Below are 57,671 nucleotides of genomic sequence, written 5' to 3'. Positions count from 1 at the left end.
CGCTCGATACGGAAATCGATTCCTTTTACCTGATGGATATGGTCGTCAAACGGCTGCCGAGCCTGATCGAGAATACGGCCCAAATCCGCGGCAACGGCAACGGGATGCTGACCAAACATCAGGCCCAGCCCGAAGCGCTGACCGGCGTCGCCGTGAAGAAAGCCCAGGCGGAAAGCGAACTGAAAGAACTCAACAAATCTCTCGGAACCTTTACCGAATTGAATCGGGAAGCCGGCGCACAGATCCAGGTACCGGGGCAAACGACTGCGGACTCGATCGAAAGCTTTCTTGCGCTGGTCGATCAGCAGCTGTTCGCCGACAAGACGCTGTCTTCGGAACCTGCCGCTTTCTTCTCGGCCGGCACTTCGACGATCGAAGAATCCTATGCGTTCTTCCAGCAGGCCGCCGAGACGCTGACTTCGCTGTTGGACCAACGTATCGAACGCCTTGAATCCGGACGAAACCTGGTTACGGCCCTTATGGCAGCGGCCCTTCTGCTTGTTCTGCTGTTCTATATGGCCTTCTACCGGAGCGTAAACAGTGCCGTTCGCCTGCTGAGCGAACGTTCATCGGATATGGCCAACGGCGATTTGTCGCAGACCATCGTGATCGAGAGCCGCGACGAACTCGGCCAGGTCGGCGACTCGTTCAACCGTATGATCGCAGCCTTGAACAAGACCCTGCGCGGAAGCCAGGAAGCGTCGCATCTGTCCGCAGCCTCTTCGCAGCAGCTCAGCGAAGTCTCGCGTGAATCTTCGCTGGCGATGCGTCAGGTAGCCTCGGCGGTACAATCCGTAGCCGAAGGTTCCGAGACGCAGCGCCGCATGACCGAAGATACGGCGCTGGCCATGAACGAAATGGCGATCGGCATTACGAAGATCGCCGAATCCTCGGCTTCCGTTGCCGAATCCGCCGCCGAGACGGCGCAGCGGGCCGAAGTGGGCGACCGTGAATTGTCCGTCGCTGTCGGACAGATGCGCAGCATCCGCGAATCGGTCAGCCAATCGGCGGACAGCGTCTCGCTGCTGAACGAGCATTCGCAGCAGATCGACGAGATCGTCTCTTCGATCAAAGCGATTGCCCGCCAGACGCAGCTGCTGTCGCTCAATGCCAATATCGAAGCGGCACGAGCCGGCGAACACGGCCGGGGCTTCGCGGTTGTCGCTTCCGAAGTCGGCAAACTCGCCGAACAGACGCAGTCTTCGGTCGAGACCATCTCGCTTCGGATCGGCGATATCCGCAGTCTGATCGGCCAGACGGTCGGATTGATGGAGCGCACCGATTCGGAAACCGCCCAAGGCATGGACTCGATCGACCGCGCCAGCAGCGCGATCGGGAAGATCGGTCATTCCGCCCGGATCGTCAACGATCAGATTCAGGAAATTTCCGCGGCTTCCCAGCAAATTTCCGCGGGCGTCGAAGAAGTGACGGCTTCGGTCTCCGAGGTGGCGCGCGTTGCGCTCCATTCTTCCGAGGAGTCCCAAACGATGGCTGCGGCTTCGCAGCAGCAGTTGGCCGCGCTGGAAGAGATCGGCAGCGCCGCCGGCAGTCTGAGCGATATGGCCGCCGGGCTGCAGCAGGATCTGGGATTCTTCAAGCTCTCGGACGCCCAATAAAATTATATTTCTGCTCAAAAAGGCTTCCGGTGCTTATCCCCGGAAGCCTTCTTTTGCCCGATTTGCACCTGTATGCTCCGCGAATCGGGTTCAATATTCGATGACACGGTTGCGGCCGCTTCGTTTGGCTGCGTAAAGCGCGTCATCGACGCGCTTGAAAATCTGGCGCATCTCTTCGCCTTGAACCGCCGAAGTCACACCGAAGCTTGCCGTCACGGTCCCGGCTTCGCCGAAATCGGCGGTTTCCAATTCCGAGCGCATCCGTTCCGACAGCTGCACAGCTTCTCCTTTTTTCGCATCTTTCAGTACGACGAGGAATTCTTCTCCTCCCCAGCGTCCGGCCGCGATCCGATTGCTTGTATAGCTTTTTAGAATCTGCGCGGTGCGGCGCAGTACGGCATCTCCGCACAGATGACCGTACGTATCGTTGATCGCTTTGAAGCGATCGATATCCAGCAGAATAATCGAAATCGACGCTCTGCCGCTTTCCATGCAGCGCATCGCACTGTTGAGCAGATCTTCCATTTTCCCGCGGTTGTGCAGACCCGTCAGTCGATCGGTCTGCATCAGCGCCTGCATCTCCCGGTTGGCCTGTTCCAGCTCTTCGACCACCACCCCGATAAACTTGGCGAGCCGGCTCGTAAGCTCCATTTGTTTGGTGCCCGGCGCTGCCGCGGGTTCTTCGCGGCGTGGAGCCGGCTGCTCCCGCGGCGGCTCGCCTTCCCACATCGCAACCGCGACCATGCTGGCATTATGCAGCTGGACATTGTCTCCCCGACCGTAAAATTCCCCGTAGGTGTACAGTCCGGCCGAAGGCGCAAACTGTTGGAAAGCCCCCGTCTCGAGATTAACGGCATCCTGCAGATAAATTTGGCGCGAATAGCAGGAAAAGAGCAGGATACCCTGCGGACGGAACTCGTCCAACTGCTGCCGAATATGGTCCGGCGTGATCACGATATGCTTGGGATTGCCGTAAGCCAGACGGACCTGCTCCCCTTCATGTACGTCCGCCGCCAAATGCAGGCTGCCTTCTTGGCCCCGGGCTACCGGAACCCTGGCCAGAATTTGGTCCGCCCGTTTAATCATCAGCGGAAACTCGAGCATATTTTTGAAAAAGTGTTCGTCGTTGCGAATACCCAAATATTTCTCGTACACTTCCGCGGCGGGAACGCCGTCCAGCGTCTTGATCCAGGTCGGTCCGCCTGTCTCGGTTACGGTCATATCCCGGCTCAGCGGTTCCCAGCCCAGATAATCGCGGGCCTGGATCTTCAGTTCTTTCCCGCGGAAGACAACAGCCGCCGCTCCGTCGCGGTACAGCTGTTCTCCGGCCAGGACCAGAGACGATTCCGTATCGTATTCGTACGAAGCGGCTCCCGCTCCGAAGACCGGTACGTCGGGCAGCAGCCCCCGCATCCCTCTGAGCAGTCCCGCTCCGTCCATGCGCTGAGTCGTCGCATACAGCAGAATTCCCTTAAGCTCCGACTCTCGCGCTTCTTCCTGCAGAAGAGCGGCCAATCTTCGGCCGCTCTCTTCTTCTTCTCCCCGAGAACAGCCCAAAGAAAACAGCTGCAGCTCCGAGGTATCGAAAAAAGAAAAGATGACGACGATCCGGCTGCGCAGAAATTCGCCTTTGGCGATTTCTCCCGCCGTGGTCACTCCCGTAACGACAGCTCCCGGAAATCGCTGCACAATAGGTGCATAGAGCGCCGCAGCGCTTCGCAGCATCCGGCTGGACGTCAAGAACTGGATCAAGACGGAACGGCTGGCCTGTGCACGGGCATGCAGTTCGGGATCTTGCAGGCAGACATCAAATTCTTCAATGCCGCCAAAATCAAACGAAATTTGAAACATGATGATTGAACTCCTCCCGGATCGGTCCGTTTCGCCAATATGACGGCCGTTCTGCTATAAGCCAATATCGGCATTTTCGGCAGCGTTTGTTATGCGCGGTACGCAAAGGCAGGGCAAGCGGACGCAAAAACCCGGCGCCCTTTGCGGAGCGTCGGGTTCTCGATTTATCCCGAAGTTTGTGTCGGCAGACCGAATTGCCGCTGTGCCGACGCCAAACTGCGCCTGCCGGATCACGATCCGGGATACTTCGGCGCTTCGCGATTCTCTTTTAATGGGGGGCACAGCCGTGATGTTGAAACAAGCCGCACATATATTCCAGCGCTTCCAATTCGTCTTGTCCGCGTGCGCTGATCCGTACCGTGCTGCCGCTGTGAATCGGAAGCAGCATCATACCGAGCAGACTTTTGACATCGACAATGCGCTGGTTGTTTTCGTCTCCGAAAGTAAGCTTGATATCCGAGGCGAACTGGGAAGCCTGCGAAGAAATCTGCAGCAGTTCGTCGCGATCGAAATCCGTTTTGATCATAAATTCATGCACTCTCATAGATGGGTCCCCTTTTTTCCGTGATAACCTGATAACGCTTCCAAATTTTAGGATAAAACAGTCCGATCCGCTCTGGAATCCGGCTGCTCCCGCTTCTTCTATATCGGTTTGTTGAAGCCGAAATTTAACGCAGGACCGTAAGACGGCGGGTGAAGTTCTGCCCAAGCGGTTTATTGAATGTTTATCCACTTTGTCCCCGCTTGAAACGACAGCAAAAAGACCGGGGAACAAGCCCCGATCCGAATCCGTTCAGCCGGGCGTATCCGCCGATTCCTCTTCGGCCGGCGCGGTTCCAAGCGTAATTCGCCCGGTCCAAATGCGGCTGCTTCCTTCCGCGTCTCGGAATTCAAGACTTGCCGATCCCGCCTGCCCCGCTTCGGCTTCGCCGTACCGGTAGCCGATTCGCTGACCGTCTTCGTCGATGAAAAACCCTTCCGTCTCGGCTTCGCCCGCGATCACCGCATCTTGGTAAGTCGCCGTTATGCGCTTCGTTTCGACTGCGGATTCGGCTGCTGGTGGGTCGGCCGGCACTTCTGGCGCAGACGTTCCCGACGGAAGTATCTCTTGCGCAGCGGCATCGGGTTCCCAGGTCAGACCGGCAAGCGAATAACCGGACGGCAGACGCTGCAGATCGAACCGGACGGTACGTTCGGTATCGTCGCGCGTCACTTCGATTTCGATCCGGTCCGCCGCCGGTTCGTCGTCCGCCGCATCCGAAGCAGACTCTGCCTGCTTCGAATCGGTCGATTCATCGTTCTCTTCCTCTGCCGTTTCGTCAGAAGGCGAAGCGGCGGATGGATCTTCCGTCTGCGTATCCGAGGCTTCGCCGGAAGGCGAAGCCTCGGGCTGCCCGGCGGAAGAAGTTTGCTGCTTGCTCTGCTCCGTATCCCCGGCAGAGGTATCGGCCATTTCGTCCGCCTGCGGACCGAACCGAATACAGCCTCCAAGCAGCAGGATGCAGCCCAGCATCACCACGGCTGCGCCCCACTTGAGCAGCCGCGATTCGCCGGCCCGCGGACGCGAATCTTTGTGCTTCATATAAGAGAGAGCCGGCTTTCCTGCCGGATTCTCCGCTTGCCGTCGATTCCGTTTATTCATGCGTAGTTCCTTCCTTTCCCGGCAGCGGCTTGGCCGCCGCAGCTGCCATGTGCTCTTGTACGACAATCCCGATCGCCCTAAGCCCTTCCTCGATCCGGTCTTCCGGCACACGGGAGAAGCCGATTCGCAGCGTATTCCGGCCTTGGCCATCTGTAAAAAAGATATCCCCGGGCGTAAATACGACTCCGCGCAGCCGGCAGTCCTCAAGCACCGCCCGGGCATCCAAGCGATCGTCCAATTCGACGAAGACATGCAGACCACCTTCTCCGCTCATCCGTTTCATCGGAATGTAGTCCCGGCAGCCGCGAACCGCAAGTTCATACTTGCGCTTGTATTCGGTTCGCGCCCGTTTGAGATAACGTTCGAAGTTCCCGTTATGCAGATATTGAAACAAAACGGCCTGATCGATCGTGGACGTATGGATGGTTCTGGCTCGTTTCAGACTTTCGAGATAGCCGATCAATCCGCGATCCGCCATGATCCAGCCGACCCGGAGCCCGGGGAACAGAATTTTCGAGAAACTGCCGATATAAGCGACCGAGTTCCCGGTTCCGGCGCAGGCGATCAGGGGCGCGGCATGGGCACCGGAATAGCGCAGCTCTTCGTTGAAGCCGTCTTCCACGACCGGCACTTCGTGCTCGCCGAGCAGACGCAGCAGCTCCATCCGTTTCTCGGGCGAAGTGACGATTCCCGTCGGATTGTGATAGGAGGGCGTCAGATAAGCCAGATCGAACCCTCCTTCGTCAAGTGTCCGACGCAGTTCGTCCATATTCAGGCCGTCCTGCTCCAGCGTAACGCCAACCGGTTCGAAACCGTGCAGTTTCATCATCTTGATCGCCGTTTGATGGGTCGGATTCTCGCACAGAATACGTCCGCTGCGCCGCCGGATCGCCGTCAGCATCAGATCGAACCCTTCCGTAAACCCGTTCGTAATCAGAATGTCTTTGTCTGCCGCCTCGACGCCTTTGCTGCGCATATAGTTCGTCAGATACTGGATCAGCGGCCGGTATCCCTGGGCGTAGCCGTAATTCAGCAGCACGTCACCTTCAAGCGAGATCCGGTCGAGAAAAGCGCGTTTGAACCCGGTCACGTCGAACAGCTTCTCGTCCGGGGCAATACTGGTGAAGGCGATCATGCCTTTTTCCCATTTGATTCCGTGCTTCATCAGGTCGAGTTCTTCCGACAAAAAAGCCTGCGGACTAAGCCGGCTGTTCCAGTCGATCCTGCCCGGCGGTTCTTCCGAATGCAGCACGGCCCGGGAAACGAAATTGCCGCGCCCTTTGACCGCCTCGATCCAGCCGGTTCGCTCCAACGCTTCGTACGCGCTGATGACCGTCGTGCGGCTGACTCCCAGCAGTCCGGCCAATTCCCTCGTCGAAGGCAGCTTGTGGCGCAGCGGCATCAGCCCCTGCTCGATCAACGTCTCGATATAGCCTTTCAACTGCATATAAGCGGGACTCTCGCTATCCGCTCTGAAATCGTTAAACATACGCTCAGCTCCTTGCCTCCTATCATTCCACAGATGGCGCCCAAAGAAAAGAACCGCAAAACCCGGGGTTTGCGGCAGGGGTGGACGTTTACCTTTTTAGATCACGATACAAGTTCAATGGGCGGATCCCGGCAACGTCAGACTTGTACGTCTTCGCCTGATCCCAACCTTTTTTCCATAATCATGACATCGATCTCCCGGCCGTCCTGCACGCCCTGTTTCTCAAACGTGCCGACGATCCGGTAGCCCGATTTGCGGTAGAGACGCTGTCCCGCTTCATTAAAAGGAAACGTAAACAAGACGATCTTGCGAAAATCCTGACGTCGTGCCTGTTCTTCAAGAGCCGACAGCAGCGGTGTACCGACGCCGGTGCCGCGATGTTCACGCCTTACATAGATCGACAGATCCGCCACACCGTCGTATGCGCAGCGCTGCGAATACGGATTGAGCGCCGCCCAGCCGACAATCTCCCCGTGCCGCTCGGCAGCGAGCGCCGCGTAACGTCCCTGATGGCTGTTGAACCAGTCCTCGATATAGGAAAAGGGTTTGGCTTCCGTCTCCAGCGTCGCGATCCGATCTGCGATGCCCTGATTGTAGATGTGCAGTACCGCCTCCAGATCTTTTGCCTGAACGAAGCGAATACATAACGAAGCTTCCGAATGTATTTTCTGCATCCTTCTCTTCCTCCTTATCACTTTATGGCTTTATGGCTTGAATAACAGCAGAAACGATATAATCGTCGATCCGCTCGCCCGGGATCCAGTCCCGGATAAAGCTTTTGGATTCTTCTTTGGGCTGAATCGAGATCTCGGAAAATCCGCTGCGCTCCAACATATGACTCAGCTCCTTTATAAACGAAGCCCCCGAAATACACCCGCTGTACAGATCCTGCATATCGCTTTTGATCTCGGGCGGAAGCTCTGCCGTGGTCACGATATCCGAGATCGCCAACCGTCCCCCGCTTCGGAGCACCCGATAAGCTTCGTCGAATACCTGCTGCTTGTCCGGAGACAAGTTGATGACGCAGTTCGAGATAATGACGTCTACCGTATCGTTGGCCACCGGCAGATGCTCGATTTCGCCCAATCGAAAATCAACGATCGAGTTCTGTGCTTTTTCCGCGTTATGACGGGCTTTGGAGATCATATCCGGTGTCATATCCACTCCGATGACGCGACCTGTATGGCCTACCTGTCTGGCTGCCAGGAAGCAGTCGAATCCGCCGCCGCTGCCCAGATCGAGTACCGTCTCACCCGGCTTCAACTCCGCAATAGCCTGCGGATTGCCGCATCCCAAACCGAGATTGGCCCCGATCGGAGCCGATTGCAACTCCTCGGCCGAGTATCCCATTTGCGCAGACACTTGATCAACGTCTTGAACCGGATCATAATCCGGATCGACCCCGCAGCAAGACTCCGGCTGAACCGTCCGAAGCGCGATCTGCTGGTAACGACCCCGTACATTTTGACGAATGGTATCTTTATGGACTTCTGTCATGATTGAACACTCCTTTAAGAGGATTGATGATTCGACAAAGTTGCATTAATCAAGTTTAGACTTAGGCTCCACAACGGGATGACAACAGCGATCGGACTTGGCCATGGCTTCGTTGAACAGATGGATCGAGGACATAACGGTCTCTTGCTCGAATGGAGTCAGATACGACAATACTTCATCCAGATAGCTGTTCATTTGCTCGTCGATCGTACGGGCAACCTGTTGGCCTTCATCGGTCAACGACAGCACAGATACCCGCCGATCGCGGGTATCCGGTGACTTTTCGATTAGCCCCATTTTGATCAGCGCCTGAATCTGCCTGCTAAACGTCGTAATGTCTGTACCGAGAGTATCCGCGACTTGCTGCATCGACGGAGAGTTATGGCAGTCTATTTCATATAAAATATGACTTTGCGCTGCCGATAGATCATGACCGCCCACGCTGCAGCATACCTTGTTCAACAACCCGAAGCGCCGCGTCATAATCTGGAACGGTTCTCTTTTGTTACCCATGCGTCTCACCTCTATTTCAGTATAGCTTTTTATTTGCATATTGCAAGTTATTTTTAGAGAAGAATTTGTGTCGATTCAAAAAAATAGATAACCGCTCTTCATCAAAAAGAGTGGTTATCTATAAAGTGTGCTTGAACGATCGGATACATACTGCTGTAGCCCCGAATCAGGCGTTCGGGAAAATGCGCTGAAGCGCTTCGCGCTGCGTGTCTTTGATCGAGATGACCGGACGAATATCTTTGGCCATCTGCTCGGCTTCGGCCAGCGTATTCGCTTTGCCCAGAGCAAGCAGCGTGCCGATCGCAACAGCGCCTGTACGGCCTTTGCCGCCGCCGCAGTGGAATCCGACCTTTTTGCCCTGCTCGCTGCTGGCTACAACCTGATCGATCGCTTGCTTGAATACGTCTTCCTGCGTGGTACGTGCATGATCATCGAGCGCAATCTGAATCCATTCCACTTGACGATCGGGACTCTGATACGCAATCTCTGTCGCTTCTTCGCGTAGATCAACGATGACCTCGCAATGCTCCTCGGTAATCATCTGCTCGACATCGGCTGCGCCGCCCAGATAAATATAAGGTTCCACTAATTGCTGATATGTTTTCGTCATTTTGAATACCACCTATTCTTCGAAAATTTGATTTCAGCAGCCGCTTGCGCCTTTGAATACCAAGCCTGCACCCTGCTCGTCTTGAATCAGATCCAGCGTTATCGCAGTCACTTGATCCGCCACTTCAGGTTCGTACGCGACTTGAAGATCATTGATCTGCTCAATCCGGTCTCCGGCTTCCGGCTCGCCCAGCGCCAATTGGTAACTGGGACCACAGCAGCCTGCTCCTCCGGAAAATACCCGCAGCGTGGATACGCCGTTTTGGTTCATGGCTTCTTGAATATAAGTCTTGGCCAGATCGGTAATCATCATAATGGCTCATCCTTCCACTTGGAATTTAGATATGGTGAATCAATTGCCGCAGTTTGCGGGCTCCGCTGAGTTCGGCCGAGGTCCAGGGAATCAGCGCACAACTTCTGCCCGATGCGGCTTCGATCTTGCGCGTCCACTGGGCTTCGGCTGCCGAACGTCCGCCAAGCACCGGATCTTGGGTCCCGGTAGCGGCTAGACTCTGATTGATAACCCATCCTTTGACCGGAATATGGGCCCGCTGAAGGTCTTCTTGCAGACGGATCGCTTCATAGTAAGGAGTTGCTTCCGCCAAAGTGATGATCAGTACACTCGTTTCTTGCGGATTACGTAGACGCGGCAGCAGCTGACGAACCGAATCCGGCATCACCAGCGTAGAGCGTTCAATCTCTTTGTGATATTCATTGGATGCATCGAGCAGCAGGAGTGTATGACCCGTCGGTGCGGTATCGATCACGACGATCTCATCTTGGCTCCGTTGAACCAATTCAGCAAACGCGCGGAAAATCGCGATCTCTTCGGTACAAGGCGACTTGAGATCTTCTTCGAGATAAGCCAGACTTTCTTCATCCAGATGGTTCTGCTGCGACATCATCTCTTGCTGATAGTTCTCGATTTCGACTTTGGGATCGATCCGACTCAAGGTCAATCGCGGAATGTCCTGCTCGATCCATTCATTTAGATGCGCAGCCGGATCGGTCGTGCTCAGATGCACCTTATGCCCGCGTTCCGCCAATTCCAGTGCAACGCTAGCCGCCACCGTCGTTTTGCCAACCCCGCCTTTGCCCATCGTAAAAATGATCCGGCTACCGGTCTGCTCCAGATGATCGACCATCCCTTTGAGATCCAGAAGTGCGTCGTTCTCATTCGTATCCCCGACAGGATCGATAATCTGCCGACTTCCGGTTGTTAACAGTTCTCTCAACCGGTCCAGACCGGTAACGTTAAAAGGAGACAGCGGAATCTCGAAATGGGGCAGCGTCTTGAGCGATTCCGGCTGATCGTCCAGCGCTTTGCGTTGACGGGCCGCGTAAGCCAAAGCGACCGCATCACCGGGGAGCGGATCGGTCAATCTGCCGTTTACGATCAGGTATTGATGGTTCATGCCGATTTCTCTCAACTCATGCGACGTTCGGGCCGCTTCCCGAATCGGAGAACGATCGGGGCGCGTCACGAGCAGCAGCGTCGTCAATGAAGCATCGGCCAATGTCCGAACCGCTTCTTTGTACAGCGACTTTTTGCCGTCCAATCCAGCCAGTGGACCGAGACAAGCCGCGCCGTGCGTACTTTCGTCCAGAAAACCACTCCAGGCCATAGGCAGTTGAAGCAGCCTGAGCGTATGCCCGGTCGGCGCAGTGTCGAATACGATATGGTCATATTTATGCTGAATCGCCGGATCGGTCAACAGCGTCGAAAATTCGTTAAAAGCCGCAATCTCGACCGTACATGCCCCCGACATCTGTTCTTCCATCGTGGCGAGTACCGCATCCGGCAGCTTGCCCCGATACGGTTCGATCGTGCTGCGTTTGTACGCTTGAGCCGCCGCTTCCGGGTCGAGATTGGCCACATCCAGATTCGGTACGCCGTGAACGGGCAGCGGCTGATTGCCAAGCTCCATATCGAATACATCCTGTAAATTGGAAGCGGGATCGGTACTGACAAGCAGCACTTTTTTGCCCAGATCTGCCAGAACGACGGCCGTAGCTGAAGCGGTAGACGTTTTCCCTACGCCACCTTTACCGGTAAAAAACAAGTACGGCGTCCATTCCATAGCTTGCGGTTGAAAAAGGGTGCTCATCTTGTATGCCTCCTTATTTCGCTTTTACATTTAACTCCAGACGCATCCGGGGCTTGGAGATCAATTCCTGTTCGGACATTCCGGTCCAAGCGCTTAACTCTTCGTTCGTCGGATACTGTTGCCGATGCACGACTTCGCCATCAACCAGCACGATTGGCAGAACGTCCGGCCCTTCTTCGTTCAGCAGCTTGCCTACAACTGCATTATTGATAAAAGCTTCCGTTTCACTGGACAAGTTATAACGAACGACCGTATAGCCTTTTTGCTTGAGATTATGGACAACAGACGAAATGCGAATCAGCTCCGGATCGACCGCAGGTCCGCATACACCGGAAGAACAGCACATTGCCGGATCGAAAAATTCGATCTTTTTCATGAAAATCGCCTCCTTTTATAAAATTCAACCGTTTTAAAAGAAAAAGGACCGCGAATCGTAACCCACGGTCCCTTTGCTGCTGTTAGTTTCCGGTTTCCGCGAAAGTCCGAATCCGCTCGCCAATCTGATCGCGCACGCTTTGGAAAACGGCCCATTTTTCTTCGTCGGTACCCTGCGCTTTGGCCGGATCGTCGAATCCCCAATGCTCACGGCGAATATGCGGCGGCGTAATCGGGCATTTGTCCGCGGCATCTCCGCACAGCGTGACGATGAAGTCGGCGCTTTGCATAATCTTCGGATCGATGATGTCGGATGTCTGATTGGAAATATCAAGACCCACTTCGCTCATCGCTTTGACCGCATTCGGGTTCAGGCCGTGGGCTTCGATACCCGCGCTGAGTACGTTCCATTCTTCGCCCAGGTATTTTTTGCCCCAAGCTTCTGCCATCTGACTTCTGCAAGAATTGCCGGTACAGAGAAAATAAAGTGTTTTTTGAGTCATGAGTAAGTCTCTCCTTTGTCCGGTCCATGCCGGATCTGATTGTTAGAATGCCATACCGATTAGCTAATTGCGATTACACGACCAACAGCCACAGATACAGACCGACCAACGTAATAAACAGCGTCGGCACTGTAAGGATGATACCGGTCTTAAAGTACACACCCCACGGAATCTTGATCCCTTTGGTACTCAGCACATGCAGCCACAGCAGGGTGGCCAGCGATCCGATCGGCGTAATCTTCGGCCCCAGATCAGAACCGATCACATTGGCGTAGATTAGCGCTTCTCTGACGCTCTCCGATGTCGTCGTAGCGTCGATCGCCAGCGCGTCGATCAGCACAGTCGGCATGTTGTTCATGATCGAAGACAATACGGCAGCCAGGAAGCCCATTCCGATCGTCGCGATAAACATTCCTTGATCGGCCATATACTGAATCGCGACAGCCAGGGTATCCGTCAAGCCTGCGTTACGCAGTCCGTAGACGACCACATACATGCCGATCGAGAAGAAGACAATCGACCACGGCGCGCCTTTGACCACCTGCGGAATCGGAACGACCGGACTTTTGGCAGCCAGCAGCAGGAAGAAGATCGCGATCACCCCGGCTACAACAGAGACCGGAATTTCGAAAAATTCGCATACGAAGTAGCCGATCAGCAGCAGCGCGAGTACCAGCCAAGACCACTTGAACATCCGGGGATCCCGAATCGCTTCACTTGGAGCTTTGAGCTGTGACGCTTCGAACGTTTGGGGAATACTTTTACGGAAAAACAGATACAAGACGAGAATACTGGCCGTCAGGGCGAACAAGTTCGGCACGATCATATGCTTGGCATACTCCATGAACGTGATGCCGAAGTAGTCGGCCGATACGATATTGACCAGGTTGCTGACGACGAGCGGAAGCGAGGTCGTATCGGCGATAAATCCGCTGGCGATAATGAACGGGAAGATCTTCTTCTCGTCCAGATTCAGCGCCCGCACCATCGCCAGCACGATCGGAGTCAGGATCAGGGCCGCACCGTCGTTCGCGAAGAATGCGGCGACGAGCGCCCCCAGAACGCTGATATACACGAACATGCGGACCCCGCTGCCGCCTGCGGCACGCGCCATATGCAGCGCCGCCCACTCGAAGAATCCGATGCGATCCAGGATCAGCGAGATCAGAATGATCGCTACGAAGGCAAGCGTCGCATTCCAGACGATCTGGGTGACATCCCACACATCCTGGACATCAACGACGCCCAGCAGCAGTGCTGCAAGCGCTCCGCCGCAGGCCGGCCAACCGATCGACAGCCCTTTTGGCTGCCAGATGACCAGAATCAAAGTAACCAAAAAAATCAAAATGGCCGCGATGGTCAAAAACAAATGGTTCCCCCTCCATTATCCACAAGAAATTCGTAATCCTTTTTTCTCTAATTCTTCGATCCGATATAACTGGGAAGGAAGCCGCGCAATCAGACTCTGAAGCAGTTCGTACTGATTGTTTTCACGGTTGACGGAGTAAAAGATCCATTGTCCCCTGCGCTTCTCCTGCAGAAATCCGGCATCTTTCAGCTTTCTCAAATGCTGGCTGACAGCCGGTTGACTGGTGTTAAAGATGGCGACCAACTCGCATACGCAGCATTCCTGTTCGTCGAGCAGCTTCATGATCGTCAGACGGGTCTTGTCTCCGAGCAGCTTCAGCGTCTGCGAGACCGTATCCAAACTTTCTTCGTTATTCACCGTGTGGGCCATGCTCTCGCTCCTTCCGATCTTGAATTTGATTTTATTATATAAGCATATAATTATATGCGCAAGTACAAATAAACTAACGCCCCGCTGGCCGATGTCATTGACAGTCTCTTGTGCCCGCCTTAAAATAACAAAGACCAAAACGGGCGATGGAGTTCGCCGTAACCGCCGAAAGGCTGATGACTCCTACCAGCGGGTATTTCCTTTTTCCCTGGTAGGAGTCTATTTATTTTCGGCCATATCCGATAACAGGAAGGACAGAATAAGCATGAATCGCTTCAACAAATTTCCGGGAATTCCCGCTCTGGGCCGATCCGGTTTCGCTTCGAGCCTGGGGGGACTATTGAAATGGATCGTTCTGGGCGGAGCCGTCGGGATCCTGGCAGGCAGCGCTTCGGCTCTGTTCCTGAACAGTCTGGCTTATGTCACCGGTCTGCGTCTCGATCATCCTTGGCTGCTGTTTCTGCTGCCCCTGGGCGGTGCCCTGATCAGCTGGCTGTACCTGAAATACGGAAAAACGAGCGGCCGGGGCAACAACCTAATTCTGGAGCAGATTCATGGGACCGACCCCGCTCCTATTCCGCTGCGCATGGCTCCGCTTGTCTTATTCGGGACCCTGACTTCCCATCTGCTTGGAGCGTCTGTCGGCCGGGAAGGAACAGCGGTGCAGATGGGCGGAAGTCTGGCGGATGCTTTCGGCAGACTGATCCGGATCGCTCCGGCCGACCGCCAAATCCTGCTGATCTGCGGGATCAGCGGCGGATTCGGCTCGATCTTCGGTACCCCGCTGGCCGGGACGCTTTTTGGACTGGAAGTGCTGGCTATCGGTCTTGTGCGTTATGAAGCGCTTATTCCCGCCTTCGTCGCAAGTTTTGCCGGGAACCTGGTGACTTCTTCTTTCTGGGGAGTTACGCACGCGCATTATGCGATCGACAGTGTTCCCGCTTTGTCGGCAGCCATTGTATGGAAAGTCGTATTGGCCTCGATTCTGTTCGGACTGATGGGTATGGCATTCAGCGAAACGACCCATGCGTTCAAGAGACTCTATGCCCGGCTGTTCAAAAACCCCGTCTTCCGAAGCGCGGTAGGCGGGGTTGTCGTGATCGCGCTCGTCTATCTGCTTGGAACAAGAGAGTATCTGGGGTTGGGATTGCCCCTGATCGAAGCTTCCCTTACTGGCGATGTGTCGCCGTTTGCTTTTGTCGGCAAATTCCTGTTCACCACCTTGAGCCTGGGAGCCGGATTCCAGGGCGGCGAAGTGACTCCCTTGTTCGCGATCGGAGCGACACTGGGCCATTCGCTGGCGGCCGTGCTTCAGGTTCACGCACCGTTTCTTGCCGCTCTGGGCTTTATCGCCGTATTCTGCGGAGCCACCCACACGCCGATCGCCTGCTTCCTGATGGGCATCGAACTGTTTGGTGCGGACGCGGCCGTGTATCTGTTCATCGCCTGCCTGATCAGCTACGGTTTCTCCGGGCACAGCGGCATTTATCCTTCGCAGCGGATCGGCGTATCCAAGTATCGGGGGCGGGTCTTCCCGGAGGGCACCACATTGGAATCCGCAAAAACGATACGACAAAAAGACCGCCGGGAGGCGGCCGTGCCACTCGATCTTCCGACGAAATCGGACGACGATTGAGTTGTTTGTGGACCTCTGCTTATATACAGCCTGCGCAGTTGGATCCGCTGTGTCTATACGTATTCGCTTTGTGAAGCAGCCGGGATTTCAACAGCTCATAAATTCCAGAGGCATCGAGCGGTTTCAGCAGATAGTCTTTTGCGCCCAAGCGGATCGCTTTTTGGATATCGTAGAAGTTCTTGAATTCGGAAATGACGACCCAGCAGGCCGCCGAAGGGAATTTCCCTTGCGCCTCGATAAAAGACAAGCCGTTCATTTCGCGCATCTCGATTTCCGAAAATACGATCGACATGGAGACCGTACTCATTATGTTCACGGCCTCACGCGGCGAAGATACTGCAAAAACCGCACAGCCCGGATCATATTGGCGGACCGCTTTTTCGATCGCCGTGTTCACGACAGCATCGTCGGCAATAATCAGCACGTTCATCGGCGTCACTCTCCTGTGTGCTGGAAGCAAAATTGGGTTTATCAAAATTGTATATCAAAATCGACCTTTCCGCTCTAAAAATCGGGTATGATAGTATCAATATCGTATACATTTTGGAGTGGATAGCGATGTACAGACAGCTTGAAGTTTTTTCGGATCTGTCCGAAAGACTGCATTACAACAGACCCGGTTTTCCGTTATGCGTATACAAAGGCTCGCTGAGTCTTTTTGAGACCAACGCTTTTGCTTATCATTGGCATGCGGATCTGGAATTCGTTCTGGTGCTTGAAGGAGCGATGAATTATTTCGTCAACGGCCGGGAAATCCGCTTGGAGAGCGGCAGCGGCATCTTCGTCAACAGCAAACGCCTGCATCACGGATCTTCGGGTCTCGGCGAGAGCTGTACCTATATCGTGGTCACTATTCACCCGTCGCTGCTTGGCGAACATACGCTGGCGGGCAAAGCCTACCTCGACCAGAAATTCGGACTGAACGCGGAAGACTTTCTGCGGCTGTCCTCCGAGATTCCCTGGCAGGAGGAAGTCCTGCAGCTGCTGGTCGGGATGTACGAGCATATGCGGACAAATCCGCTGCAGCTGCTGGCCCGGGCCGCCTATCTGTCCGCCTGCGTCGCCGATCATATTCGGGAGAATTCCGTGGAATCCGCGGATGCCAACCAATTGGCCGCGATTCACGGCATGACCGATTATATCCATCGGCATTACGAAGCCAAGATTACGATCGACGAGATTGCCGCGGCCGGTTCCGTCTGCCGGAGCCGATGCTGCGAACTGTTCAAGAGACATGTCCATCTGACGCCCAACAATTATTTGATTCAGTACCGGATCCAGAAAAGCTGCGAGATGCTCAAAGAAACAAACCGGCCGGTCTCCGAAATTTCGTTGGCCTGCGGTTTCCAGACGGCCAGCTACTTCTCCCACGTTTTTCACAAACAGACCGGCCGTACTCCGCAGGATTTCCGCAAGCATGCCGCGGCCGAAGTCTCTGCTGAAGTTTCCCAATCGCAAAAGGACGAAGCCGGCTGATCTGCCGGTCTCGTCCTTTTTTTTGGATTCAGCCGCGAGTTATCGATGTCTTCCTATCCGCCAAACTACAGCCGTTTATCGTCCACGCCGTCCAGCCATTCTTCGATCGTACCGATCACGGACGAGACGCATCCGTCTTCGAACGGGGAGATCAGGCCGGCTTCGCGCACCAAATTCGTGAACGAGAGGCTGCCCCCGAGTCCGCACAGATGCACGTAATCTTTCCATGCGGCGTCGAAATCTTCTCTGGAGCGTTTCCAGAACTGGAAAGCGCAGATCTGTGCCAGCGTGTAATCGATATAATAGAAAGGCGCGGTAAAAATATGGCTCTGTTTATGCCAGAAGCCGCCGCGTTCCAGATAATCGCTGCCTTCGTAGTCCAGATGCGGCAGATATTTCTTCTCCAGCGATCTCCATGCCGCTTTGCGTTCTTCGGGCGTCGCCTCGGGGTTGGCATACACGAAATGCTGAAATTCGTCGACCACCACGCCGTAAGGAATAAACTGCAGAGCGCTCTCCAGGTGTTTGAACAGATACTTGTCCGTGTCTTTTCCGAAAAAGCGTTCCATCCACGGCCAGGCGAAAAATTCCATGCTCATCGAATGGATCTCGGCGGATTCCAGCGTCGGCATACAATAAGCCAAGTTTTCATAGTTCCGGCTGCGGTAGTCTTGGAAAGCATGGCCCGCTTCGTGCGTCAGCACATCGATATCCGCAGATGTCCCGTTGAAATTAGAGAAAATGAACGGCGCTTTATAATCGAACAAAACCGTGCAGTAGCCTCCGCCCGCTTTGCCTTTTTTGCTGACCAGATCCATTAATTCGTTCTCCCGCATAAATCGGAAAAACGCGTCCGTCTCCGGCGACATCTCCGCGTACATCTCTTCGCCGCGCTGCACAATCCAGTCCGCATCTCCTTGAGGCACCGCATTACCGGTAGCGAAGCCGAAGTCCAAATCGTAATAACGCAGCTTGTCCACTTCGATCCGCTCTTCCTGACGTTTGCGCAGACGCGCTGCCGCAGGCACGATCTCCTCCTGCACCTGCTTGCGGAAATTGGCGACCATCCGTGCATCGAAATCGGTCCGCTTCATCCGGTCATACCCCATCTCGACGAAACTCGGATACCCGAGTTTATGCGCCATACGCGTCCGCACCTTGACCAGCTCGTCGTAGATCCGGTCGAAGTCCGCTTCGTGCTCCGCCATGTAGCCGTACCGAGCCTCCGACGCCCGGCGGCGCATGTTCCGGTCGGTCGACAGTTCGAACGGCATCAACTGCATCAGCGTGCGCTCTTCTCCTTCGAACGGGATTTTGGCCGCGGCGATCCGCATCTGGTACTCGGTAGACAGTTTGTTCTCGAGCTGCAGCTCTTCGATGATCTCGGGAGCAAACGCCCGGCTCGACGCGTCGGCCAGCCGAAACAGCTGAGTCCCCCACAGCTTCTCCAATTCGGGTCGGAACTTCGAAGCGATCAGCACTCGATGATACGCCGCCTCCATTTTCTGGATCAACGGTATATTTTCGTCCATGAACGCTTTTTCGGTTTGGTAAAATTCGTCATTCGTATCGATCGAATGCCGGATATTGACCAGTACTACCTGTGTGGCAAAAGCGCCGTACAGCCTATTGTATTCACGGTTGGCTTCCACCTGTTCGTCCAGGCTCTGCGCCGCTTGGAAGCGGGCGATCACTGCTTCGAACTCGCGGCTGAACGTTTCGGTATCGGGCCGGGTATACGGATAGTCGTTGAACGTCAAGGTCATGGACATTCCCTCCTTAAACTTTCTTATGTAAAAAAACGCCGCCCGCATTGAAGCGGACGGCGGATTCGCCAAGATTCGGACAGCGGCCTTACAGCGCTTTGTCGTCCACGCCGTTCAGCCAGTCTTCGATCGTGCCGATCACGGACGACACGCATCCGTCTTCGAACGGGGAGATCAGGCCGGCTTCGCGCACCAGACCGGTGAAGGATTGCGTGCCGCCGAGGCCGCACAGATGGATGTAGTCTTTCCACGCGGCTGCGAAATCTTCTCTCGAACGTTTCCAGAATTGGAATGCGCAGATCTGCGCCAGCGTGTAATCGATATAGTAGAACGGAGCGCCGAAAATATGGCCCTGTTTCTGCCAGAAGCCGCCGCGTTCCAGATAATCGTTGCCTTCGTAATTCAGGTGTGGCAGATATTTCTTCTCGATCTCTCTCCAGGCGCTTTTGCGCTCATCCGGCGTCGCGTCCGGGTTGGCATAGACAAAATGCTGGAATTCGTCGACCGACACGCCGTAAGGGATAAACAGCAGGCCGGAAGCCAGGTGATCGAAGCGGTATTTTTCCGTATCGCCTTCGAAGAATTTCTCCATCCACGGCCAGGTGAAGAACTCCATGCTCATGGAATGGATCTCGGCGGATTCGTACGTCGGCCAGAGGTATTCCGGCACTTCGTGCCCGCGGCTCGCATACACCTGGAACGCGTGACCGGCTTCGTGCGTCAGAACGTCGATATCGCCGGACGTTCCGTTGAAGTTCGAGAAGATGAACGGCGCTTTGTAGTCCGGCAGATACGTGCAGTAACCGCCGCCCGCTTTGCCTTTTTTGCTGACCAGATCCATCAATTCGTTCTGCTGCATGAACTGGAAGAACTCGTCCGTTTCCGGCGCCAGTTCTTTGTACATTTCTTCGCCGTTCTTGACGATCCATTCCGGATCGCCTTTGGGCGTCGGGTTGCCGCTCTTGAAGCTGAATCCGTTATCGTAGTAGCGCAGCGTATCGACATCGATCCGCGCTTCCTGGCGTTTGCGCAGACGCGTGGCCGCCGGCACGATCTCTTCCAGAACCTGCTTGCGGAAGTTCGCGACCATCTCGGCATTGTAGTCGGTGCGCATCATGCGGTCGTAACCCATCTCGACAAAGCTCGGATAGCCGAGTTTGTGCGCCATTTTGGTACGCACTTTAACCAGCTCGTCGTACAGACGGTCCAGTTCCGGTTCTTGTTCGTTCAGGAATCCGAATCTCGCTTCCGACGCTTTCTTGCGCATATCGCGGTCGGTGGACAGTTCGAACGGCAGCAGCTGAGGCAGCGTACGCTCTTCGCCTTCGAACGGGATTTTCGCGGACGCGATCAGCTGATCGTATTCCGTGGACAGCTTGTTCTCCAACTGCAGATCTTCGATGATCTCCGGGCTGAAAGTGCGAATCGCGCTTTCGGCCAGAGCGAACAGCTGCTTGCCCCATTTGCTCTCGAGTTCGCCGCGGAATTTCGAAGTGGTCAGCGCGCGGTAGTAGTCGGATATGTACTCCTGCACGACCGGACCGACTTCGTCCATGAATTCCTGCTCGGCTTTGTAGAACTCGTCGGTCGTATCGATCGAATGGCGGATACTGACGAGCTGGTGCTGCGTATCGAAGCTGTTGCGCAGCGCATTGATCTCGTGCATGACAGACTCCTGCTCCGCAATACTGCCGGCGGCTTCGAATCGGGTCATACATTCCTTGAAATTAATCTTCAACTGGTCAATATCGGGTCGTACGTATTCGAACTGCTGAAAAGTCGTCAATGCTTTTCCTCCTCTGATGTGGCAGACTCTTTCCACAGTATACGGAATTCGACGCTCAATCGCCAGATTAAACGTAAAATATTCCGCTTTTTGCGGCAGGTTAGTTGACATAATGGGGTTTTTTATTGTTTGCGGAAAATGCAGATCATGGAATAGCTATCCGGCGATAGCGGCGATCATTCCCAACTACCCTGACAGCCGGAAACGGGAAAGCCCCGCGCCTGGAAGCACGCGGGACTTTCGGCCGATCCCTTTTTTTTGCAAGGCTAAGCTCCGAAACGGTACGCCGTTGATCCGATTGTATCGGCTGCGGGCCTTGATGTGCAATCTTTAATCGTTTAGGAGGGCGAAACGGAAGCGTTGTCCGCGCCGGTCGGCACAGACGGCTGAAGTCCGGCGTGGATCGCTTCGAGCAGCAACCCCGTCCGGTCGCAGCGGTACTCCCAGAACATAACGCCGCCGAGCTGCTGCTCTATCGTATAGCGGCATTTCCAGGCGATCGATTCTTCGTCGTCGTACGTGATAAATGTGCCGCCGTCATGCAGGCCGCCGTCGTACAGATACGGCACTTTGGCTTCGTTGTCCCAATAGCGCACGAAGCCGTCACGCTCAATATACTTTTCGTGCAGGTCGGTGAACTCCGGTCCGTAGCCGCCGCTTGTCGCCGCCACCTGGTGCAGACCGTTATTGACATTCGGTACGCCTGTCCACATCCGGGAGTAGAAAGCGGCTCCGATTACGATCTTATCTTTCGGCACGCCCGCTTTCAGGAACAAATTGACGGAAGCTTCCGTGCTGATCCGGAATAGATCGCCGCTTGGCGTATACAGATTGGTATGATGTCCGGTCAGAATCTGGAACCCTCCGCGCATGTCGTAGGTCATCAGCTGGACATAATCGAGGTAGAGCTGGACTTCGTCCATTTGCGTTCCGTCGATGTAATATTGATCCGCTCCGGCGGCGATCGTGAGCAGATAATGCCGTCCATCGGCGGCACCGCTTTGATCCAGCGCTTCGCGAATCGTGCGGAGCAGCAGAGTGAAGTTGTCTTTGTCCTCCGGACTTGCGGCAATGCCGGCTTCGGCGTAGCACGGATATTCCCAGTCCAGATCGATCCCGTCCAGGCCGTATTGAGCGATGACGTCAAGCGACGACTGCGCCATAGAACGGCGTCCGTGCTCCGTCAACGCCGCTTCGGAAAATCCGCCCGCGCTCCAGCCTCCGACCGACAGCAGGATCGATACGTCGGGATGTTCTTTTTTGATGCGGGAAAGCTCGTCCATGTTCCGAAGATGCTCGGTAACGATGCGATCTTCCTGCACATGGCCAAACGCGATATTGATATGCGTCAGTTTGAGCAAATCTTCCGTCTTGAGATCCGGCAGATCGGCATGGCCGACGTAGCCCACTACGCGCGGAGTAAAACCGGCGGAAGACCGCGGATCGGCAGAAGGAAGTTCGGACAGGTTCGGGTTCTCGCGGTTCATGTCGGTTCCTCTTTTCTTGTGGGATGTAGATGCGGGTTGTTCAGCCGCGCACGGTGCGCAGAATCTGCAGAGCTTCGGCGCAGCTGCCCGGCTTGTAGCCGGATTCCGCGTAGCGGATATTCAGATCAGGATCGAGTACGAACAAATGCGGGTATTCCGTGCCCGGCGGCGGACAGTTCGCGTTCATCGCCGCAAACGCTTCGCCGGAGCGGTCGTAAGCAAAGATTGCGCCGGACGGCAGCGGCTTCGGCACGAACGAACGAATCTCTTCGGGAACGTTGACCGGACCCGACCGCAGATCGGATACGGCTGCCTCGCTTCCGGCAATACCGGCGTGAACGATAAAGACCAGCGGCACGTTCTGCTCTTCGAGCGTCTCCTTGAGCTCGCCGGCTTCGCGCAGCAGATGCCGCGTCGGTTCAAGGCGGTAATCGATCCAGGCGACCAGTGCTCCGCCGCTTCCGGACAGTTCGGCGAGCGTGCGCTCGGCACCGCCCGGCAGCCTCAGGCGCGAATCGCCTTCTGCCGCCGCCAGCACCGGAACCGATTCTTCCGGCTCGCGGAATACCGGTTCAAGCACCGTCTCGCGGCCCGGTTGAATTGTGAAATAGTACAGGCGGCCCAGCACGCGGCCGTTTTGCAGCCGGATTCCGGTCGTCATCCGGTAATCGCCGGCTTCCAGCTCGAACGGAGACTCATAGACATCCTGGCGCCGAAACGGATAATTCAGCGTCGTATAGAATCCTTGTTCCAACCGGGCGAGCGTAAAGTTCTCGCGGTAGGAAGCTTCGACGGCCGGCGTGGAACGCTCATGCGGCGCGGCGGCCGGTTCGGGCCTGCGCAGGCGCAGCGTGCCATAGGCCGGCGCGCCGCTTCCCGTTGCAACCGCCCCGGAATCCATGCCGTCCTTTGATTCGGGCGCGGTCTTGATTCCGGAACCGGCTTCGGTCGGACGTTCCAGATCGATCCAACCCGATTCCACCCAGGCCTGCGGATGCAGCGCCGCCGGATGCAGACGCGCCAGAATGCCCAAGCTGCGGCAGAGCGCGACCAGCATGATTTCGACCGACTCGCGGTCGCCGCTCTTCAAAGCAAACGTGCCGGTCGGCGAAGCTTTGCCCGGCACGGGTGTGCGATCGGGCAGAACAGTCCAGTCCGAAGCGACCTTTCCTGCCAGGCGCTGCGGATCCGCGCGGTAAGCCGTGAGGTCTTCGGCCGCGAACTCGCTGCGCAGCTGCGCGCGGTAAGGCGCCAGCTTCTCCCAGCGTACGCGGGGACCCAGTACGTAGGAAAGGAAGCGATCGTCGATTGCATCGCTGCCTTCCCCTGCAACCGACGTTTGGGTTCCGTTTTGGATCCCCGTTTCCATGCCGATTTCTTTGGCGGCTTCAAGCCCGCCGAGCAGATGATCGTCAAGCGTCGCGCGCTCGGTATCGATCAGATCTTTGGACGTCAGGCTCTCCAGCAGCCGCAGCGGCCACTCGCCGAGTCGCGGCGTGTGCTCTTCCAGAAACGTCTCGATCTCCCCGGCATTGCCCCGTGCATCGCCCAGTACCTTGAAGACGCGCGCCGCGTCCAATCCGAGCCGATCGGCCAGAACCGCGGATTCTGCTTCGCCGGCAAAGCCCGCTTCGAAAGCGGCGCGAATCCGCTCGCCTTCGGCCGTCCGGCTCCGGTGCCGGGCAAGCTTCTCTTCCGGCAGCGGCTCTTCGGCCGCGCCGGCCCGCTCCGGCGGCGGTGTCAGTTCAAAATCGACGCGGTCCGAAGGCTGTCCGCTTTGCGACAGGGTGAGTTCCACTTCCTCTACGGCCGCTTCTTTCCCCAGCAGATCCAAGCCGTTTGCCGGCTGGATCGCACGGCTTCCGTACACGATCGTCTCGCTCCAGATTTCGCCCTGCACCGCGCGCACGACCAGATCCCCATAGCCGGTCACGAAGCGGACCCTGCCCGCTTTGTCCGTACGCATCGAAGCCATCGGATGAAGCTCGGCATAATTGTACAGCTGAAACTGGACATCGGCTCCCGCGGCCGGGCGGCCGGCTTCGTCCGTTACGCGAACTTCAAGCGTCCGTACCGGCGCATAATTCGCCAGCAGATTGATCTCGGTGTGCACGCCGTCGCCGTGCGTGACCGGTTCCGTTCCGGCATAGCCTGCCGGTACTCTCGTATGAACCAGCATGGCCCGGCGCGCCGGGCCGTCGAACCAGCCCCGGTCGAGCGCAGGTTCCGGCTCGCAGGCGCCGATAAAATGCCACGCTCCGTCCGCCCAGGCTTCGACCCAGGCATGGTTGTCGTCCACATGTGCCCAGCGCGGCGTGTAGCACTGCCGTGCCGGAATGCCGATACTGCGCAGCGCGGCTGTGGCAAGCGTCGATTCTTCGCCGCAGCGTCCTTTTGCGCTGCGGATCATGCCGAGCGGTGAGATCGTGCGGGCATCGCTGCCGGTGTAGGTCGCTTTTTCGTAACACCAGTAATTGGTCTCCAGCACGGCATCGGACATCGACAACCCCCGTACCCGATCCCGCAGCTCCCCGGCGATCTTGTCCCGATAATCTTCGATACGTTCGTTATTGATCCGGGGCGGCAGTACATAATGCAGAAACAGATCATCCGGCACCGAAGCTCCCCAAGGCATCTCTTCGCGCATCCGCAGCGCCTGCCGGACATGGGTCAGGAACAGTTCGCCGTCGTAATCCGCCAGATCGTTGATCGGCATATGCGCATAGAGAAATTCCAGCGCCAGCCGTTCTTCTTCGCTCAGCGGCCCGGCGAATACGCCAAAGCATTCTTTTTCCCGCGCGGCTGCAAGCGTTCTCTGCGCTTCGAACGCGGCCGAGATCGCCTGCATGCGCGCCGGGTCCAGCGAAAACGGATAGGACGGCTTTTCCGATTCTCGGATCAAGCCGTTCGCCTCTTGTTCATGTTCTTGTTCATATTCTTGTCCAGGCCCCCGTTCAGCCCTGCTCTCGTCCGTTTGCATATCCGCTCACTCCTTCCACAATTTTCCGTCTTCGCGTATCCAGTATGCCCCGCTGCCGTCCGCCGAGGGCAGACGCATACGGAACGAATGCGTCGTCGTCTCGATCAACAGTCCCGCTGCGCCCAGAGCCGACAGTTCCCCGTCCGCAACGCCGTCTTCCAGCAGCGGAGTCAGCTCGGACGCGAAACTTCCCGACCGCTCGTACAGATTGCGCTGGCGGTAATACAATCGTCTCAGCTTCCATTTGACCGCTTCGTCCGCCGGCAGCTCGAACCTCTCCGCCTCGCCTTCTCCGGAAAAATGTACAAATCCCCACATCTCCGGATAGTGCATATTGACGACGCCCTGCGGCGACCAGACCCCGTTGTCTTCCGGATAAGGACGATCGGTCTGCGGATTGATCCGTTTGCGGTATTCGCCGTTCTCCTTGTCCACCTGCCACTGCACGCGGGAAAAATTGACGCGCCAGTACTGCCCGGCTTCCGGCGGTTTCTGGCCTTCGGCACATTCGCGCAAGATCTTCCACGGCATCGCGACTTCCACGCTCCAGCTTCGGTTGTCCGCGGCCGGATCGTTCAGCGTGCCGTCGATATGTACCGCCGTCTTCAGTCCGCGGATATCCCAACCGTTAATAGGAGGACCGCCGTCCCGGTAAGGGGTAACCAGCATCAGATCCCAGACCGTATTCAGCGCATTGATCTCGAATTCGTAATACTGGTGGCTGTCTCCGTCCGGGTCGATAAAAATTTCGAAGTCGTTGTCGTAAAAAATAACGGATTCGCGCTCGGTAAGCGTCGCCCAGATCTCGTCTTCTTCAAGCTGCGCCCCGATATAGAAATACTCGTCGTCCCACAGCATCTTCGCCCGCGTCAATTTACCCGGCCGGGGTTTGACATCGCCTTCGATATCGACGAAGCTGTCCGTCCAGGGCGCATTCGCCCAGAACGGCTTGTCCAGCCTCCCGTCCAATTCAAGCTTGCCCGGAGCCCGTCCGCATACGTAGGAACGCGGCGCAAACGGGATCGCCGGTTCCGGTATTCCGCCCAGATTCATCTGTTTTCCTCCTCCGATTCCGTTCCGTTCTTGCCTGCGCAAAAAGCGGCGGCGCTCCCGCTTCCGGTGCTGCCCGCCGCTGTGCAATTGTCAAAGCCTGCACGCTTCCTCGCTCACGACTCGCTTAACCGGATGACGAGCGCGATCGGCGTCTCGCCTTCGCGCACCGAATCCGGCAGCGTTACGCTTAAGCCCGATTCGGTCCGGCGCAGCGCCAGTTCGCCTTCGGTTCCCAGCAGAGCGGCCCCCCGGAAATCGCCGCTGACCGGAAGCTCAAGTTCCGCTTCTACCGCTTCGCCTTCCGCGTACAGCCGAATCGCATAGACCGTATCTCCTTTGCGCGTAAACTGGATCTTTTTGTCCGCCGATGCGTAAGGTTCGCAGATTCGGGTGCCGTAGATCGCTTCGCCATGGATACGAAGCCAAGCGCCAAGTCCTTTCATGCCTTGAATCGCCGCGGCCGGCAGACGGCCGTCCGGCTGCGGACCGACGTTGAGCGCCAGGTTCCCGCCTTTGGCTACGATCTCGACCAGCAGATGCACCAGCTCCCGCACGCTTTTGTACCGGTCTTCATAATTGAAGGAAAAAGAAGTGCCCATCGTGATACAGCTCTCCCACGGCACGTTTAGCGGCCGCTCCGGCAGCGTCTGTTCCGGCGTGATCAGATTCTCGTACGCCCCGCCCACGGTCCGGTCGGCGCTGAGCAGCCACGGCTGATGTTCCCTGCGGATCTTGTCGACCAGTTCGCCCAGCCGAATATCCTGTCCGCTGTGTTCGTTCACCCAACCGGCATCCAGCCACAGCATATCGATCCGGCCGTACCGGGTCATCAGTTCGGTAATCTGCTCATGCGTAAACGTGACGAACTTTTCCCACAGCCACGGATACGCCGCAGGGTCGTACGACGGGCCGCGCCACATCTTCTCGCCCCGCTCCATCCCCGGTGCCCAATAATCCGGCGTATGCCAGTCGGCTTTGGAGAAATACGCCGAGATCGCAAGGCCCCGCGAGCGGAAAGCGTCAAACAGATTCCGGCAGATATCCGCATACTTGTGCCGATGGAACGGCGTATCCGGTCCGGTAATGCGGTAATCCGTCGTATGCGTATCCCACATGCAGAACCCGTCGTGATGTTTGGTCGTGAACGTCAGGTATTTGAATCCGCCTTCGGCAGCCAGATCGGCCCACAGTTCCGGCTGGAAGCGAATCGGATTGAACGTTTTGTTGAGGTCGAAATATTCCCGTTTCAATTCTTCGCCTTCGACGCCCCAATCGATACAGTCTCTCGCCCAATCGGCATCCCCGTCGCTCAGCGCCCAGGACTCGACGACCCCGAGCTGCGAATAAGGACCCCAGTGCATCATCAAGCCAAGCTTCTGGTCTTTAAACCATTCCAAGCGTTCCAGCAGCAGCGGATCTTCGGGTTTTACCCACTCGTCTTCGCTGCTGTAATTGTGCACACCCTCATGGACGACCGGTTCCGCCTGCTGTGTGTCTTCCGCCATTTTCGCTTCCGTCATAGGCTCCTCCTTCTCGAATCTTCCCTTTGTCTGCCTGTCCATAACAAAGGGCGAAAAACGAAGGCGGTTCAAACCGCTTCGTCCTTCGCCCTGCTGCTTACTGCCTGGGCGAGACGCCGTTTATCCGATTACTGCGCGTTCTCGCTGTTCCATTGGTCGTACGCTTCCTGATAAATTTCCACGATGCGGTCGCTGCCCATCTTTTTGAGCTGCGCCACATAGCTGTCCCAGTTGCTGAGCGGCTCCTGTCCGGTTACGAATTTCGCTTCCATCTGTTCCACGTACGTATTCAGATCCGACAGCAGCGCGGACACTTCGGTCTGTGCGTCGTTGGTCAGATACACGTTCGGGAAAGGAATCTTGGCGATCGGCACCAGTTTCTCTTCGTTCTGTTTGACGACCCAATCTTCGACTTCGCTGCGCAGGCCGTTGGTCAGATCGGGAATGTTGACGCCCGGCGTTACGATTCCGTAGTTCGGAGTCAAAGTCGCCCGGAATTCTTCGCGGTCGCCGCCGCCCGGCACATCGAGGTATTTCTTCTCGTGTGTCGCTTCGTCGACGTAGTCCCACATCTTGCCGCGGGGTCCCTGCGTCCAGAGCGTCGCTCCGTCGTAGCCGTATTGATAATCGATCCAGCGCATGCTGGCTTCCGGGTTCGGATTGGTCGCCGTAATGGCGAAAGTTCCGTTGGAAGACATGCCCGGGTGCTTGCCGTAGACCGGCGTATCCGCGATTTCGCTGCTGACCGGCGTCATCATCGGATCCTGCATCGTTTCTTCGGTTCCGCCAAGCGTGAAGTACGGATAGAAGTCGCTGAACAGCGCCAGTTGGTCTTTTGCGCCTTTCGCTTTCTTCTGTTCATCCGTCTGCGAGAACGTCTCGTGATCCAGCAGATCTTCGTTCCACAGTTTGTTCAGGAACGTCAGATAGCTTTTGTATCCTTCTTCCTGCGGCGTGTAGTGGACTTTGCCTTCTTTGTCCGCGTAATACACTTCGTTGTACATGCCCCAGAAACCGAGGAAGTACATGCGCAGATCATCCAGCTTGACCGAAGTCAGCGGAATTTCGTCGGCTTTTCCGTTTCCGTTCGGATCTTCCGTTTTGACTTTTTTCAGGTAGGTGTACAGCTCGTCGGTCGTTTTTGGTTCTTCCACGCCGAGCTTTTCCAGGAATTCGCCGTTGTACCACATCGGACCGCGGTACCAGACCGCTGTCGTATCGATAAACGGCAGCGCATAGATATGGCCGTCCGTCGTGGTGACCGACTTGCGCACATTCGGATTCTCGTCGAGGATCTTTTTGAGATTGGGCGCGTAATTGTCGATCAGGTCTTCCAGCGGAAGAAGCTGACCCTGCGTGCCGTAGCTGACCTGTTCGGCCGGCGTAATGTCCGCTGCGTACAGAATGTCGGGCAGATCGCCGCTGGCGAAGACCAGATTCTTCTTCGTCGGGAAGCTGTCGATCGGCGCGGTTTGGAATTCGATCTTGATATTGGACATTTTTTCCATTTCCTGAATAACGGGCATCGTTTCCCACGGCGCCATATCGGCGCTCGGCGCGAATACGCTCAGCGTAATCGGCTTTTCGACAATCGGGAAACCGTCTTTGCTTACGCTTGCCCCTGTTTCCGCCGCCGGCTCCGTCGATCCTCCGGATTGACACGCGGATGCAAGCATGGACACCAGCAGAAGTCCGGACAGCGCGGCTGCCCCTTTTTTACGACCCATTTTCATATCCAAATCCTCCCCTTTTTTCTGAATGGCTTACGGACATACTCTATGGCAAGATCATCCCTTGACGGAACCGATCATGACACCTTGCACAAAATAACGCTGCAGGAACGGATAGACCGCAATAATCGGCAGGGTCGCGACAATAATGACGGCGTATTTGACCAGCGCGGCGACTTCGGCTTTGTTATTGAGCGAAGTCGCCATCGAGGCATCGACCGTACCGGCCTGTGCCGACATTTCCTGCAGAACGAGAATCTGGCGCAGCACCAGCTGGAGCGGATATTTTTCCTGCTGATTCAGGTAGATCATCGCGGAGAAGTAATTGTTCCAGTGTCCGACGCCGAAAAAGAGAGCCATGACGGCAATGAGCGCGGTGGACAGCGGCAGGATAATCCGGAAGTACAACCGGAAGTTGCTGCATCCGTCGATCTCCGCCGCTTCCTGAAGTTCCCTCGGGATCGAAGACTGGAAAAAGGTGCGGCAGACAATCAGGTTCCAGACCGAGGTTGCCCCCGGCAGAATCAGCGCCCACATACTGTCGACAAGGCCCAGATTCCGAACGACCAGATAAGTCGGAACCAGTCCGCCGCCGAAGAACATCGTGACGATGAACAAAATCATGAACAGATTGCGCCCGACGAAATCTCTGCGGCTGAGCGCATAAGCGGCGGGCAGCGTCACGATCAGATTGACCAGCGTACCGACGACGGTATAGATAACCGTGTTCAGATAACCGTTCCAGATGCTGGAGTCCTGGAAGACCCGCCGGTAGCCTTCGAACGTAATGTCTTTGGGCAGCAGCCACATTTCGCCGGCAGCCACAATCGTCGGATTGCTGATCGAGGCGCTTAGAATGTAGATGAGCGGATAAGCGACGATAACGAGCGCCACCGTCAGCAGCAAATAAACAAAAGCGAGAAAGATTTTATCCTGCCTGGTTTCCTTGATCGAGCTGATCATTCTGCATCCCTCCTTTTCTTCTGCCGGAAATCCCGTATTACCACAAACTGTTCTCGCTTGTCCGCCGTACGACCTGGTTGACGACGATCAGCAGAACCGCGTTGACGATCGAGTTGAACAATCCGACCGCCGTGGAATAGCTGTACTGGGCTTCCAGCAGACCCGTCCGGTATACGGAAGTCGCGATGACGTCGGAAGCTTCCATATTGAGCGGATTTTGCAGCAGCAGGATTTTCTCGTAACCGACTCCGAGCAGACCGCCCATATTCAAGATCAGCAGAATGGTGATCGTCGGAATGATGACCGGGAAATTGATATGCCGGATCCGCTGCATTCTCGAAGCTCCGTCGAGAATGGCGGCTTCGTGCAGCCCGGGATCCACGGCGGTCAGGGCCGCCAGATAGATGATCGTGCCCCAACCTGTCGCCTGCCAGACATCGGACAGCACATAGACCGTTTTGAACCAGCGCGGATCGGTCAGAAAGCTCGGCGGCGTGATGCCTACCGCTTCGAGCAGATTGATGATCATGCCTGTAGACGGCGTCAAGAAGGTGATGATCATACCGGCCATGACGACCATAGAGATAAAGTGCGGCGCGTATGTAACGGTTTGAACGGTTTTTTTGAACGGTCCGGTCTTCAGCTCATTGAAAGCCAAAGCCAGAAGGATCGGCAGCGGGAATCCGATCAGCAGTCCATATACGCTGATACTGAGAGTATTCCACATCAAATCCCAGAAATAATAGGATTCGAAGAATCGGGTGAAATGATCGAAGCCTACCCATTTGCTCTCTGCCATGCCCAATGCGGGAATGTAATTTTTGAAAGCGATCTGGATGCCGTACATCGGCACGTAGTTGAAGATAATGACGGTCAAGAGCGCGGGGGCCATGAAAATGTAGAGCTGCCAATTTCGCGCGATCTTCTTTAGAAGTTTTCCTTTGCGTTTGGCCGGAGCTTCCGGGTTCAACACGGCTTTTGCATTTTCGTGCATCATCGTCTTCACTCCCTCGTTTTAATGTACGCGTATCAGGTAGAAGTAATAGGAAAGTCATATTACCTGACAAGCATTCTGATTCCTCCCACTTCCCTCCCGTGCGTCAAATCTTTGCCGCAGCCGGCCTTTCGGCTCGCAAAGCGAAAGGATCAACTTTTTGTAAGCATTTCCATTCGCTTGACTCCGCGTTTCATGTCTTTGGGTTTACAGCGAGTTTACCGAAAGGAGCACAAAGCGTAAATATGTCATTTTGGTCCTGTCGTTGATTTTGACAACCGCAGATCCGGTGAAATGTGTTAGAATACATTACAGAACCCGAGGTTTTTTCATGAAAAACCATTTTAAATTTCATACAAACTGGCTGCATCGGACCGCCCACAAGCGGATAAAGGTAAAAAACGACACATTCCCAAGCGGAAGATCGCTCTATAGAAGCACGATTAAAGCGTTTGCAAAAGAGTCAAATTCCACATATTGCCTGACAATCCGCTGCTCTCGTACACTTTGTCTACACCCAAGTCCCTTGACCGAATGAAATCTAAGGTTTTCGAGGGGCGCAACCTAACCTCTTTATCGGTCAAGGGACTAGCGCGGCATTCAGCGATAACGAAAGGAGCCTATACGAATGAAAGTGACGGTCAAACCGAGCTACTTCAAGTCCCGGCTTTTTCTGAAATATATCTCTTCTTATCTCTTCGTCCTGCTGATTCCGCTCATCTGTCTGACTTTCGTTCTGTACCATAATACGGCTTCCAATCTTCGGTCGCAGATCGAACGGTCCCATCTCAATCAACTGACGCAGGCGGAAACGATTGTCGATACCCATCTGCAGCAGCTGAACGATATCGCGTCGCGCGCCGCTTACGATCCGAATCTGAGCCGCTACCGTGTGCATGATGCCTATTACAGCCTGGAAGCGATCGATGCACTGGGCAATTACAAAGCGGCCAGTCCGATTGTAGATGAGATGTTTCTCTATTTCCGCGGCGATCCGCGGATCTATTCCAGCGTGGGCATGTACGATCTGGATGTATTTGCCGACAAATACCGGTTCAGGAACTGGTCCGCCCAGACGGTGGAACGCGATTTGAACGAAGTTCGCTATACGACGATGCGTCCGGCCGACCGGGTAGAACGGGCTTCCGGTTACGCGCAGTCCACGCTCGTTTATTTGGTGCCGCTTGTACCGAACAGTCCGAACCCCCACGGCACCTTGATGTATTTTGTCAAAGAATCCAGTCTGACCGGCCTGATCGACTCTATTCTGGGCGGTTACGAAGGTTCTTCCTATATTTTCGACGCCGAAGGCCAGGTTCTCGCGGTAAAAAGCAACCAGGATGAGCCGTTGGACAGCCAGGCGTTGGGTTCGCTGGTGTCTTTGCCTACCGGTACGCACAGTATCCAGATCGGCGGCGTGCCGCATTCGGTCGTTTCGGTCAAATCGGAACTGAACGGCTGGGAGTATGTGACCCTGATGCCAAGTTCGCAGTTCTTCAGCAGCGTGCTACATATCCGGAGCTTTATTGTCGCTTTATTCTCGATCGTCGTCGTGTTCGGCGGCGTCGGCGCTCTGCTGCTTGCGCGTCGGCAGTACAGCCCTATTTTTCAACTGTCCGAATTTGCGGAATCCAAACCGGTATCCCGGAGCCATCCGCCCGATTCGCTGCCGGACACCCATCCGCTCAACGAACTTGAACGGATCCGCTCGGCGCTGCAGGCTTACAGCGAACGGGCCGATCTGCAGGAACCGTACGCCCGCAACCATTTTCTGCTGATGCTGCTCCGTCACGGGGACGATGCGGGTCCTGCGCCGGGTCAGCCCGAGTCGTTCGGGTTGGACTTCGGCCGCTCGCATTATTTCGCTATGCTGATTGGCCGCGAACACTCGGCGGGTACGCCGGAAGAAGCCCGGGACTGGCAGCTGATGCTGACCATGCTGACCGAAGCCGAGTATCCGGAATTGGGGGCTCGTCTCTACGGGGCCGAACTGCCCAAGCCCGATCAGATCGCGCTTATCGTCGGATTCGATCCTGTAGGCGATCTGGACGAATCCGCGCAGATCGGACGGATCGTACAGGCGGTGTACGACCATCTTCAAGGCATCGGCCGCCTGAATCCTTCGCTCGGTATCGGAACCTGCTCGGCAGGTCCGGGCCGGCTCAGCCAATCGTTTATTGAAGCCTGCTCCGCTTTTGAATCGCGGACTCGCACGACAGGCGGAAGCCTCGCCTATTTCAGCGACTTGACGGAAGAGACCGGACAAGCCACTTGGGTGCCGAAGACCGTCCTGCTCAAGTTGGCCCAGAGTCTCAAGCAGGGCAGCGCCGATGTGGCCGTCCATTCGATTACCGAAGCGGCGGCATCGCTGCGCGCGCCGGGCTTATCCGCCAGATATATGCGCTGTATCGGGTTCGATATCCTGAATACGATTCTCAAAGCGGCCGACGAAGCCGGCGTCGATAATCTGTACGGCAGTATCCCTTCGATCGAAGCGTTCTCGTCGCCGGACGAACTCGAACAAAGTTTCCTGCAGCTCGTCAACAGACTGTGCGAGCAGATCGAACAAAAAGAAGAATGCGAGACCCATACGCTGATGGACACGATTGTCGCGTATATCGACGAGCATTATGCCGACCATTCGCTGAGCCTGGAGACCATTTCGCACAATTATTCGATCTCCATGTCCTATTTCAGCCGCTCGTTCAAAGAAAAAGTCGGGACTAACTTCGTGCAGTATATCTGGCAGAAACGAATGGCTGCGGCTATCGTCGAATTGACAACCACCGACGAACCGCTCAAGGAAATCATTCAGCGGATCGGCTACCAGGATACGCCGAACTTTATCCGCAAATTCAAGAAAGAAACTGGGCACACGCCGGGACAATATCGTAAACTCTTCTCGGGCACAGCCAGCGAACTTCAAGAGAAAGCCTAATCCCTGTGGGGAGGCCTCCGGCGGCGCAGCTTGTTTCCCCTTCTTTCAATCGGGTAAAATGGGAAGAGGATCAAGGTCCAACAAGGAGGAGATTCAGATGAATACCGTCAACCGGGCACGCCAAGCCTTGCTCGCCTTGTCCGCCGCGGGCGTAATTGCGATCGGTTCTCTCGGAGCCGCCACCCAACTTCCCCTGCCTTCGGCATCGGCAGCGCAGGCCCCAACCGCTTCGTACAGCGCAATGGCACTCAAACAGCTGAATACATTCTACAAACCGGCTCTCAAAGGCGAATTCCCCGGCAATGCGGCCGGATTTGTTGTCGGAGAAACGAAGCGGAGCGAAGTGATCGAGAAGTTCGGTTCGCCGGATGTGAGCCGCACTTCGGCTTCGGGCTTCGACAGCTATTCGGCCAATATGGGCAATCCGGGTTACGCTATGTCCTATAATGCGGCAGGCGTACTCAAGGAAATCCGCTATTTCGGCACCAATGTGGAACGGCAGACGAACATTGGCGGCATGACGGTCGCGATGGTCAAAAAAGCCTGGTATACCCCGGCTTCCACCACCACGATCAAAACCGGCAATTCGATCCAGACCAAGCTGACGTACAAACGCGGCGCCTATCATGTCGAATTTATTTTTAACAACTCGCTGGATTTGTCGCATATCAATCTGGTCAAAAGCTGAACGCCCAACCGTTCAGTTCGCCGGCTCTATTCAAAAAGGCTTCCCGCTGAGGGAAGCCTTTTTGGTTCGTTTGAACCGGCATTTATTCTTTATTTTAATTATTTACTTACTTTTAAATATCTATTATCATACAGATACATAGCACCCGAACAAACCGAGCTTCCGCTCCCCTATTAACCCAATCTATAGAAATGCAGGTGCCCTCATGCAGGATCTGAACATGCTTATCCAAAACCGCCATTCCGCGATCAAATTCATGCCCGACACGCCGATCTCCCGACAGGAGTTGGTCGAGATCTTCGAAGGAGTCAAGCTTGCGCCTTCGGCCTTCAATCTTCAGCATGCCCATTATGCCGCTGTCACCGACGAAGACATCAAGGAAAAAGTCTATCAGGCTTCCGGCGGTCAATATAAAATCAAACTCGCTTCAGCCGTCATCGCCGTATTCGGCGATACGCAGGCTCATACCCATATCGCCGACATGAACGAAGGCTTCCTGTCGCTTGGCATCATCGACCGCTCCGAATTCGAGACGACGGTCCGCGACGTGACGGAATTCTACGAACGGCGCGGCGAACAATTCCAGCGTGACGAAGCGATCCGCAATGCCAGCTTGTCCGCGATGCTGCTCATGCTGATCGCCAAAGACAAAGGCTGGGATACCTGCCCGATGATCGGATTTGATCCGCAGGCCGTGCGCGAAGCCGTTGGCGCTCCCGATCATCTGACGCCCGTCATGCTGATTACGATCGGCAAAGAAGATTCCTCGAAACGCCGTCCCCGCGGCTACCGCAAACCGGTATCGGAATTCGTGACGTTCGACCGCTTCTGATTGGAACGCCGCCCGCCTTGCGGCTTGCGGCTGCTGCCTACTTCCTGGCTGTGCCCAGCCGATCCCAAAAGACCGTCCCGCCAGGAATCCAAGATTCCCGCGGAACGGTCTTTTTGGCACTTCTATTCGGGTATTCGGGCGAGGCTGTTCGCAAGCCGCCGTTATGCGCAGGCCGCTATTCGGATCGTTCGCCGCGCAGGCTTACCGGCTAGATCTCTTCTTCAAACAGCTCGCACAGCTCACTCACAAGCGAACCGACATAATCGACGGCGCTGCGGATCGTAGCCGGATCGGACATATCCACACCGGCCATCTGGGCCAGCTCGAGCGGCGTTTTCGACCCTCCCGCTTTGAGCGTGTCCAACCAGCGGTCCACGGCCGGCTGGCCTTCTTCCCGGATGATCTGCATCATCGCGGTGGACAGCGTCAGTCCCGCCGAATACGTATACGGATACAAGCCCATATAATAGTGAGGCTGTCTCATCCAGGTCAGCTTCGCATCTTCGGTCAGCTCCAGCGTGTCGCCCCAGAAGGAAGACAGCACTTCGCCTTTGAGATCGCTCAGCACTTTGGCGGTGATCGCCTGGTCGTCCATGGCACGGGCATAGACCCGGCGCTGGAGTTCGCCTTCGAGCAGATGGGTCACGAAATTGTGATAATACGTATTAAGCAGCTGCATGATGACCCAGCGGCGCAGACGTTTGTCTTCCGACTGCGCGCGAAGATGCTCCGCGAGCAGCAGTTCATTCATCGTCGACGGGGCTTCGATGAAATAGAGCGACGGGCGGGAATTGGCCATCCGCTGGTAGCGCGCGCCCAACATAAGGTGTCCGGCATGTCCCACTTCATGCGCCAGCGTAAACGCCCCGCGCATATTATCGGCCCAGGACATCAGGATATAGGAATGCGAACCGTAGATCGATGCGCAGAAGGCTCCGGTCGATTTGCCGACATTGGTCGCGTGATCGACCCAGCGCTGCGTGAACGCCGCTTCGACGATCTCTCCGTATTCGTCGCCCAGTACCCCAAGCGCGCCTTGTACCGTTCGGCAGGCTTCTTCATAAGTGATCGACGGACTGTATTCCGGATCAAGCGGCGCTTTGAGATCGCAATAATACAACGTATCCAGCCCGAGTACCTTCTTCTTCAATTCGGCATATTTGCGCATATGCGGCGCAAGTTCCGTCTGGATCGTATCGAGAACCGCTTCGTACATCTCTTCCGTCACCTGCTGCGGCTCAAGCAGCATCTGCGTCACCGAATCGTAATTCCGCAGACGGGACATGACTACCTGACGTTTCACTTCCGCGGCATAAGCTTCCGCAAAAGTGTTGCGGTAAGCGTGCAGCCCTCGGCTGAACGAAGCGAATGAGCTGCGGCGCAGTTCGGTATTGGCGTGCATTTCGTAATCGGTTTCGTACGAAGCGAACGATACCGGATAACGGTTGCCGTCCACCTCGACGCTTGCAAACGTCATGTCGGCCAGCTTGCCGCGCAGATAGGTTCGATACGGGGCGCCGTGCACTTCCGACAGCGAAGCCAGCACCTTTTCCGTTTCGGGCGACAGACTATGCGGTTTTTGCTTCAGCAGCAGCTTCAAACTGCGCTCAAATTCCGCCAATCCGGGCTCTTCGGCCAGATAGCGTTCGATCGTTCCGTCTTCGAGCCCCAGAATCTCGGAGTCGATAAACGTAAACTCGGCGGCAAGCTTTGTCAGCGCATCGCCCGACTTGGCCGAGCGGGCTTGATTGTCGGGATTGGTCCCGTCCTCGGTCTGCCGCAGATGCGCGTAAGCCCCTACCTTGCGTGCTCTTTCCAATACGGCTTCATGCGCGCTCAGACACTGCAGCAGCACGGAGGCCCCTTCTCCCAGACGTCCCTGAAACCGAGTCACTTCTTGGGCACTCTGCAGCGTCTGTTCCAATTCTTGGTTCCAATCGTCTTCCGTCAAGAACAAATGCTCCAGATTCCAGGTCGAAGCCTCCGGAACCTCGGAACGCATCGATACTTTCTCGCTCATCGTCTTCACTCCTCTTCATGAAATAAGGCGCGGCAGCGGCAGGGCCATGCAGCCCATTCGCGTTCGCGCCTATCCGGTACCGCTTGGATCCGGTTCAAGAATACGCCCTTTTATTCTACCCCGGGCAGCAAATCGTTGCAAAATGCCAAAGCGTGTCAGCTGCAGCCAACTTTTCTGTTCCTTCTTCTCCCCTCGCTTACGGCTCCAAGCCGAACATCCGTGTACCGTTCACGATCAGCACGGCATGTTTCGACTCGGCAAACTCAAGCTGACCCGGTGCGTACGAATAGTCATCCGTTTCATCGTAATCGCTCCAGGCACTGTTATGAATCCGCGACTGGATTTCTCCGGTCTCGCCGTTTGCTGGAATCGAACCCGAAACGAAGCTCAATTCCACGTAATCGGCGGCTCCTTCCGGAGCACCTTGCGTTCTGCCGAAGACAGCTTTGACGTTCGAAGCCCCCATCTGTGCCCAATCACAGAAATAGTTCTGCCCCGCTTGGCTCTCATTCGTATAGTAATAGCGAATCTTTACATTCTTGAGCGAAACGGCCGAGGAACCCGTATTGCGGATATTGAATACGGGCCGCAGCGCGTTGTCCGACGGATTGTCGTCCAGGCTGCGCTGCATCAGCACCAGGCTTCCGGCGTTCGCGCCCGAAGGGGGAGGCGTAACCGGCGTCGGTACGGCAGGAGTAGGAGTCCCGCCTGACGCTGCCGGTTTGGCGGATACTTCGGCCGAATCGGCTCCGGCGCCTTTGGCGTTTACCGCGCTTATTTTGTACCGATAGGTTTTGCCGTTGACGACCGACTGATCGGTGAACGACGTTCCCTTGATGCCTTTTTGCAGGACGGTATAACTGCCGCCGCCTTCGGCGCGCTTGAGCATATAGCTGCCTGCACCCGGTACGGCGTTCCAGGTCAACGCGACTTGGGAACGGCCGGCCGACGCTTTCAGCCCTTTGACCTGTGCCGGGATCTGCACCGCAGGTGTGCTTCCTCCCGTAACCGGCGCTGTGCCTTTACGCATCTGTTCGCGCACGAACTTGCCCGATGCACTCAACTGCGAGGAGGTCCATCCGCCTTTGAAACTTGCTCCCGGAGCCAGAGCGGCCGACGCTTCCTGCTTATCCGCGAGCGACCAGTTGGCCCAGCTGATCCCCCGGTTGGCCATGAAATCGGTCCATTCTTTGGCTTGGGTCAGGTAAGGGCCGCCGTTTCCGGAAGCATCGCTTGTTCCCCATTCGCTGACGAAGACCGCCAGTCCCTGCTTCATGGCGGCATCGATCCGGTCGCGCAGCCACGCTCCGTGCGTTCCCGCATAGAAATGCACCGCGTACAGCACATTGCTGTCTTTGAGAGGCGAAGCCGCGGCATCTTGAATGTCCTGGCTCCAGGTTCCCGTACCGACAATAATCGGGTTATCCGGATCTTCCGCACGGATGACCTTGATGACTTCTTCCGCATACGGTTTGATCTGTTTGGCCCAAGTCACATTTCCGTTGGGTTCGTTGGCGATCTCGTAGATGATATTCGGCGTATCCCCGTAGGTCTGCGCCATCTCCTTGAAGAAAGCTTTCGACTGCGCTTTGTAGGTATTCGGATCGCCATCGGACAAAATATGCCAATCGACGATCACGTACACGCCCAGCTCGATCGCATCGTCCACCGCCTGCTTCACTTTGTTTTTCAGCGCCGGATTTGAAATGTACCCGTTCGAGTCCGTATACATGGCAACCCGAAACACATTCAATCCCCAGTCGTCACGCAGCCATTTCATACTGTCTTTGTTGACGTAATCGCCGAACCATTGAATGCCGTGCGAGCTCATCCCTTTCAGCTGTACCGATTTGCCCGAAGCATCGGTCAATTTGCCGTTTTTCACTTGAAGCCGACCGTGCTTGCCTACAAAAGTCGAGGCCGCGGAGCTGTTGACTGCAAGCACCGGAGCGATCTTTTGGGTTCCTTCCGTTTTGCCGCTCTGCTTCGGTTTGTTCGGCTCGCGGGCGGAAGCGGATGTTCCGGTTCCTGCACAGGCCGCCAACAGTCCGACCAGCAGACAGGCGAGCATCAGACAGACTCCTTTTTTCAACGAACGATTTCGCATCTTTTCCCCTCCATTGCTGTTCTTGGATGTTTTCTTTCTTCTTATTACCCGTTCTTTGGCGTCCCCTCTATAGAATAACCTATTAATGGAAAAAAAGCCCGATTCCCCGAGAGGAACCGGACCCGGCATACCTGCCCAACCGATGAAGTTCTGTTATTCCGCAAGCTCCGTACCTTTGGTTTCTTTGCCCAGGAAAGCGACCGAAGCGGCTCCGATCAGGATCATTCCGCAGAACATCCCGAAGATCACATAAATCTCGACGCCCTGCGAAATCATCCAACCGACGAGAAATGGAGCAATGATCCCGCCTACCCGTCCAAACGAAGCGGCCAGACCGGCTCCCGTCGTGCGCATATGCGTCGGGTAATGCTCAGGCGTGTACGCGTACAGTCCGCCCCAGGCCCCAAGGTTGAAGAACGAGAGGCAGATGCCTGCCGCCAGCAGCGTCGCCGTCGTATCGGCCAGACCGAACCAGATGGCGCTTGCAGCGGTCAGCACGAGATAAACGACCAGTACGAATTTGCGGCCGAACTTCTCGATGAAGTAGGCGGCGGTGAAGTAACCCGGCAGCTGCGCCAGGGTCATGATCAGGACATACTCGAAGCTTTTGGTCAAACTGTAATCTTTGTACACCATGACCTGCGGCAGCCACAGGAACATGCCATAGTAGGAAAAGACGACCGTAAACCAGAGAATCCAGAGCATCAGCGACGTTTTGCGGTACTCGGGCGCCCAGAGTTGAGCGAAGCGCTGTTTGAGACCGACTTTTTCGGCTTTGTTTTTCTGCGCGAGGAATCTTGGAGAATCGTCAATCTTTCTCCGCAGGTAGAGCGCATACAAAGCCGGCAGGGCTCCCAGGGCAAACGCGATCCGCCAACCGGATTCAAAATTCGGAATAATGAAGTAAGCGATCAGTGCGGCAAGAATCCACCCGCCTGCCCAAAAACTTTCCAGCAGCACAACCGTCCGCCCGCGTTCGTTGGCAGGTACGGATTCGGATACGAGCGTGGAAGCGACCGGCAGTTCTCCGCCCAGGCCGAATCCGGAAATAAAGCGAAGAATACACAGCATCACGAAGCCGGTTGCGACGGCGGATAATCCGCTCGCCAGCGAGAAGATCAACAAGGTCCAGAGCAGAACCGACTTTCTTCCGAAACGGTCCGCGAGGATACCGGCACAGGCGGCGCCTACCGCCATCCCTACCGAGTTGATCGCAGTCAGAACACCCAACTGCTGGGGTCCGAGCGACCATTCGACCGCGAGCGCCGCAGCGACAAACGAGATCAACGCGACATCCATGGCATCGAACAACCAGCTCATCCCTACACTTGCCAGCAGGCTTCTCCGTTTCGGCTTGCTGAGTACGTTAACATTTCCCATTCTTTGTGTCCCCATTTCCTCTTATTGGGCGCGGCCTGCAGGCGGCGTCGTTCGAGATGAACGCGCCGGCTCCGAGACTGGCACAAGGAAAAAACGCCGAACCGCTTCGTGGAATCGCCCCTTTTTCTCTCCCTCCGTCTACAGAGTTTGTGAAAACGGGCTCAATTCATTGAAAAACGTTCTTTGTTTTCTCCCCGCGCACGCGCCGGGATCTCTTTCGAGTCTGCCTCATAGTCTATCCTTTCCGTACCCACATGTAAAGAAAAATTACGTCAAAAGATTCACATGGTTCCACATGTATTTGACGGCGGACCGGGCGGTTCGGGAATGTGCTGCCGTCTCCGATACAAAAAGCGCCATCCGTCCTCGTTTTGAGGATGAACGACGCTTTTTGTGCCTTTTTGGGCAGAGGACAGACTCAGCTTTCCAAACGACCCTGGCTTCGCAAACCTCCGCGGACAGCGGAATAGGCAAGGACAAGACCCGCACCGCTGTACATGACCGCTTGGACGTAATCGGGATACAGGAAAGAACGTACCCCTGCCGCTTCGAACACGACGATCAGCAGCGCACAACCCGCTGCTTTGGCTTTTATAGACATCCGTATCCACCTCCTCTAATTCCGTGTACAACGACTATATAAGAATTTGCATAAGGTGTAAATGCTATTTTTGTATGTCCCAAATTGTAAGCGTTATCTCCATTCGCAAAAAAAATTCCGGTCGGGCCTAAGCCCGCCGGAATTCGGTGCAGCCGCAGATGCGGTTTAAGGGATATACTGTTGGACGATCTTCACGATAACCCCGTCTTTGACCGTCACATGGTAAGGGAACGCGCTCAGGTCAAGCAGGCCAAGCGAATTGTTGTACTGGGCGTCGAATTTGTCCAGGCCAATCGCTTCGTTCCAGTTGATCTCCATGTCTTCATAATTGCCGGTGTGATCGTAGATCTGCATCAGAACCTGCGCATCCGCAGCGACCGGCATTTTCACTTCGGTAATATCGTTATTCACGATGTAGTAACCGTCCGGTGCTCCGCCCATTTCTTCGGCTGCGTCCGGATTTTCTTTCAGGAAGAGCTTGTTCGCCGCTTCGCCCGTATACCATCCGATTCGGTCGGTCTCGAGCTGGGTTGCGCCGTTTGCATCTTTTTCAACCGAGTTGATAAAGATCGTATATGTTTGTTCCGTCGATGTTTCGTCGCTGGTACCGGTTGTTTGTTCTGCCGGAGCGGCAGAAGCCGGAGTGACTACGCTAGAAGCAGGGAAGTATCCAAATCCGATCATAAAGGCCAGAATACCTGTACCGATCATGCCGATTGTTGTCTTTTTCATTGTTGTTCTCCCCTTTCAGAGGTCCCTTGTTGTGCAAGTTCTCGGTAAGTCTTATTACCCTAAAGCTTGCTTGCACAAACTGATTTCTTGAATTTCCTTTATATTTTCATTATAGGACCTGGTGTTAATCAAAGAGTGTCGAACCGATAAAGATGTTCTTACAATATTGACTTATTTGAAAGGGGATTCAGCAGGCAGACCTCTTCCGCGACCGCGCATCAAAAAAGAAGCGGACTCGCAAGCCCGCTTCTTTCCGTTTGGATTCGTTATGGATATCATCGATCCGCAGCCTTCTTATTTGAACACTTTAACGCGTTCCTCGACCGGTTGGAACGTCTTTTCTCCGGCCGGGGCAAGAGGCGCTCCGAAAGGCATTTGGGCTCTCAGCAGCCAGCTCGAAGGCAGGTTCCAGGCTTCCTGGACGCCGGCGTCGATCAGCGGGTTGTAATGCTGAAGCGTAGCTCCGAGTCCTTCGTCGCTCAGCGCCGTCCATACGACAAGCTGCAGCATACCCGAAGATTGGTCGGCCCAGATCGGGAAGTTATCGGCATACAGAGCAAATTGGTTCTGCAGGTTTTTTACGATGTCCTGGTCTTCAAAAAACAGAACCGTACCGCAGCCGCTTTTGAACGAATTGATTTTGTCGGTGGTTCCGGCAAAAGCTTCTTCGGACACAGCCACTTTTTTCAATTCGCCCAAAGTAAGGTCCCACAATTTCTCATGCTGTTCGCCAAACAGAACCACAGCGCGGGAAGTCTGGGAGTTAAACGAAGTTGGCGTATACTTGACCGCTTCTTCCACGATTTCCTGAATCTTCGCTTCGCTTACGGTTACGTCTTTGCCGATTGCATAAATGGAACGTCTGGATTTCAAAGCTTCGAAAAATTCTTTTGCCACGGTAAAGGCCTCCTTGATCGGGTCACGAAAGTATTTTTATAACTTTTCGTAATAAACTATATAATACTCAATTCCGTGCGTCAAGTTTGTCATTTTCTTCGGAAACTGTTCCCAGCGGCATGCCCCATTCCAAACGTTTCCACAGACTGCGCGGATCGGTCAAAAGCTTGGATACGCAGACGACATAAGGTTTGGCCGCTTCGGCGGAAGGCTGGTTGGTCCAAATCTGCCGTCCCGCCAAGTAGGCTGCGGCATATTCGGACCAGTCGCGATACAGGCTCTGGGCTTTCTGCGAAGCCGCTTTCGCTAATTCGAGGGCATGTTCGCCTTCGAGCCAACCCGCAGAATGGGCGGTGCGGCAGATGAATACGTACTGCCCCAGGTCCCAAGCCGCGATTCCGGCCCGTGGAAGCTTGCCTGTGTACATCTGAACGAGGCGGGCGTGGTTATACAAAGCGGCATTGCTGCTCAGGCGGTCGAAGTAGCGTTCCCGGTCTTTGAACGACAAAGCGCCGAGAAACATCTCGGTCTTGCGGTACGAAGCCTGTCCGCCTTCTTCCAGCAGCCAGTTCAGATGCCGGTGCAGCGATTCTTCGTCTTTGACCGACCACGTATGGGACAAAAGCTTGCGAAGTTCTTCCCTGCGTGCAGTGGGCCAAGCAAATCCCGTTTCTTCGAGCAGGCCGTTCATTTGAAACAATACGGCGCCAATCGCAAAAGCGCGCAGATTCTGTTCGTCCGTTCCTCTTAGGCGCAGCGTCTCCATCGCGGCAGCTCCTTTCTTCAAAAGCCGTGAATCTCCGGCAGCGGCTCGCCGGCCGGTTCGGGCAGGGCGGGCTGCGCCTCGACATCAGGCAGTTCAGGCCCGCGCGTTCGGCGCAGCAGCTTCCATCTGCGGGAAGAATACTGCTGCAGAACCCGGGCGATTTCCGTCAGCATCGGACGTTCCCCGCCGGAGGATGCGGCTTCGACCGCAAGTTCCTCCGCTTGTTCATAACGCCCCATGGCCACCCAGCAGCGAATCAGGTACTCTGCCGCTTCATGCTGCAGGCCGACCTGGCAGGCCGCTTCGAAGAATTCGGCGGCCTGTTCGTACTGGTCCAGACGAAACAGGATATATCCGCCGTACAGCAGAATCAGAGGATCCTGTTCTTTGGGATCGATTTGATCCGTATAGCGAACGATAGACGATTCGGCTTCTTCCCAGCGCTGCTCGGAAATAAGCAGGCGAATCTGCTGCAAATACGCCCAACCCCGTGCAGGATGCCGCTGCATCAGCGCTGCAAGGCTTTGCTGGGCTTCGGCAGCGCGGTTTGCGCGGAGCAGCATCTCCGCCGCAAGCCGGGCAGGCAGATACTCCAGCGGCGCAATCCGCTCGGCTTCCCGGTAACAGGTGAGCGCTTCTGCTCCCCGGCCCGATGAGCGGTACATATCCCCTTCCACGATACGGCCGTAATATTCTTTGGGTCGCTCCCGGTTATAACGGCCGACCATGGACACCGCCTGCTCGAATTCCCCGGCGCGAAAATGCGCTTCGGCCATCAGCAGCAGAACGGCTTCCGGAAATCCCCGCTCTTTGGCTTCATTCAGATACTCCAGCCCATGCGCATAATCGCCGATCCGCAGGAAACAGTAACCGACCCGGAACCAAGGTTCCTTCAGCGTCCGGTCATACTGGATCACCCGCAGATAATCGAGCAGCGCTTCCGGATAACGGCGCAGCGAATAGAAACAGTCGCCTCGGGCCGAATGGTAATACCACTGCGAAGACAGCTCCAAAGCATGGTTCAGCAGTTGGAGCGCTTCTTCATAGTTCCCTTCCATGCGAAGAGATTCGCCGAACCAGTACAGGGCCTCGGGATCGGACGGTTTCAGCAGCAGAACCTGCCTGAGATCAAGGCGCGCTTCTTCAAAACGTTCCAGCGCGATCCGAATCAGTCCCCGCAGCTTCAGAATATCCGCCTGTTTGGGCGGCTGGGATTCCGTCTGCCGAATCGCCCGGGTCAGCCGTTCTTCGCTCTCCGCATAACGTTCCAGCTTCCCCAGGGCCTTGCCGAGCAGAAAATTCAACTCGGCGCTCAGCGTCTGGCCGCTCTCGGCTTCCAGCAGCATCTCGGCACATTCTTTTTCGCGGCCGGTATCCAGATACAGTTCGGCCAGCGTATAAATCTCGCTGCGATCCGGCTGGGCGTTTGGCGTCAGATTGCCTGCAAGCCTGTCGTTGAGCATCAGCAGCCGGATCTGCGCTTCCAGGTCTTCCGGATAACGCGCACACAGCTCTTCGTACACTTTTTTCGCTTCCCAGGGTAGATCCAGCTCTTCCTTGCAGGCCGCGATTCCGCTCAGTGCATGAATACTGCCGGGGAGCCGTTTCAACAGCTGTTCGTATTCGGTCAGCGCAAGAGTCGGATTTCCGTCTCGCCGCAGTGCTTCCCCCCGCATCAAGCGGGCTTCCGGCTCTTCGGGCTCTTCTTTTACCCACTGGTCCAGCACCTGCAGCGCCGAACGCATCTCTTCTTTGCGCATATAAAAAAGAGCGATCAACCGAAGGCAGTCGGGCTCCCGATTATTCAGCAGCGCGGCGCCTTTGAGCGCTTTTTCCGCAAGGTCCAGATCGTTCAGCACCAGCGCATAATGGGCCTGTTCCCGAAAGCGAAGGAACGCGTCGTAATCGTAAGGTTCTTCGGCGACCAGCCGGTCATAACGAAGCTCCCAAAAACTGTTGAAGCGCTCCATAAACAAACCGACTTCCGCCTGCTCGTACTCGTCGCCGAGCCGTCTTTCTCTGGCCGTCCATTCGAAATGGCGATCCAGCAGATGCAGCACGCTCTGAGGCAGGAACGGATGTTTCAACAAGAATCCGAACAAATCGCGCCCGATACGTTCCCGGACTTCTATCGGCCAGAACAGCTCGTCGTCGAGCAGTTCCTGCCAGGTATCGGGATCGATCCGTTTCTCGATCTCCGTATAAATGTCTTCGCAGCGGCGCATAAACAGCATGACGGGCGATTCCGGTCCGGTTTCGGCCGCCGCCGGTTCCGGATTTCTCAATCCCTGCAGCTCGGCTTTGCTGAGCGAAGCGCTGCCGCCCGGCTCCGCAAGACGCTTCGCTTCTTCGAGCGCCATCTCGTAGGACTGGCGGATCCGCTGGAACCCTTCCGGGTTTTCTTCCGGATGGCATTCTTTCAATCGGCGGGCATAAGCCCGCTTAATCGCTTTGATTTCGGACGTCGGTTCAATGCCCAGCATGGACCAAATATTCATATCATTCCTCCGGCTGCTTTTCCGCCAGCTCCAGCAGTTCTTTCAACATTCCCGCTTCTTTGCGAATCTCGCGTTCATCCTGACGGCTCAGAACCGTCTCGAAACGACGCAGCGCTCCCGCGATGCGGGTCCGATTACTGCCCAGCGACTCTTCATAGATCCGGTCGCCGCGTGCAAGCAGCAGACGGTTCTCGGACTTATCGCGGGGATGGACTTTAATCGCTTCCAATTCCAGGAATCGCTTTTCGACTTCTTCCATCGACATCCCGCTGGCATCTTCGCGAATCAGAAGACGATGCGTCTCGCTGGTGGAGAGTGTGGTCACTTCCACTTCGAGTATACCGTTGATATCGTAGGTAAAACGAATATCGACCGCCTGGGCGCCTGCACGGCCGCCCGGTACGGGAATCTCCAGCTGCCCCAGCTTGATATTGTTGCGCGTCAGGCGGTTCTCGCCCTGATAAATTTCGATACGAATCGTTTTTTGGTCGTCGGTTACGGTATAGAAGCGTTCCACCCGGCTGGCCGGAATGACGGTGTGCCGTTCGATAATCGGGTAAAAGTGTCCGCCGTCATAGCCGCCGTCTCCGTTTTTGACCGTAACCATCGTTCCCAGGGTATACGGGCAGATGTCGGTCAGGACGACTTCTTTCAGTTCTTCCCGGCGCTCTTTCATGGCGGCCACAATCCCCGCGCCGATCGCTACCGTCTCGTCCGGATGAATGCGCGCCGCCGGAAAACGTCCGAACAAACGGGCGGCAAACGAATAGATCAGCGGCATCCGGGTGGCTCCTCCGACCAGGATGATCTCGTTCAGCTCACGCGGGCTGAGCGAAGCGTCTTTCAAAGCCCGTTCCACCGGATGGCGCAGACGGTTCAGCAGCGGCTTGGCCAGATGGTCGAACAAGCCTCGGTCAATCGTCCATTCGTACGTCTCGCCGTCCACGGTGCAGGACAGCTTGGCATCCTGCTGCATCGTCAGCAGACGCTTGCCCTGCTCGGCCTGTTTGCGAAGTCCGGCCATCGTCCGGTTGTCCAGCCGATCTTCGTCCAGTTCAAAATGTTCGAGGAAGCGGGCGATCAGCATGTCCGTGAAATCCTCGCCGCCCAGAAAAGCATCCCCGGCTACGGATTTGACTTCCATTACGCCTTCGAACATATCGAGAATGGAGACGTCGAAGGTTCCCCCTCCCAGGTCGAACACGAGAAACTGGCTTTCTTCCTGCTCCAGGTGAAGCCCGTAGGCGACAGCCGCAGCGGTCGGTTCGTTGATCAGCCGCTCGACCCGCAGGCCCGCCAGTTCGCCGGCCCGTTTGGTCGCTCTTCTCTGGATATCGTTAAAGTAGGCGGGGACGCTGATAACCGCTTCTTCCACGGGTTCGCCCAGGAGAGCTTCCGCATCCTGTTTGAGCGAACGAAGAATAAAAGCAGACAAATCTTCCGGAGAAAATTCGTGCTCGCCCAGCTTATAGCGCCGGTCTGTACCTATGTATCGTTTGAACAACGCAGCGGTTTTGTCGGGATGCGTGACCAAACGTTCCCTTGCGATTTCGCCTGTCAGAATCTGCCCGTTATCGTCTACGCCCACCACCGAAGGCGTCAGCACGTTTCCGAGCGCATTCGGAATGAGTGTACTTCCTTCTTCCGTTCGATAAGATGCCAAACTGTTTGTCGTTCCCAGATCGATTCCGATAATCGGCACTCTGTTCACCTCGCTCTTCGGTTATTTTTGCTTTATCTTTTATAATCGGTTATATCGGCCGTACTTTTTCGTTATCTACTCTTTTCATCTATGTTAAACGCAAAAAGGAAAACCCCCCAATACTTCCGGAAGGTTTTCCCAAAATCGGTCGGCTGCTCTAGTGTGGCATATAGGCTGTGTGCGTTAGAAATCCGATTTTTGATTGCGGCCGTTCGGCTGCGGGCTTTCGGGAAAACTCAAACGGTCGTAAGGTCCGCTTGACCTGCCTCAGGAAGACTGAGCCAGACGGACGAGCAGATGGGCCAGTTTGTGGCGTTGATCTTCATCTCCGACTTTCCACAGTTCCTGCAGCAGCTTCTCTTCGCTGTTGCGCGGCTCTTCGTGAGCGGCCAAGTAATCGGCTACTTTTTCGGCGACTTTCGCCAACTGCTCTTCGCCGAGTCCGATGCTCTCACCGATTTTGATCCGGTTGTGCAAATATTTTTTGAAGGAATCGAAGTCTTGTAAAATTTTGTCTTTTTTATCATCAGGGATACGGTCAATCGTTTGTTCGACCTTATCCGTATGAACCTCTCCGTCTTTCGTTACCGCGTGCTTTTGTTCTTCGATATTACCCATTTGTCTGGCTCCTCTCGGTTGTCAGTTTCGAATTTTGAAGCGAACCATGAATATTTTCAAAGCGTATAGCACCTGCTGCATTATTATTAACCCGTCTATCGAATATGAACCCGCCTTTAAAGACTTTTATGGATTTTGCGCAATTTTTTGTGGATCCAGATAGCCGCCTGCGTCCCTTCTCCCATCGCGATCGTCGAAAGCTCCGAATGCAGACCGATATCGCCGGCTGCCCAGACTCCTTCAACATCGGTCATTTTGGTGCGCGAATCCGTCTTGATATGCCGGTTCCCTTCGAGAGTCACGCCAAGCTGGGCGGCAAGTTCCGTTCGCACATGGCTGCCTCCGAATGCGATAAACCCTTTGTCCGCTTGGAGTTCGCGGCCGTCCTCCAGCACGACGGAACGGATATCGCGATGATCGTCCGAACGCACCTCGGCGACTTTTTTCTCTTCGTAGCCGATTCCGAGTTTCCGCATATGTTCAAGCAGGCGTTCTTCGATCGGCGCCCGTTCATGGTTGATATAGGTCAGATGAGGCGTACGTTCGGACAGCAGCACCGCCATGCCCGATCCGTGCTCGCCCGATCCGATCAGCACGGTTTTTTGATCCACGATCTCATAGCCGTCGCAGTCCGGACAAATATAAATACTGTAGCCGAGCGCGTCGCGCAGTCCCGGAATTTCCGGATAACGGTCCATCATCCCCGTTGCCAGCAGTACGGTATGGGAGAAAAAACGTTTGCCGGTACCGGTTGTCAGGACAAAACGTTCGCCGTCCTGCGCCGCTTCCATTACCGTGTCTTGAACAAATTCCACGCCCAGCGCTTCGGCCTGCTTTCTTCCGGTGCGACGCAGGTCTTCGCCGGTTACGCCTTCGGGCCAGCCAAGTATATTGTGATACGTATGGCAGACCGACGAGCGGCCGTACCCGGAATCGATCACGAGAACCCGATAGGTACTGTAGCGTCCCAGCTGAATAGCCGCTTGGGTTCCCGCGATTCCTCCACCGATGATGATGCAATCATGCAGCATGAACAGGCTCCTCTCTCTTGTTCAAGCGGCCTGCCGGATACGAATAAGACGTTCCCGAATCGATATTCGTTCCCTTTTTGCAAGTCCGCTTGCTTTTGTACAGTCGGTTTCCAAAATATATAAACCAAAACCCTTTTTTTAAACGCTCATTTGACAGGGACGGCGCATATCCCTACAATTTATCTGGTTATGCCGTATGTTCGGAACATTTTCCAGAAAGGAGACGATCCCCTTCCCGAACCGAATACGACGGCCCCGACGCTTGTTGAATTCGGCGAAAAACGGGGCCCGTTTCCTTTTTGTCGCCTTGCTGACCCTGGTGCTGTGCCTATCGCCTTCCGTACTGAAAGACGAGAATCCGATTGACCTCGACGAGGCGCTCGACAATCTCAACAGTGCGGATACCGGAGTCGGACCGCTGCCTTCCGGGCTGCCTTCGATGCTCTGGACGCCGGGCATTCTGCCTGTCGAAGCCGATCCCGCGCCGCCGCACGATCCGTTCTTCCCGCTGCATGCGGTAGAGCTTCTAATCGGATGGGCAGTCCTGCTTGGACTAAAAAAACGGCTGCTCAGGCCGCTCAAATTCCTCTCCAATTACGTGGAAGAAGCGCTTGTTTTACCTCATTTTTGAACAAGCGCTTTATACACGAAGGGAGAGAAACAGATCCATATGGGAGTTACCATTGCTACTAATCTGCTGCTGGTTGCGCTGCTGATCGCGGCCACCGCTTATTTCGTCATTACCGAGTTTGCGATTATCCGGGTCAGAAGCAGCCGAATCGACCAACTGATCCTCGAAGGCAACAAACGGGCCATCAACGCCAAAAAAGTGATTACCAACCTGGACGGTTCGCTGTCCGCCTGCCAGTTGGGAATCACCATCACCGCTCTCGGGTTGGGTTCGCTCGGCGAGCCGACCATGGAACTGCTGCTGCATCCGGTCTTCGAAGCCATTCCGGCCGTGCCGGAAGCGGTCGCTTCGCTGCTGTCCTACGTGCTGGCATTTGTGGTGATCACCTACCTGCATGTCGTGGTCGGCGAGCTGTTCCCCAAAACGGTCGCGATCCAGAAATCCGAAGCGGTTACGCTCGCCGTAGCAGGATCGCTGCTTGTTTTTTACAAAGTCATGTATCCGTTTATCTGGCTGCTCAACGGCTCGGCCAACCAGATCGGACGTTTGATCGGCATGAAACCGGCCAGTGAACATGGGGAAGCGTTCTCGGAAGAAGAACTGCGCCTGATTCTGAACGAAAGCTACGAAGGCGGCAAAATCAATCAAAGCGAATACGGCTATGTCAGCCGCATTTTCGCTTTTGACGAAATGCTCGCCAACGAGATCATGGTACCGCGTACCGACATGGCCTGCCTCTATCTGGAAAAATCGCGCGAAGAAAATCGCCGGATCATTTTGCAGGAGCAGTATACGCGTTTCCCTGTTGCGGATATGAGCAAAGACCATATTGTCGGGATGATCAATACCAAACAGTACTTCCTGGCGCTGGAAGAAAATCCGGATACCGATGTCGCGTCCCTCGTGCATCCGGTCATGTCCGTGTCCGAAAGTATGGCGGTCAAAGATCTGCTCAAAAAAATGCAAAACGAAAATACGCATATCGCGATTCTTGTCGACGAATACGGCGGTACCTCGGGTATGGTGACGATCGAAGATATTCTCGAAGAGATTGTCGGAGATATCCGCGACGAATTCGACGAAGCCGAAGAAACGGAAATCGTTCAGGTCTCGGAAGATCACCTGATCGTCGACGGCAAAGTCTTTATCCACCGGATCAATGAACGGCTCATGACCGATCTGGACGACGAGGAACTGAATACGATCGGAGGATGGCTGTACGGTCACCGTCCGGATCTGCCGGTCGGTCGGAAATGGACCTACGACAATCTGGAATTCACCGTTCTTCGCCGCGGCCCGCGCCGCTACCGCAAACTGGAAATTTTGCGCCGGCCGGATCCTGCGGACGACACCGCCGAACCTGCGCACGAATCCTGAGCCTCCGGCAAATCGCGACGCATTCGAACCCTTGCCGCACCGACTCTTCTCGCCAAAAAGCCCTTTCCGGTTGACGGAAAGGGCTTTTCGCTGATCGGACCGCTGCGCATATTCCGAGTCCATCGGTTCTGCCGCCGCGAGCTTGGCGATTCATACGGTCAAAAACCGCTTTTATATTTGTCGTCGCTTGAAGAACGCGTCTTGGTCGCGTCCTTGTCTTTCTCTTCCTGCTGCTCCATGGCGATATCTTCCATCGGAAGCGGGTCGACGTTCATTTCGCTTTCGTGCATATCGAATAGGCTCTCGTTGCCTGTCGCATACTGCTCGGGGTGATCGTGCGAACCCTGCCGGTTGTCATCCTGCTGATTTTGCTGCAGCGCTTCGGTTTCCTCGCGCTTTTTGGCTTCATGCTGCTCTTTGTCCATGATAGTCTGACACCTCCTGTTATCGCTTTCTTACCCTCTTTACCCGTAAGCGGAACGTCTCAAAACGAAAACGGCAAGATCCTTGCGGACAAAAAAAGAGTTTGCGCGAACTTTCATTCGCACAAACCCTTACTGCCTTCTCACCTTCAGCGATGCTGCGCATAGACGTTTGCTGGTACCGCAGATCGGATCGCGGCCCGCTCCGTATCGCTCAGAGGAGCACTCGCGACCGCCGCGATATTGGCCCGCAGCTGCTGCGGGGTACTCGCTCCGGCCAGAACGCAGTCCACGGCTGGGGAAGACAGCGGATAGCGAAGAGCCGTTTCGGCCAGAGACCGGTCGACCGCCGATGCGATTTCGCTGCGGAAACGCCGCAGTTCTTCTTCTCCGTAACCCAGATAGCCTTTGGACAGCTTGCTTTCGCCTTCTTCCGTCAGCATCCCGCTCGCAACGGGACCACGGGCCAGAAGCCCGATCCCGCTTGCTTGGAGCAGAGGCAGCACTTCTTCTTCCGGACGCCGGTCAAGAATACTGTACTGACTCATGACACTAACGATCCGCGAACGCGAAACGTATTCGCGAATCACATTCGGACGGATCGAAGAAATGCCGTAGTAACGGATTACGCCTTCTTTTTGCAGCTGTTCAAAAGCTTCGATCGTCTCGTCGATCGTCTCGTCGAGCGTACCGCCGTGCAGCTGGTACAGATCGATGTAATCCGTACCCAGGCGCTTGAGGCTGTCTTTGACTGCGGACAAAATGTAAGCTTTCGAAGCGTCCCAGGCGAGCCCTTCCTGTCCGGGCAGCCGCCGATTGCCGACTTTGGTAGCCAGGATCACGTCGCTTCGCCGGCCTTTGATCGCTTTGCCGACCAATTCTTCATTTCGGCCGGCATCGTACAGATCCGCGGTATCCAGCAGATTGATTCCCAGATCGAGCGCTTCGTGCAGCACTTTCACCGCTTTGTCTTCCTCCGTGCCGATCGACATACAGCCGAAGCCGATTTCGCCGACAAGCAGTTCCGAACGGCCAAGCTTATTTTTTTTCATACGTTTCCGCTCCTTTGGTGTGCTTGGAATACGTTACGTGCATATTGGAATCCGGGCCGCCAGTCCGAGTACGGCTTCGAACGTTCTGCGGCCCGTCTGCGTCTCTCCGGCGAAAAATACTTCCGGACCCCCGACCGTTCGCCGCAGAACAATCCGGTCGCCGAGCGCCGCTTCGCGGCTGTAAGTAATCGTCAGCGAGCGAATATCGCATTCGCGATGCTCGTCCGCCGTCAGCAGATCAGCGCACAGATCGGCATAACGCGCATTGTTCAAGTGCCCGTAGCAGTCTACCGCGCTGTAAGGGACCTGATAGATCCCGGATTCGCTCCAGTCGGCTTCTTCTCTCCTAGGCAGAACCGCTTTCTGCAGCGCGCCTGCAAGCGAAGCCCGGGTGCTGACCGATAACGGAAACGGAAAAGCGGAAGGACGAAGAATCCGCCGTTTGGCTATATCCACGAGCGTCCAGGCCGTCGAAGCCCGGCCGATCTCGAATCCGTCTGCGTCAACCAAACGGTAATCCCGGATCCACACCGCTCCTTCGGCTCCGCTGTTCCAGGTTTCCAGCAGCAGCGAATCGCCGAGTCGGGGGACGGCAGACAGTTCCAGACGGATGGTCATCAGCACCCAGGCCATTCCTTCTTCCAGCATCCGGCCTACGGAAATACCGGCATGTTCCAGATGACGGTCTGCCGCATTCTGCATGACGCCAAGCAGAGCGGACAGCCGCATCCGGCCGGCAAAGTCCGAATCCGTAACCGAAACGGAGAAAGATTCCTTCCATATATCCTCCATCTTCGTCAGCTCCTTTCGCGCCAAAAAAGCCCTGCGCCTCGCTGTCCATTATAGCGCCGGAACATCCAAATGCCAAACCGCGGCGGATATCCAGGGGCGCAGTACAATCGGTAACCGGACCCTCAAACGACGCAAAAAGCTCCGCTTCCTCAAGAAGAAACGGAGCTGCACAAACTGTCAGGCCCTTCGCCCAAGACCCTGGATTCAGTGGTCGAACGTATCGATCCAAACTGTCTTCGATTCGAACGGTTCGCGCGTTCCCTGGCCCGGTTCGCGGTCCGGATAGCCCAGGTAGATGAAGCCCAGCATCTGCCCGTTTGCGCCGAGACCGAAACGTTCGGCCATCAGCGGATGATAACAGAGACTTCCGCTTCTCCAGACTGTGCCGAGACCCAGCGCATGCGCTTCAAGCAGCATATTTTGAATTGCGGAACCGACGGCAAGCGTCTCTTCCAGCGGAATAATCTTCGGGCTGTCCACCGGATCGCAGCCTACCGCGATAATGACGGGGGCGCGCATTACTTTTTTGTGGGCGGAAGCGAGCAGTTCCTCGCGTTCTTCCGGTGAAGGATTCAGACCTTTCTCGGCCGCTTCGGTATCGGCCATCGCGGCTGCCAGTTTGCTGCGGCCCTCTCCTTGGAGAACGAAAAATCTCCATGGTTCGGTCTTCCGGTGATTGGGAGCCCAGGTTCCCGCTTCCAGGATACGTTCGATCTGCTCGCGCGGCACTTCCTCGTTCTTGACCGCCCCGACGCTGCGCCGGGTACGGATCGCTTCCGATAGATTCATTGCAATTCCTCCTTCGATTTCCTTGCGGCAGCTTCTGCCGCGGGTGAACAGTGGATTCAAACATACAAATTCCCGGCCGCCTTCGGCCGGGAATTCGGAGACAAAGATCCGGATTTGCAGGCAGCCCGGATTAGGCGCCGCTGGCCAGATCCACCGTATAAATCCGGCTGGTTGCCTGCCAGACTTCGCCCGGCTCGATCGCAAACAGTCCCATATCTTCGGCGGGAAGCGACAGATTCGGCGCGTTAACCAGGTTAACCTGCGGTTCGGGGCAGATGAACGATCCGCCGGCTCCGCTGTTCCAGATCATCCAGTGGCGGTACGAAGTACCTACGTCATACACCACTTTGACTCCGAGTCTGGTGTCGGTAATTTCCGCCCGGTTGCGTCCGCCTTGAGGAACGGCCGTATAATGGTTGTCCATCGCATCGACATACGGATTCACTCCGCTTTCGCGCATCTTCTCTTCCCACTCCGCAAGCGGCTGGAATCCGCCGGTCGGCAGCATCCGTCCATCCAGCTCGCGGCGCTGGCCGATCGTGACTTTGATGCGGCAGTCTTCGGATGTGCTTTCTTCCGCAAAAGGCGCATTCAGGGCGGTATGGAACGCCAGCAGAGCCGGCAGCCTGCGTTCCGATTCGTTAAAGAGCGTCACGTCCTGCTCCAGGCCAAGCGCGCTCAGCGTATAACGGATTCGAAGCGTGAAGGAATAAGGGAAGTACTCGTACATGCGGTGCCCTTCGCCGACCCGGTGGGCAACCGAAACGAAGCTGCCTGCTTCCGAAGCGCCGAAAGCTTCCACTTCCCAAGGAAGCGTATGCAGATAGCCGTGCAGGAAGTTGCCTGTCGCTTCTTCGTTAACCGGGAAAAGGTATTCTTCGCCGTTCCATTTCAGCTTCCCGCCATCGTAGCGGTTAGGAGGAAACAGCGGCGGAATGCCATGCGTACCCGGATCGGATACGAAAGCCTGCATGTCTTCCGGTTCGCGCAGGAAACGGAATCCGCGCGCCGTATCGCGAAACGCGATCAGATTGCCGCCGATTCTTGGCAGTACGGCTGCTTCGTAGTCGCCGTATTTGAGCCATACGGCCGTTTCCCCGTTGTAGTCGCCGTTTTTTGCTTCGTACACCGGAGGGGTTCCGGCATTTGGATTCATCGACATGTACAGTCTCCTTTAAATAAAATTGGAATCGCTCACCATTCATTATAACGCGCCGCAGGATGCGCTTTCAATGCTGACGGCGTTCAAACTCAGTTCGGTGCAATTTCGACCCGGCGGCCTTCGCGTGCGGATTGGAGACAGGCATCGACCGCACGCATATTATGCAGAGCATCTTCGGAAGCGAAAGGCAGTTTCGCTTCGCCGAACACCGCACGAGCGAAAGCATCGGCCTGAAGCGTATAATGATTGACCTCCGGCAGGCGTTCTTCGCGCCGCTCCCGATCGGTACAGACGACAATCTGCGGATTTTCGCGCCATCCGAACATGAAGGGCAGCTCGATTCGGCCATGGGTTCCCGTAATTTCAAAATACGAACGGTTATACGACCACATGCCGCATTCGAAAGTCAAAGCCAGTCCGTCCGGGAAAGCCAGCAGTCCCGAAGCGGCCATGTCCACGTCGTCATGCCGGGAGGAGAAAAAAGCATGGGCCGACGCCCACAACGGTTCGCATCCCGCGATCATCCGTGCGGCCGAGATCGGATACACGCCGATATCATAGATCGAACCTCCGCCCATGGAACGGTTGAAGCGAACGTTGCCGGTATCGTCCGGCGTACAGTAATTGAAAACGCCGTGCATCGAACGAAGGTCTCCGATTTCCCCCGATTCGAGGATTTCCCGCAAGCGCGCGTGTTTGCCTCCATAGCGATACATAAAAGCTTCCGCAAACAAAACGCCTTCCTCTTCGCAGACTTTCAGCATTTCTTCGGCTTCTCCCGCATTTAACGCCGCCGGCTTTTCGCAAAGGACATGTTTGCCCGCCCGCGCCGCTTGGATCGTCCATTCCTTATGTAAATGATTGGGAAGCGGAATATAGACGGCATCGATGTCGGAGTCCTGCAGCAGCTCTTCATAGCTTCCGTAAGACTTTTCAACGCCTGCCCGTTCGGCCATCTGACGAGCCTTGTTTGCATCGCGGCCGGCGATCGCCGTTACCCTGCCCCGTTCCGAATTTTGCATAGCCGGAATAAATGCGCTCTCGGCGATCGAAGCCGTACCGACAATTCCCCATCGCAGTGTTCGAGTCATCGTTTCTCCTCCTTCGTATTCTCCTGTCAACGGCCGGTTAACCCATGCGGCGTCCGTTCCGTGTCTTTATGATAACGTTTTTGGTATACGCTGCCAACGTCTTTGAGCGCAGGAAAAAAGGGGGTATTTTACCCCCTCAGGTTGTCGAGAAAGTCCTATTCGTTGTAGAAGCTCGTCGGCTGCGGGAGAAATTCGTTCCGGTCGCGTGTTGAA

Annotated in this window: 49 protein-coding genes and 1 riboswitch (1 of these 50 running past the window's edge); of the genes, 8 read left to right on the top strand and 41 right to left on the bottom strand. The window is 55.7% G+C overall.

Translation table 11 applies throughout. From position 1 onward, the window contains the following. Positions 1–1,616 carry the 3' portion of a methyl-accepting chemotaxis protein gene (locus HRQ60_RS16535; protein ID WP_343044721.1) on the top strand. The gene continues 334 nt to the left of window position 1, outside the view, so 1,616 of the gene's 1,950 nt are visible here — the last part of the coding sequence; its start codon lies off the left edge, out of view; the stop codon is at positions 1,614–1,616. Between the two features lie 90 nt (positions 1,617–1,706). On the opposite strand, the gene HRQ60_RS16530 is transcribed toward HRQ60_RS16535, so the two are convergent. The 14 genes from HRQ60_RS16530 to HRQ60_RS16465 all read right to left on the bottom strand — a co-directional run bounded on the left by HRQ60_RS16530 (position 1,707) and on the right by HRQ60_RS16465 (position 13,941). Next, positions 1,707–3,467: a sensor domain-containing diguanylate cyclase gene (locus tag HRQ60_RS16530; RefSeq protein ID WP_172197516.1), complete on the bottom strand. Its 1,761-nt coding sequence runs from the start codon at positions 3,465–3,467 to the stop codon at positions 1,707–1,709. Between the two features lie 268 nt (positions 3,468–3,735). Next, on the bottom strand, positions 3,736–4,011 hold the full coding sequence (locus HRQ60_RS16525; protein WP_172197513.1) for an HPr family phosphocarrier protein: 276 nt from the start codon (positions 4,009–4,011) through the stop codon (positions 3,736–3,738). A gap of 249 nt (positions 4,012–4,260) precedes the next feature. Continuing rightward, on the bottom strand, positions 4,261–5,109 hold the full coding sequence (locus HRQ60_RS16520; RefSeq protein WP_172197510.1) for a hypothetical protein: 849 nt from the start codon (positions 5,107–5,109) through the stop codon (positions 4,261–4,263). Then, positions 5,102–6,598 (bottom strand): aminotransferase-like domain-containing protein, encoded by a 1,497-nt coding sequence (locus HRQ60_RS16515; RefSeq protein ID WP_172197508.1) that lies wholly within the window; start codon positions 6,596–6,598, stop codon positions 5,102–5,104. Before HRQ60_RS16515 ends, HRQ60_RS16520 begins: the two co-directional genes overlap by 8 nt. Before the next feature lie 137 nt (positions 6,599–6,735). Continuing rightward, positions 6,736–7,272 (bottom strand): arsinothricin resistance N-acetyltransferase ArsN1 family A, encoded by a 537-nt coding sequence (locus HRQ60_RS16510; protein ID WP_172197505.1) that lies wholly within the window; start codon positions 7,270–7,272, stop codon positions 6,736–6,738. A gap of 22 nt (positions 7,273–7,294) precedes the next feature. Next, positions 7,295–8,095, bottom strand: a complete 801-nt coding sequence (locus HRQ60_RS16505; protein ID WP_172197502.1) for an arsenite methyltransferase — start codon at positions 8,093–8,095, stop codon at positions 7,295–7,297. 45 nt (positions 8,096–8,140) lie between these two features. Then, positions 8,141–8,608, bottom strand: coding sequence for a MarR family winged helix-turn-helix transcriptional regulator (locus HRQ60_RS16500; protein ID WP_172197499.1), 468 nt, complete (start codon positions 8,606–8,608; stop codon positions 8,141–8,143). A gap of 166 nt (positions 8,609–8,774) precedes the next feature. Continuing rightward, on the bottom strand, positions 8,775–9,218 hold the full coding sequence (locus HRQ60_RS16495) for a protein-tyrosine phosphatase family protein (RefSeq protein WP_172197496.1): 444 nt from the start codon (positions 9,216–9,218) through the stop codon (positions 8,775–8,777). Positions 9,219–9,251: 33 nt separating this feature from the next. Beyond that, a complete protein-coding gene (locus tag HRQ60_RS16490) occupies positions 9,252–9,530 on the bottom strand; it encodes an iron-sulfur cluster assembly accessory protein (RefSeq protein ID WP_172197493.1) in 279 nt (92 codons plus the stop codon). Positions 9,531–9,555: 25 nt separating this feature from the next. Beyond that, entirely contained in the window at positions 9,556–11,325 is a 1,770-nt protein-coding gene (gene arsA, locus HRQ60_RS16485; protein WP_172197490.1) for an arsenical pump-driving ATPase, read from the bottom strand. 13 nt (positions 11,326–11,338) lie between these two features. Continuing rightward, positions 11,339–11,701, bottom strand: a complete 363-nt coding sequence (gene arsD, locus HRQ60_RS16480) for an arsenite efflux transporter metallochaperone ArsD (protein ID WP_172197487.1) — start codon at positions 11,699–11,701, stop codon at positions 11,339–11,341. 82 nt (positions 11,702–11,783) lie between these two features. Further along, complete coding sequence (gene arsC / locus HRQ60_RS16475; RefSeq protein WP_172197484.1) at positions 11,784–12,203, bottom strand: arsenate reductase (thioredoxin); 420 nt, start codon at positions 12,201–12,203, stop codon at positions 11,784–11,786. A gap of 73 nt (positions 12,204–12,276) precedes the next feature. Then, positions 12,277–13,572 (bottom strand): arsenic transporter, encoded by a 1,296-nt coding sequence (locus HRQ60_RS16470; RefSeq protein WP_425501698.1) that lies wholly within the window; start codon positions 13,570–13,572, stop codon positions 12,277–12,279. Positions 13,573–13,587: 15 nt separating this feature from the next. Continuing rightward, positions 13,588–13,941 carry an ArsR/SmtB family transcription factor gene (locus HRQ60_RS16465; RefSeq protein ID WP_172197481.1) on the bottom strand — a complete coding sequence of 118 codons (354 nt, stop codon included), beginning with the start codon at positions 13,939–13,941 and terminating at the stop codon, positions 13,588–13,590. 133 nt (positions 13,942–14,074) lie between these two features. Further along, a riboswitch (Fluoride riboswitch) is annotated at positions 14,075–14,134 on the top strand. A gap of 72 nt (positions 14,135–14,206) precedes the next feature. Between HRQ60_RS16465 and HRQ60_RS16460 the strand changes: the two genes are divergently transcribed. Then, on the top strand, positions 14,207–15,577 hold the full coding sequence (locus HRQ60_RS16460) for a voltage-gated chloride channel family protein (protein ID WP_172197478.1): 1,371 nt from the start codon (positions 14,207–14,209) through the stop codon (positions 15,575–15,577). Positions 15,578–15,596: 19 nt separating this feature from the next. Here the strand turns inward: HRQ60_RS16460 and HRQ60_RS16455 are convergent, their stop codons facing one another. Beyond that, positions 15,597–16,007, bottom strand: coding sequence for a response regulator transcription factor (locus HRQ60_RS16455; RefSeq protein WP_172197475.1), 411 nt, complete (start codon positions 16,005–16,007; stop codon positions 15,597–15,599). 128 nt (positions 16,008–16,135) lie between these two features. Between HRQ60_RS16455 and HRQ60_RS16450 the strand changes: the two genes are divergently transcribed. Beyond that, the gene (locus HRQ60_RS16450; protein WP_172197472.1) at positions 16,136–17,053 is read left to right on the top strand and encodes an AraC family transcriptional regulator; all 918 of its coding nucleotides are present in this window, start codon (positions 16,136–16,138) and stop codon (positions 17,051–17,053) included. A 65-nt stretch (positions 17,054–17,118) separates the two neighbouring features. Here HRQ60_RS16450 and HRQ60_RS16445 read toward each other — a convergent pair whose 3' ends face one another. The 9 genes from HRQ60_RS16445 to HRQ60_RS16405 all read right to left on the bottom strand — a co-directional run bounded on the left by HRQ60_RS16445 (position 17,119) and on the right by HRQ60_RS16405 (position 31,332). Further along, positions 17,119–18,813, bottom strand: coding sequence for a M3 family oligoendopeptidase (locus HRQ60_RS16445; RefSeq protein WP_172197600.1), 1,695 nt, complete (start codon positions 18,811–18,813; stop codon positions 17,119–17,121). Between the two features lie 94 nt (positions 18,814–18,907). Beyond that, entirely contained in the window at positions 18,908–20,605 is a 1,698-nt protein-coding gene (locus HRQ60_RS16440; protein ID WP_172197469.1) for a M3 family oligoendopeptidase, read from the bottom strand. A gap of 338 nt (positions 20,606–20,943) precedes the next feature. After that, on the bottom strand, positions 20,944–22,092 hold the full coding sequence (locus tag HRQ60_RS16435) for a glycoside hydrolase family 18 protein (RefSeq protein WP_172197466.1): 1,149 nt from the start codon (positions 22,090–22,092) through the stop codon (positions 20,944–20,946). A gap of 40 nt (positions 22,093–22,132) precedes the next feature. Then, positions 22,133–24,994, bottom strand: coding sequence for a transglutaminase domain-containing protein (locus HRQ60_RS16430; RefSeq protein ID WP_246281369.1), 2,862 nt, complete (start codon positions 24,992–24,994; stop codon positions 22,133–22,135). Positions 24,995–25,078: 84 nt separating this feature from the next. Beyond that, positions 25,079–26,125, bottom strand: coding sequence for a carbohydrate-binding family 9-like protein (locus HRQ60_RS16425; RefSeq protein WP_172197460.1), 1,047 nt, complete (start codon positions 26,123–26,125; stop codon positions 25,079–25,081). Positions 26,126–26,238: 113 nt separating this feature from the next. Then, positions 26,239–27,645, bottom strand: a complete 1,407-nt coding sequence (locus HRQ60_RS16420; protein WP_172197457.1) for an alpha-L-fucosidase — start codon at positions 27,643–27,645, stop codon at positions 26,239–26,241. A gap of 128 nt (positions 27,646–27,773) precedes the next feature. After that, a complete protein-coding gene (locus tag HRQ60_RS16415; protein ID WP_172197454.1) occupies positions 27,774–29,378 on the bottom strand; it encodes a type 2 periplasmic-binding domain-containing protein in 1,605 nt (534 codons plus the stop codon). Between the two features lie 54 nt (positions 29,379–29,432). Continuing rightward, positions 29,433–30,338, bottom strand: a complete 906-nt coding sequence (locus tag HRQ60_RS16410) for a carbohydrate ABC transporter permease (protein ID WP_172197451.1) — start codon at positions 30,336–30,338, stop codon at positions 29,433–29,435. A 37-nt stretch (positions 30,339–30,375) separates the two neighbouring features. Beyond that, on the bottom strand, positions 30,376–31,332 hold the full coding sequence (locus tag HRQ60_RS16405) for an ABC transporter permease (RefSeq protein WP_172197597.1): 957 nt from the start codon (positions 31,330–31,332) through the stop codon (positions 30,376–30,378). Between the two features lie 628 nt (positions 31,333–31,960). Here HRQ60_RS16405 and HRQ60_RS16400 point away from each other — a divergent pair. The 3 genes from HRQ60_RS16400 (at position 31,961) to HRQ60_RS16390 (ending at position 35,790) form a co-directional block, all read left to right on the top strand. Then, positions 31,961–34,270 (top strand): AraC family transcriptional regulator, encoded by a 2,310-nt coding sequence (locus HRQ60_RS16400; protein WP_172197448.1) that lies wholly within the window; start codon positions 31,961–31,963, stop codon positions 34,268–34,270. A gap of 97 nt (positions 34,271–34,367) precedes the next feature. Continuing rightward, positions 34,368–34,958 carry a YjgB family protein gene (locus HRQ60_RS16395; RefSeq protein WP_172197445.1) on the top strand — a complete coding sequence of 197 codons (591 nt, stop codon included), beginning with the start codon at positions 34,368–34,370 and terminating at the stop codon, positions 34,956–34,958. A gap of 205 nt (positions 34,959–35,163) precedes the next feature. Further along, complete coding sequence (locus tag HRQ60_RS16390; protein WP_172197442.1) at positions 35,164–35,790, top strand: nitroreductase family protein; 627 nt, start codon at positions 35,164–35,166, stop codon at positions 35,788–35,790. A gap of 208 nt (positions 35,791–35,998) precedes the next feature. On the opposite strand, the gene pepF is transcribed toward HRQ60_RS16390, so the two are convergent. From pepF to HRQ60_RS16335, 11 genes are all read right to left on the bottom strand, one after another. Then, positions 35,999–37,810 (bottom strand): oligoendopeptidase F, encoded by a 1,812-nt coding sequence (gene pepF, locus HRQ60_RS16385; RefSeq protein ID WP_172197439.1) that lies wholly within the window; start codon positions 37,808–37,810, stop codon positions 35,999–36,001. 196 nt (positions 37,811–38,006) lie between these two features. Then, positions 38,007–39,917 (bottom strand): cellulase family glycosylhydrolase, encoded by a 1,911-nt coding sequence (locus tag HRQ60_RS16380; protein ID WP_172197436.1) that lies wholly within the window; start codon positions 39,915–39,917, stop codon positions 38,007–38,009. A gap of 153 nt (positions 39,918–40,070) precedes the next feature. Continuing rightward, a complete protein-coding gene (locus HRQ60_RS16375) occupies positions 40,071–41,297 on the bottom strand; it encodes an MFS transporter (protein WP_172197433.1) in 1,227 nt (408 codons plus the stop codon). Positions 41,298–41,715: 418 nt separating this feature from the next. Continuing rightward, entirely contained in the window at positions 41,716–41,898 is a 183-nt protein-coding gene (locus HRQ60_RS16370) for a hypothetical protein (protein ID WP_172197430.1), read from the bottom strand. Between the two features lie 165 nt (positions 41,899–42,063). After that, complete coding sequence (locus HRQ60_RS16365; RefSeq protein WP_172197427.1) at positions 42,064–42,630, bottom strand: hypothetical protein; 567 nt, start codon at positions 42,628–42,630, stop codon at positions 42,064–42,066. Between the two features lie 294 nt (positions 42,631–42,924). After that, positions 42,925–43,527, bottom strand: coding sequence for a nitroreductase family protein (locus HRQ60_RS16360; RefSeq protein WP_172197424.1), 603 nt, complete (start codon positions 43,525–43,527; stop codon positions 42,925–42,927). Between the two features lie 67 nt (positions 43,528–43,594). Continuing rightward, a complete protein-coding gene (locus HRQ60_RS16355) occupies positions 43,595–44,314 on the bottom strand; it encodes a DUF1266 domain-containing protein (protein ID WP_172197421.1) in 720 nt (239 codons plus the stop codon). Beyond that, positions 44,311–46,791 carry a J domain-containing protein gene (locus tag HRQ60_RS16350; RefSeq protein ID WP_172197418.1) on the bottom strand — a complete coding sequence of 827 codons (2,481 nt, stop codon included), beginning with the start codon at positions 46,789–46,791 and terminating at the stop codon, positions 44,311–44,313. The genes HRQ60_RS16355 and HRQ60_RS16350 overlap by 4 nt, the downstream gene beginning before the upstream one ends. A gap of 1 nt (position 46,792) precedes the next feature. Continuing rightward, positions 46,793–48,493, bottom strand: a complete 1,701-nt coding sequence (locus tag HRQ60_RS16345; protein ID WP_172197415.1) for an Hsp70 family protein — start codon at positions 48,491–48,493, stop codon at positions 46,793–46,795. Positions 48,494–48,760: 267 nt separating this feature from the next. After that, on the bottom strand, positions 48,761–49,102 hold the full coding sequence (locus HRQ60_RS16340) for a DUF3243 family protein (protein ID WP_172197594.1): 342 nt from the start codon (positions 49,100–49,102) through the stop codon (positions 48,761–48,763). 125 nt (positions 49,103–49,227) lie between these two features. Then, positions 49,228–50,142 (bottom strand): NAD(P)/FAD-dependent oxidoreductase, encoded by a 915-nt coding sequence (locus HRQ60_RS16335; RefSeq protein ID WP_172197412.1) that lies wholly within the window; start codon positions 50,140–50,142, stop codon positions 49,228–49,230. 262 nt (positions 50,143–50,404) lie between these two features. On the opposite strand from HRQ60_RS16335, the gene HRQ60_RS16330 reads away from it, so the two are divergent. Both HRQ60_RS16330 and HRQ60_RS16325 read left to right on the top strand, forming a co-directional pair. Next, entirely contained in the window at positions 50,405–50,773 is a 369-nt protein-coding gene (locus HRQ60_RS16330) for a hypothetical protein (RefSeq protein ID WP_172197409.1), read from the top strand. A gap of 39 nt (positions 50,774–50,812) precedes the next feature. Then, the gene (locus HRQ60_RS16325; protein WP_172197406.1) at positions 50,813–52,150 is read left to right on the top strand and encodes a hemolysin family protein; all 1,338 of its coding nucleotides are present in this window, start codon (positions 50,813–50,815) and stop codon (positions 52,148–52,150) included. A 158-nt stretch (positions 52,151–52,308) separates the two neighbouring features. On the opposite strand, the gene HRQ60_RS16320 is transcribed toward HRQ60_RS16325, so the two are convergent. From HRQ60_RS16320 to HRQ60_RS16295, 6 genes are all read right to left on the bottom strand, one after another. Continuing rightward, complete coding sequence (locus HRQ60_RS16320) at positions 52,309–52,575, bottom strand: hypothetical protein (RefSeq protein WP_172197403.1); 267 nt, start codon at positions 52,573–52,575, stop codon at positions 52,309–52,311. 146 nt (positions 52,576–52,721) lie between these two features. Next, the gene (locus HRQ60_RS16315) at positions 52,722–53,624 is read right to left on the bottom strand and encodes an aldo/keto reductase (RefSeq protein ID WP_172197400.1); all 903 of its coding nucleotides are present in this window, start codon (positions 53,622–53,624) and stop codon (positions 52,722–52,724) included. A 33-nt stretch (positions 53,625–53,657) separates the two neighbouring features. Beyond that, positions 53,658–54,416 carry an acyl-[acyl-carrier-protein] thioesterase gene (locus HRQ60_RS16310; RefSeq protein ID WP_172197397.1) on the bottom strand — a complete coding sequence of 253 codons (759 nt, stop codon included), beginning with the start codon at positions 54,414–54,416 and terminating at the stop codon, positions 53,658–53,660. 204 nt (positions 54,417–54,620) lie between these two features. Further along, complete coding sequence (locus HRQ60_RS16305; protein ID WP_172197394.1) at positions 54,621–55,205, bottom strand: nitroreductase family protein; 585 nt, start codon at positions 55,203–55,205, stop codon at positions 54,621–54,623. A gap of 130 nt (positions 55,206–55,335) precedes the next feature. Beyond that, entirely contained in the window at positions 55,336–56,367 is a 1,032-nt protein-coding gene (locus HRQ60_RS16300) for an aldose 1-epimerase (protein ID WP_172197391.1), read from the bottom strand. 89 nt (positions 56,368–56,456) lie between these two features. Then, complete coding sequence (locus HRQ60_RS16295; protein WP_172197388.1) at positions 56,457–57,458, bottom strand: Gfo/Idh/MocA family protein; 1,002 nt, start codon at positions 57,456–57,458, stop codon at positions 56,457–56,459. Between the last annotated feature and the right edge of the window lie 213 nt (positions 57,459–57,671).

Origin of the sequence: Saccharibacillus qingshengii, assembly GCF_013185195.1 — a bacterium.
GTDB classification, from domain to species: Bacteria; Bacillota; Bacilli; order Paenibacillales; family Paenibacillaceae; genus Saccharibacillus; species Saccharibacillus qingshengii.
This window is presented reverse-complemented; position numbering and strand designations above follow the sequence as displayed.

Coding starts and splice junctions, on each gene's coding strand:
- HRQ60_RS16460 (WP_172197478.1), top strand. CDS start 14,207: ATGAATCGCTTCAACAAATTTCCGGGAATTCCCGCTCTGGGCCGATCC.
- HRQ60_RS16370 (WP_172197430.1), bottom strand. CDS start 41,898: ATGTCTATAAAAGCCAAAGCAGCGGGTTGTGCGCTGCTGATCGTCGTG.
- HRQ60_RS16510 (WP_172197505.1), bottom strand. CDS start 7,272: ATGCAGAAAATACATTCGGAAGCTTCGTTATGTATTCGCTTCGTTCAG.
- HRQ60_RS16505 (WP_172197502.1), bottom strand. CDS start 8,095: ATGACAGAAGTCCATAAAGATACCATTCGTCAAAATGTACGGGGTCGT.
- HRQ60_RS16295 (WP_172197388.1), bottom strand. CDS start 57,458: ATGACTCGAACACTGCGATGGGGAATTGTCGGTACGGCTTCGATCGCC.
- HRQ60_RS16305 (WP_172197394.1), bottom strand. CDS start 55,205: ATGAATCTATCGGAAGCGATCCGTACCCGGCGCAGCGTCGGGGCGGTC.
- HRQ60_RS16450 (WP_172197472.1), top strand. CDS start 16,136: ATGTACAGACAGCTTGAAGTTTTTTCGGATCTGTCCGAAAGACTGCAT.
- HRQ60_RS16380 (WP_172197436.1), bottom strand. CDS start 39,917: ATGCGAAATCGTTCGTTGAAAAAAGGAGTCTGTCTGATGCTCGCCTGT.
- HRQ60_RS16335 (WP_172197412.1), bottom strand. CDS start 50,142: ATGCTGCATGATTGCATCATCATCGGTGGAGGAATCGCGGGAACCCAA.
- HRQ60_RS16490 (WP_172197493.1), bottom strand. CDS start 9,530: ATGATGATTACCGATCTGGCCAAGACTTATATTCAAGAAGCCATGAAC.
- HRQ60_RS16400 (WP_172197448.1), top strand. CDS start 31,961: ATGAAAGTGACGGTCAAACCGAGCTACTTCAAGTCCCGGCTTTTTCTG.
- arsA (WP_172197490.1), bottom strand. CDS start 11,325: ATGAGCACCCTTTTTCAACCGCAAGCTATGGAATGGACGCCGTACTTG.
- HRQ60_RS16395 (WP_172197445.1), top strand. CDS start 34,368: ATGAATACCGTCAACCGGGCACGCCAAGCCTTGCTCGCCTTGTCCGCC.
- HRQ60_RS16455 (WP_172197475.1), bottom strand. CDS start 16,007: ATGAACGTGCTGATTATTGCCGACGATGCTGTCGTGAACACGGCGATC.
- HRQ60_RS16325 (WP_172197406.1), top strand. CDS start 50,813: ATGGGAGTTACCATTGCTACTAATCTGCTGCTGGTTGCGCTGCTGATC.
- HRQ60_RS16465 (WP_172197481.1), bottom strand. CDS start 13,941: ATGGCCCACACGGTGAATAACGAAGAAAGTTTGGATACGGTCTCGCAG.
- arsC (WP_172197484.1), bottom strand. CDS start 12,203: ATGACTCAAAAAACACTTTATTTTCTCTGTACCGGCAATTCTTGCAGA.
- HRQ60_RS16420 (WP_172197457.1), bottom strand. CDS start 27,645: ATGACGGAAGCGAAAATGGCGGAAGACACACAGCAGGCGGAACCGGTC.
- HRQ60_RS16375 (WP_172197433.1), bottom strand. CDS start 41,297: ATGGGAAATGTTAACGTACTCAGCAAGCCGAAACGGAGAAGCCTGCTG.
- HRQ60_RS16365 (WP_172197427.1), bottom strand. CDS start 42,630: ATGAAAAAGACAACAATCGGCATGATCGGTACAGGTATTCTGGCCTTT.
- arsD (WP_172197487.1), bottom strand. CDS start 11,701: ATGAAAAAGATCGAATTTTTCGATCCGGCAATGTGCTGTTCTTCCGGT.
- HRQ60_RS16530 (WP_172197516.1), bottom strand. CDS start 3,467: ATGTTTCAAATTTCGTTTGATTTTGGCGGCATTGAAGAATTTGATGTC.
- HRQ60_RS16310 (WP_172197397.1), bottom strand. CDS start 54,416: ATGGAGGATATATGGAAGGAATCTTTCTCCGTTTCGGTTACGGATTCG.
- HRQ60_RS16390 (WP_172197442.1), top strand. CDS start 35,164: ATGCAGGATCTGAACATGCTTATCCAAAACCGCCATTCCGCGATCAAA.
- HRQ60_RS16435 (WP_172197466.1), bottom strand. CDS start 22,092: ATGAACCGCGAGAACCCGAACCTGTCCGAACTTCCTTCTGCCGATCCG.
- HRQ60_RS16500 (WP_172197499.1), bottom strand. CDS start 8,608: ATGGGTAACAAAAGAGAACCGTTCCAGATTATGACGCGGCGCTTCGGG.
- HRQ60_RS16525 (WP_172197513.1), bottom strand. CDS start 4,011: ATGAGAGTGCATGAATTTATGATCAAAACGGATTTCGATCGCGACGAA.
- HRQ60_RS16520 (WP_172197510.1), bottom strand. CDS start 5,109: ATGAATAAACGGAATCGACGGCAAGCGGAGAATCCGGCAGGAAAGCCG.
- HRQ60_RS16410 (WP_172197451.1), bottom strand. CDS start 30,338: ATGATCAGCTCGATCAAGGAAACCAGGCAGGATAAAATCTTTCTCGCT.
- HRQ60_RS16515 (WP_172197508.1), bottom strand. CDS start 6,598: ATGTTTAACGATTTCAGAGCGGATAGCGAGAGTCCCGCTTATATGCAG.
- HRQ60_RS16300 (WP_172197391.1), bottom strand. CDS start 56,367: ATGTCGATGAATCCAAATGCCGGAACCCCTCCGGTGTACGAAGCAAAA.
- HRQ60_RS16495 (WP_172197496.1), bottom strand. CDS start 9,218: ATGACGAAAACATATCAGCAATTAGTGGAACCTTATATTTATCTGGGC.
- pepF (WP_172197439.1), bottom strand. CDS start 37,810: ATGAGCGAGAAAGTATCGATGCGTTCCGAGGTTCCGGAGGCTTCGACC.
- HRQ60_RS16425 (WP_172197460.1), bottom strand. CDS start 26,125: ATGAATCTGGGCGGAATACCGGAACCGGCGATCCCGTTTGCGCCGCGT.
- HRQ60_RS16315 (WP_172197400.1), bottom strand. CDS start 53,624: ATGAAAAAAAATAAGCTTGGCCGTTCGGAACTGCTTGTCGGCGAAATC.
- HRQ60_RS16415 (WP_172197454.1), bottom strand. CDS start 29,378: ATGAAAATGGGTCGTAAAAAAGGGGCAGCCGCGCTGTCCGGACTTCTG.
- HRQ60_RS16350 (WP_172197418.1), bottom strand. CDS start 46,791: ATGAATATTTGGTCCATGCTGGGCATTGAACCGACGTCCGAAATCAAA.
- HRQ60_RS16405 (WP_172197597.1), bottom strand. CDS start 31,332: ATGCACGAAAATGCAAAAGCCGTGTTGAACCCGGAAGCTCCGGCCAAA.
- HRQ60_RS16320 (WP_172197403.1), bottom strand. CDS start 52,575: ATGGACAAAGAGCAGCATGAAGCCAAAAAGCGCGAGGAAACCGAAGCG.